Source organism: Microbacterium jejuense, assembly GCF_039544225.1.
GTDB lineage: Bacteria > Actinomycetota > Actinomycetes > Actinomycetales > Microbacteriaceae > Microbacterium > Microbacterium jejuense.
Map to the genome: position 1 here is coordinate 1 of NZ_BAABLG010000011.1, position 55,716 is coordinate 55,716.

Annotated in this window: 54 protein-coding genes (1 of these 54 only partly in view); 35 read left to right on the forward strand and 19 right to left on the reverse strand. The window is 72.6% G+C overall.

Going from position 1 to position 55,716, the window contains the following annotated elements:
• The first annotated feature begins 133 nt into the window (after positions 1–133).
• Genes ABEA46_RS16990 through panB form a run of 3 tightly spaced genes read left to right on the forward strand, consistent with a single transcriptional unit; the run spans position 134 to position 2,591 of the window.
• Positions 134–892, forward strand: a complete 759-nt coding sequence (locus tag ABEA46_RS16990; RefSeq protein WP_345546136.1) for a DUF2520 domain-containing protein — start codon at positions 134–136, stop codon at positions 890–892.
• The gene (panC, locus tag ABEA46_RS16995) at positions 889–1,734 is read left to right on the forward strand and encodes a pantoate--beta-alanine ligase (protein ID WP_345546138.1); all 846 of its coding nucleotides are present in this window, start codon (positions 889–891) and stop codon (positions 1,732–1,734) included. The genes ABEA46_RS16990 and panC overlap by 4 nt, the downstream gene beginning before the upstream one ends.
• On the forward strand, positions 1,734–2,591 hold the full coding sequence (gene panB / locus ABEA46_RS17000; protein ID WP_345546140.1) for a 3-methyl-2-oxobutanoate hydroxymethyltransferase: 858 nt from the start codon (positions 1,734–1,736) through the stop codon (positions 2,589–2,591). Before panC ends, panB begins: the two co-directional genes overlap by 1 nt.
• Before the next feature lie 58 nt (positions 2,592–2,649).
• On the opposite strand, the gene sigJ is transcribed toward panB, so the two are convergent.
• Positions 2,650–3,549, reverse strand: coding sequence for an RNA polymerase sigma factor SigJ (sigJ, locus tag ABEA46_RS17005; RefSeq protein WP_345546142.1), 900 nt, complete (start codon positions 3,547–3,549; stop codon positions 2,650–2,652).
• 78 nt (positions 3,550–3,627) lie between these two features.
• Here sigJ and ABEA46_RS17010 point away from each other — a divergent pair, with 78 nt between their 5' ends.
• A complete protein-coding gene (locus ABEA46_RS17010) occupies positions 3,628–4,032 on the forward strand; it encodes a hypothetical protein (RefSeq protein WP_345546144.1) in 405 nt (134 codons plus the stop codon).
• Between the two features lie 88 nt (positions 4,033–4,120).
• Here the strand turns inward: ABEA46_RS17010 and ABEA46_RS17015 are convergent, their stop codons facing one another.
• Positions 4,121–4,321 carry a hypothetical protein gene (locus ABEA46_RS17015; protein ID WP_345546146.1) on the reverse strand — a complete coding sequence of 67 codons (201 nt, stop codon included), beginning with the start codon at positions 4,319–4,321 and terminating at the stop codon, positions 4,121–4,123.
• 139 nt (positions 4,322–4,460) lie between these two features.
• Between ABEA46_RS17015 and ABEA46_RS17020 the strand changes: the two genes are divergently transcribed.
• Positions 4,461–5,288 carry a sugar phosphate isomerase/epimerase family protein gene (locus ABEA46_RS17020; RefSeq protein ID WP_345546148.1) on the forward strand — a complete coding sequence of 276 codons (828 nt, stop codon included), beginning with the start codon at positions 4,461–4,463 and terminating at the stop codon, positions 5,286–5,288.
• Positions 5,285–6,409, forward strand: a complete 1,125-nt coding sequence (locus tag ABEA46_RS17025) for a Gfo/Idh/MocA family protein (protein ID WP_345546150.1) — start codon at positions 5,285–5,287, stop codon at positions 6,407–6,409. Before ABEA46_RS17020 ends, ABEA46_RS17025 begins: the two co-directional genes overlap by 4 nt.
• Before the next feature lie 215 nt (positions 6,410–6,624).
• On the opposite strand, the gene ABEA46_RS17030 is transcribed toward ABEA46_RS17025, so the two are convergent.
• The 5 genes from ABEA46_RS17030 to ABEA46_RS17050 form a co-directional block, all read right to left on the reverse strand.
• Positions 6,625–7,242 carry a TetR/AcrR family transcriptional regulator gene (locus ABEA46_RS17030; RefSeq protein WP_345546152.1) on the reverse strand — a complete coding sequence of 206 codons (618 nt, stop codon included), beginning with the start codon at positions 7,240–7,242 and terminating at the stop codon, positions 6,625–6,627.
• Between the two features lie 61 nt (positions 7,243–7,303).
• Positions 7,304–7,942 carry a hypothetical protein gene (locus ABEA46_RS17035; RefSeq protein WP_345546154.1) on the reverse strand — a complete coding sequence of 213 codons (639 nt, stop codon included), beginning with the start codon at positions 7,940–7,942 and terminating at the stop codon, positions 7,304–7,306.
• Complete coding sequence (locus ABEA46_RS17040; RefSeq protein ID WP_345546156.1) at positions 7,926–8,732, reverse strand: prolipoprotein diacylglyceryl transferase; 807 nt, start codon at positions 8,730–8,732, stop codon at positions 7,926–7,928. The genes ABEA46_RS17035 and ABEA46_RS17040 overlap by 17 nt, the downstream gene beginning before the upstream one ends.
• Before the next feature lie 12 nt (positions 8,733–8,744).
• Positions 8,745–9,068, reverse strand: coding sequence for a hypothetical protein (locus ABEA46_RS17045; protein WP_345546158.1), 324 nt, complete (start codon positions 9,066–9,068; stop codon positions 8,745–8,747).
• Positions 9,065–10,657: a radical SAM protein gene (locus ABEA46_RS17050; protein WP_425563210.1), complete on the reverse strand. Its 1,593-nt coding sequence runs from the start codon at positions 10,655–10,657 to the stop codon at positions 9,065–9,067. Before ABEA46_RS17050 ends, ABEA46_RS17045 begins: the two co-directional genes overlap by 4 nt.
• Positions 10,658–10,770: 113 nt before the next feature.
• Here ABEA46_RS17050 and ABEA46_RS17055 point away from each other — a divergent pair, with 113 nt between their 5' ends.
• The 7 genes from ABEA46_RS17055 (at position 10,771) to ABEA46_RS17085 (ending at position 18,568) form a co-directional block, all read left to right on the forward strand.
• Positions 10,771–11,154: a hypothetical protein gene (locus ABEA46_RS17055; RefSeq protein WP_345546160.1), complete on the forward strand. Its 384-nt coding sequence runs from the start codon at positions 10,771–10,773 to the stop codon at positions 11,152–11,154.
• 35 nt (positions 11,155–11,189) lie between these two features.
• A complete protein-coding gene (locus tag ABEA46_RS17060) occupies positions 11,190–12,239 on the forward strand; it encodes an FUSC family protein (protein WP_345546162.1) in 1,050 nt (349 codons plus the stop codon).
• A 100-nt stretch (positions 12,240–12,339) separates the two neighbouring features.
• Positions 12,340–14,496 carry an MMPL family transporter gene (locus ABEA46_RS17065; protein ID WP_345546164.1) on the forward strand — a complete coding sequence of 719 codons (2,157 nt, stop codon included), beginning with the start codon at positions 12,340–12,342 and terminating at the stop codon, positions 14,494–14,496.
• Positions 14,465–15,754 (forward strand): sensor histidine kinase, encoded by a 1,290-nt coding sequence (locus ABEA46_RS17070; RefSeq protein WP_345546166.1) that lies wholly within the window; start codon positions 14,465–14,467, stop codon positions 15,752–15,754. Before ABEA46_RS17065 ends, ABEA46_RS17070 begins: the two co-directional genes overlap by 32 nt.
• Positions 15,751–16,374 (forward strand): response regulator, encoded by a 624-nt coding sequence (locus ABEA46_RS17075; protein ID WP_345546167.1) that lies wholly within the window; start codon positions 15,751–15,753, stop codon positions 16,372–16,374. The genes ABEA46_RS17070 and ABEA46_RS17075 overlap by 4 nt, the downstream gene beginning before the upstream one ends.
• Complete coding sequence (locus ABEA46_RS17080; RefSeq protein WP_345546169.1) at positions 16,371–18,026, forward strand: MFS transporter; 1,656 nt, start codon at positions 16,371–16,373, stop codon at positions 18,024–18,026. Before ABEA46_RS17075 ends, ABEA46_RS17080 begins: the two co-directional genes overlap by 4 nt.
• Positions 18,027–18,103: 77 nt before the next feature.
• The gene (locus tag ABEA46_RS17085; RefSeq protein WP_345546170.1) at positions 18,104–18,568 is read left to right on the forward strand and encodes a DUF2871 domain-containing protein; all 465 of its coding nucleotides are present in this window, start codon (positions 18,104–18,106) and stop codon (positions 18,566–18,568) included.
• Positions 18,569–18,592: 24 nt separating this feature from the next.
• Here ABEA46_RS17085 and ABEA46_RS17090 read toward each other — a convergent pair whose 3' ends face one another.
• From ABEA46_RS17090 to ABEA46_RS17115, 6 genes are all read right to left on the reverse strand, one after another.
• Positions 18,593–19,036 (reverse strand): hypothetical protein, encoded by a 444-nt coding sequence (locus ABEA46_RS17090; RefSeq protein ID WP_345546172.1) that lies wholly within the window; start codon positions 19,034–19,036, stop codon positions 18,593–18,595.
• A complete protein-coding gene (locus ABEA46_RS17095) occupies positions 19,033–20,238 on the reverse strand; it encodes a signal peptidase I (RefSeq protein ID WP_345546174.1) in 1,206 nt (401 codons plus the stop codon). The genes ABEA46_RS17090 and ABEA46_RS17095 overlap by 4 nt, the downstream gene beginning before the upstream one ends.
• 1 nt (position 20,239) lies before the next feature.
• Positions 20,240–20,875, reverse strand: a complete 636-nt coding sequence (locus ABEA46_RS17100; protein WP_345546176.1) for a hypothetical protein — start codon at positions 20,873–20,875, stop codon at positions 20,240–20,242.
• 8 nt (positions 20,876–20,883) lie between these two features.
• A complete protein-coding gene (locus ABEA46_RS17105; protein ID WP_345546178.1) occupies positions 20,884–21,516 on the reverse strand; it encodes a SipW-dependent-type signal peptide-containing protein in 633 nt (210 codons plus the stop codon).
• 116 nt (positions 21,517–21,632) lie between these two features.
• The gene (locus ABEA46_RS17110; protein WP_345546180.1) at positions 21,633–22,385 is read right to left on the reverse strand and encodes a YidC/Oxa1 family membrane protein insertase; all 753 of its coding nucleotides are present in this window, start codon (positions 22,383–22,385) and stop codon (positions 21,633–21,635) included.
• Between the two features lie 89 nt (positions 22,386–22,474).
• The gene (locus tag ABEA46_RS17115) at positions 22,475–22,816 is read right to left on the reverse strand and encodes a DUF6412 domain-containing protein (protein ID WP_345546182.1); all 342 of its coding nucleotides are present in this window, start codon (positions 22,814–22,816) and stop codon (positions 22,475–22,477) included.
• A gap of 66 nt (positions 22,817–22,882) precedes the next feature.
• Here ABEA46_RS17115 and ABEA46_RS17120 point away from each other — a divergent pair, with 66 nt between their 5' ends.
• Positions 22,883–25,012, forward strand: coding sequence for a RecQ family ATP-dependent DNA helicase (locus tag ABEA46_RS17120; protein ID WP_345546184.1), 2,130 nt, complete (start codon positions 22,883–22,885; stop codon positions 25,010–25,012).
• Between the two features lie 155 nt (positions 25,013–25,167).
• Here the strand turns inward: ABEA46_RS17120 and ABEA46_RS17125 are convergent, their stop codons facing one another.
• A complete protein-coding gene (locus tag ABEA46_RS17125; protein ID WP_345546186.1) occupies positions 25,168–25,809 on the reverse strand; it encodes a hypothetical protein in 642 nt (213 codons plus the stop codon).
• Between the two features lie 216 nt (positions 25,810–26,025).
• On the opposite strand from ABEA46_RS17125, the gene ABEA46_RS17130 reads away from it, so the two are divergent.
• The 14 genes from ABEA46_RS17130 (at position 26,026) to ABEA46_RS17195 (ending at position 42,637) form a co-directional block, all read left to right on the forward strand.
• Positions 26,026–27,483: a hypothetical protein gene (locus ABEA46_RS17130; protein ID WP_345546188.1), complete on the forward strand. Its 1,458-nt coding sequence runs from the start codon at positions 26,026–26,028 to the stop codon at positions 27,481–27,483.
• A 180-nt stretch (positions 27,484–27,663) separates the two neighbouring features.
• Positions 27,664–28,524: a sulfurtransferase gene (locus ABEA46_RS17135; protein ID WP_345546190.1), complete on the forward strand. Its 861-nt coding sequence runs from the start codon at positions 27,664–27,666 to the stop codon at positions 28,522–28,524.
• Entirely contained in the window at positions 28,521–29,939 is a 1,419-nt protein-coding gene (locus tag ABEA46_RS17140) for an NtaA/DmoA family FMN-dependent monooxygenase (RefSeq protein ID WP_345546192.1), read from the forward strand. The genes ABEA46_RS17135 and ABEA46_RS17140 overlap by 4 nt, the downstream gene beginning before the upstream one ends.
• Positions 29,940–30,230: 291 nt before the next feature.
• Positions 30,231–31,871 carry a TIGR04028 family ABC transporter substrate-binding protein gene (locus ABEA46_RS17145; protein WP_345546194.1) on the forward strand — a complete coding sequence of 547 codons (1,641 nt, stop codon included), beginning with the start codon at positions 30,231–30,233 and terminating at the stop codon, positions 31,869–31,871.
• A 13-nt stretch (positions 31,872–31,884) separates the two neighbouring features.
• Entirely contained in the window at positions 31,885–32,862 is a 978-nt protein-coding gene (locus tag ABEA46_RS17150; protein WP_345546196.1) for an ABC transporter permease, read from the forward strand.
• A complete protein-coding gene (locus tag ABEA46_RS17155; protein ID WP_345546198.1) occupies positions 32,859–33,812 on the forward strand; it encodes an ABC transporter permease in 954 nt (317 codons plus the stop codon). Before ABEA46_RS17150 ends, ABEA46_RS17155 begins: the two co-directional genes overlap by 4 nt.
• Complete coding sequence (locus tag ABEA46_RS17160; protein ID WP_345546200.1) at positions 33,809–35,455, forward strand: dipeptide ABC transporter ATP-binding protein; 1,647 nt, start codon at positions 33,809–33,811, stop codon at positions 35,453–35,455. The genes ABEA46_RS17155 and ABEA46_RS17160 overlap by 4 nt, the downstream gene beginning before the upstream one ends.
• Positions 35,452–36,498: a putative FMN-dependent luciferase-like monooxygenase gene (locus tag ABEA46_RS17165; protein WP_345546202.1), complete on the forward strand. Its 1,047-nt coding sequence runs from the start codon at positions 35,452–35,454 to the stop codon at positions 36,496–36,498. The genes ABEA46_RS17160 and ABEA46_RS17165 overlap by 4 nt, the downstream gene beginning before the upstream one ends.
• The gene (locus ABEA46_RS17170) at positions 36,495–37,139 is read left to right on the forward strand and encodes a CMD domain protein (RefSeq protein ID WP_345546204.1); all 645 of its coding nucleotides are present in this window, start codon (positions 36,495–36,497) and stop codon (positions 37,137–37,139) included. Before ABEA46_RS17165 ends, ABEA46_RS17170 begins: the two co-directional genes overlap by 4 nt.
• On the forward strand, positions 37,136–37,771 hold the full coding sequence (locus tag ABEA46_RS17175; protein WP_345546206.1) for an alkylhydroperoxidase domain protein: 636 nt from the start codon (positions 37,136–37,138) through the stop codon (positions 37,769–37,771). The genes ABEA46_RS17170 and ABEA46_RS17175 overlap by 4 nt, the downstream gene beginning before the upstream one ends.
• Positions 37,768–38,403 (forward strand): FMN reductase, encoded by a 636-nt coding sequence (msuE, locus tag ABEA46_RS17180; RefSeq protein ID WP_345546208.1) that lies wholly within the window; start codon positions 37,768–37,770, stop codon positions 38,401–38,403. The genes ABEA46_RS17175 and msuE overlap by 4 nt, the downstream gene beginning before the upstream one ends.
• Before the next feature lie 92 nt (positions 38,404–38,495).
• Entirely contained in the window at positions 38,496–38,960 is a 465-nt protein-coding gene (locus ABEA46_RS17185) for a helix-turn-helix domain-containing protein (protein ID WP_345546210.1), read from the forward strand.
• 46 nt (positions 38,961–39,006) lie between these two features.
• Positions 39,007–41,022 carry an oxidoreductase gene (locus tag ABEA46_RS17190; protein ID WP_345546212.1) on the forward strand — a complete coding sequence of 672 codons (2,016 nt, stop codon included), beginning with the start codon at positions 39,007–39,009 and terminating at the stop codon, positions 41,020–41,022.
• 55 nt (positions 41,023–41,077) lie between these two features.
• Entirely contained in the window at positions 41,078–42,637 is a 1,560-nt protein-coding gene (locus ABEA46_RS17195; protein WP_345546214.1) for an SLC13 family permease, read from the forward strand.
• A 147-nt stretch (positions 42,638–42,784) separates the two neighbouring features.
• Here ABEA46_RS17195 and ABEA46_RS17200 read toward each other — a convergent pair whose 3' ends face one another.
• Entirely contained in the window at positions 42,785–43,810 is a 1,026-nt protein-coding gene (locus ABEA46_RS17200) for an SDR family NAD(P)-dependent oxidoreductase (RefSeq protein ID WP_345546215.1), read from the reverse strand.
• A gap of 110 nt (positions 43,811–43,920) precedes the next feature.
• Here ABEA46_RS17200 and ABEA46_RS17205 point away from each other — a divergent pair, with 110 nt between their 5' ends.
• Positions 43,921–44,496, forward strand: a complete 576-nt coding sequence (locus tag ABEA46_RS17205) for a TetR/AcrR family transcriptional regulator (protein WP_345546216.1) — start codon at positions 43,921–43,923, stop codon at positions 44,494–44,496.
• Positions 44,497–44,508: 12 nt separating this feature from the next.
• Here ABEA46_RS17205 and ABEA46_RS17210 read toward each other — a convergent pair whose 3' ends face one another.
• On the reverse strand, positions 44,509–45,708 hold the full coding sequence (locus ABEA46_RS17210; RefSeq protein WP_345546219.1) for an FAD-dependent oxidoreductase: 1,200 nt from the start codon (positions 45,706–45,708) through the stop codon (positions 44,509–44,511).
• A gap of 79 nt (positions 45,709–45,787) precedes the next feature.
• On the opposite strand from ABEA46_RS17210, the gene ABEA46_RS17215 reads away from it, so the two are divergent.
• Positions 45,788–46,267, forward strand: coding sequence for a MarR family winged helix-turn-helix transcriptional regulator (locus ABEA46_RS17215; protein ID WP_345546221.1), 480 nt, complete (start codon positions 45,788–45,790; stop codon positions 46,265–46,267).
• 49 nt (positions 46,268–46,316) lie between these two features.
• On the opposite strand, the gene ABEA46_RS17220 is transcribed toward ABEA46_RS17215, so the two are convergent.
• The gene (locus ABEA46_RS17220; RefSeq protein WP_345546222.1) at positions 46,317–47,738 is read right to left on the reverse strand and encodes an aspartate aminotransferase family protein; all 1,422 of its coding nucleotides are present in this window, start codon (positions 47,736–47,738) and stop codon (positions 46,317–46,319) included.
• A gap of 146 nt (positions 47,739–47,884) precedes the next feature.
• Positions 47,885–48,883, reverse strand: coding sequence for a LacI family DNA-binding transcriptional regulator (locus ABEA46_RS17225; RefSeq protein ID WP_345546224.1), 999 nt, complete (start codon positions 48,881–48,883; stop codon positions 47,885–47,887).
• Positions 48,884–48,979: 96 nt separating this feature from the next.
• On the opposite strand from ABEA46_RS17225, the gene ABEA46_RS17230 reads away from it, so the two are divergent.
• The 4 genes from ABEA46_RS17230 to ABEA46_RS17245 are packed head-to-tail and all read left to right on the forward strand — an operon-like array spanning position 48,980 to position 53,503.
• On the forward strand, positions 48,980–50,206 hold the full coding sequence (locus tag ABEA46_RS17230) for a Gfo/Idh/MocA family protein (RefSeq protein WP_345546226.1): 1,227 nt from the start codon (positions 48,980–48,982) through the stop codon (positions 50,204–50,206).
• A complete protein-coding gene (locus tag ABEA46_RS17235; RefSeq protein WP_345546228.1) occupies positions 50,203–50,895 on the forward strand; it encodes a ThuA domain-containing protein in 693 nt (230 codons plus the stop codon). Before ABEA46_RS17230 ends, ABEA46_RS17235 begins: the two co-directional genes overlap by 4 nt.
• Positions 50,892–52,001: a Gfo/Idh/MocA family protein gene (locus tag ABEA46_RS17240; protein ID WP_345546229.1), complete on the forward strand. Its 1,110-nt coding sequence runs from the start codon at positions 50,892–50,894 to the stop codon at positions 51,999–52,001. The genes ABEA46_RS17235 and ABEA46_RS17240 overlap by 4 nt, the downstream gene beginning before the upstream one ends.
• The gene (locus ABEA46_RS17245; RefSeq protein ID WP_345546230.1) at positions 51,998–53,503 is read left to right on the forward strand and encodes an alpha-N-arabinofuranosidase; all 1,506 of its coding nucleotides are present in this window, start codon (positions 51,998–52,000) and stop codon (positions 53,501–53,503) included. The genes ABEA46_RS17240 and ABEA46_RS17245 overlap by 4 nt, the downstream gene beginning before the upstream one ends.
• A 192-nt stretch (positions 53,504–53,695) precedes the next feature.
• Here the strand turns inward: ABEA46_RS17245 and ABEA46_RS17250 are convergent, their stop codons facing one another.
• On the reverse strand, positions 53,696–54,868 hold the full coding sequence (locus tag ABEA46_RS17250; RefSeq protein ID WP_425563211.1) for an ROK family protein: 1,173 nt from the start codon (positions 54,866–54,868) through the stop codon (positions 53,696–53,698).
• Between the two features lie 124 nt (positions 54,869–54,992).
• Here ABEA46_RS17250 and ABEA46_RS17255 point away from each other — a divergent pair, with 124 nt between their 5' ends.
• A protein-coding gene (locus ABEA46_RS17255) for an ABC transporter substrate-binding protein (RefSeq protein ID WP_345546234.1) crosses the window boundary here: on the forward strand, positions 54,993–55,716 show its 5' portion. The gene runs 569 nt beyond the window's last position; the window shows 724 of its 1,293 coding nt (coding positions 1–724); it begins with the start codon at positions 54,993–54,995; its stop codon lies beyond the right edge, outside the window.

A 55,716-nucleotide genomic window follows, 5' to 3' on the forward strand; every position in this document is an offset into this window, starting at 1 on the left:
CCTGTGGGAGAGTAGGACACCGCCGGACACCCATTCACGGAATGGCCACCCACACCCTGGGTGGCCATTCCGCGTTAACAGCCCTTCGCCCTCGGGTATTTTTGAACCTGGTGCAACGACAGGAGGGGCGACGATGCCGGACCTCGACTCCGCCGACGTGCCCGCCGCTGCCGGCCTCGGTGTCGTCGCGATCGTCGGCGACGGCCGTATGGGCCGTGCACTCGCGGCAGGCCTGCGCGCAGCGGGCGCCGCGGTCGATGGACCCCTCGGTCATGAGGCGACCGGCGAGGGCGCCGACATCGTCGTGCTGGCAGTCCCGGACTCCGAGATCGCGGGGGCTGCGGCATCCCTCGCCCCTGGACCGGTGGTGGGGCACGTGTCGGGCGCGACCACGCTCGTGCCCCTCGCCCCGCACGAGGCGTTCGGCCTGCACCCGCTGATGACGGTGACCGCGGCCGGCGTCGACTTCGCCGGCGTGCCCGCGGCGATCGCAGCCACAAGCGCTCGCGGCCAGGCGGTCGCACATGCGCTGGCGAAGGCACTCGGCCTGCGACCTTTCGAGATCGACGACGACGACCGTGCCGCCTATCACGCCGCCGCGTCGATCGCGTCGAACTTCCTCGTGACGCTCGAGACCTTCGCTGCCGAGCTGGCCGCGACCGCCGGCATCTCTCGCGATGCCCTCGCTCCGCTCGTGCGCGCGACGGTCTCGAACTGGGAGACCTCGGGCGCCGCCGCGCTCACCGGCCCGATCGCGCGCGGCGACCACGCCACTGTCGCACGCCAGCGCGCGGCGGTCGCCGAGCGGATGCCCCACCGCACCGCACTCTTCGACGCGCTCACCGACGCCACGAGCGACCTCGTCCGCAACGATCGGGAGCCCGCAGCATGATCGTCGTCCGCACCGTCGCCGACCTGCGCGCCGCCCTGTACCCGCGGCGCACCGGCGCCGTCGGGCTCGTGCCCACCATGGGTGCGTTGCACGAGGGCCACGCGACGCTGCTGCGCGCGGCGCGTGCCGCCGACGACACCGTAGTGATGTCGCTCTTCGTCAACCCCGCCCAGTTCAACGAGCAGGCCGATCTCGCGGCGTACCCGCGCACCGAAGAGGCCGACCTCGCCCTCGCCGCGAGCGAGGGCGTCGACATCGTGTTCGCCCCCGAAGCCGCCGAGATGTATCCGGCCGGCTTCGCCACGACGGTGTCGGTCTCGGGCACTCTCGCCGACACGCTCGAGGGCGCCGAGCGCGGTCGCTCCCATTTCGACGGCGTCGCCACGGTCGTGACGAAGCTGCTGCTGGCAGCGCTCCCCGACCACGCCTACTTCGGCGCGAAGGACGCCCAGCAGGTCGCGGTCATCCGCCGGTTCGTCACCGACCTCGGCATCCCGGTCGAGCTCGTCGTGTGCCCGACCTCGCGCGACGCCGACGGGCTGGCTCGGTCGAGCCGCAACACGCGACTGTCGCCCGACGAGCGCGCGCAGGCGCTCGCGATCCCGCGCGCCCTGAGCGGGATCCAGGATGCCGCCACCGCCGGCTTGCGCGACACCGCGGCGCTGCGCGCGCAGGGGCTCGCGCACCTCGAGGCCGCAGGCATCCATCCCGAATACGTCGCGCTCGTCGACCCTGTGACCTTCGCGCCCGTCGACGAGGTGGCTCAGCCCGTGCTCGTCGCGATCGCGGCGCGCGTGGGCGCGACCCGGCTGATCGACAACATCGTCCTAGGAGGTGCGTGATGCCCGCGAACGTCACACTGCAGCGGCTGGCCGAGATGAAGGCCCGCCGTGAGCCGATCGTCATGGTGACGGCATACGACTATCCGACCGGTCGCACCGCCGAGCAGGCCGAGGTCGACATGGTGCTCGTCGGCGACTCGGGCGCTCAGGTGGTGCTCGGCCACGACTCCACCGTCGCGGTGACGGTGGACGAGATGCTCGTGCTCGCGGGCGCGGTGCGCCGCGGTGTGCGGACGGCGTTCGTCGTCGCCGACCTGCCGTTCGGGTCGACGGAGGTGTCGGACGAACAGGCCGTCGCCACCGCCATCCGGTTCGTGAAAGAGGCCGGCGCCGACGCCGTCAAGCTCGAGGGCGGGGGCGAGGCGCGGCTGTCCCGCATCCGCGCGATCGCCGAGGCCGGGATCCCGGTCGTCGCCCACGTCGGTCTCACGCCGCAGACCGCGGTCGCGCTCGGCGGGCTGCGCGCCCAGGGGCGCACCGCGGAGTCGGCTGCACGCATCGTGCGCGAGGCGCTCGCCGTGCAGGACGCCGGCGCGAGCATCGTCGTGATCGAGGCCGTGCCCGCCGACGTGGCAGCCGTCGTCCTGCCGCACCTGCACATTCCGGTGATCGGCATCGGCGCCGGGCCCGCGGACGGGCAGGTGCTCGTCATCCACGACCTGCTGGGCATCACCGAGGGCAAGACCGCGGCGTTCGTCAAGCGCTACGGCGCGATCGGCCCTGACATGGTCGCCGGCGTGGCCGCGTACGCGCGCGAAGTGCGCGGCGGTGTCTTCCCCGGCGCCGAGCACGGCTACTCCGCCACCGAGGTCGCCGTCGACGCGGCGCGTGCGGCCCTCGGGGATCGCGAGGCCTGAGCCGGCCAGACTGACGCGCGAGGGCATCCGGATGCCGCGGGCCGCGGCTTCCGGATCCCTACGCCGCGCGCCACAGACGCAGCTTGTCGGGGTTGCGCATCGCCCAGATGCGCACGATGCGGCCGCCGTCGACCTCGAACGCGGCGACCGTGGCCGGAGCGCCCGCGCGTTCGGCGACCAGACCCGGCCGGCCGTTGACGGTCTGCTCGCGGAGCGTGAGCCCGCCCGCCTGCTCGGCGATCGTCGCGAAGTAGCGCGCCACCGCGTCGGCGCCGCGGACCGGGCGCCGCGCCGCGCCGACCACCCCGCCGCCGTCGGCGACGAGCGTCACGTCCGGGTCGAGGAGGCCGACGAGTCCGCCGATGTCGCCGGACTCCCACGCCAGGCGCAGGCGGCGGATCGCGGCGGCGTGATCCGCGGTCGCCCCGCGCGGCCGCCCGTCGGTGCGCAGCTGGCGTCGTGCCGACGATGCGAGCTGCCGCGCGGCGGCCGGGCTGCGCTGCAGGACCTCGGCGATCTCGGGGAACGAGTACGCGAACACGTCATGCAGCACGAACGCCACCCGTTCGGCCGGGGTCATCGACTCGAGCATCACGAGGAACGCCATCGACAGCGACTCGTCGCGCACGACCTGATCGGCCGGGTCCCCGGCGCGCAGGACGGAGAGTGTCACGGCCACCTCATGGGGGAGCGGCTCGGGCAGCCACTCGCCGACGTACCGTTCGCGGCGCACGCGCGCCGATCGCAGCAGGTCGAGGCAGAGCCGCCCCGCCACGGTCGTGAGCCACGCCTCGGGCGAGCGGATCTCGGAGCGCTCGTCGGCCGGGAGGGTGTGCCAGCGGGTGAAGGCGTCCTGCGTGACATCCTCGGCATCTGCCCACGACCCGGTCAGCCGGTACGCCAGGCCGGTGAGGCGGCGTCGCTCGTCGACGAACAGATCGGTCTCGCTGAGGGGCACTCGTCCATTCTGCGAGGCGACCTCACACTTCCGGGCCGAATCTCGTCATTCGGGTGAAGACCTTAGTGAGGAGACCCCATGTCCGTACCCCGTGCCCTGACCCCCGCCTCCCTCGCCGCGATGCGCGGTGTGATCACCCTGCAGACGGCGGTGACCTTCGCCGCGGCGATCGCGGCGGGACTGCTGCTGTCGATCCCGGGCGGCAAGGCGCTGCACAGCGCGACCTCGTACACGCTGTTCGTCGTCGCCGTCGTGCATGTGGTGATCGCCGTGCTGGCGTGGCGACCGGGGCGGGGACCCGGTGCCCCCGCGGTCTCGGCGCTGCTGTTCCTGCTGGGCGTGTCGGGTCAGGTCGCCCTGGGCCTCGCACACCTGAAGGCCTTCCACGTGCCGCTCGGCGTGCTGCTCTTCGGGTTCACGGTCTTGCAGTGCACGTGGGTGTGGACCTGTCGACCGGCCCCGGCAGGCGCGCTCACGGCGTGAGCAGGGTGGATGCCGAGCGCCCGGCATCCACCCCCTGGAATCGGCGGAACTGCGCACGTTGTGCGAGAACGTGTCGGGGCCCGGTTCCTCAGGCCGAGAAGGCGAACCAGATCCCCACAGCGAGAGCGGCGAGGGTCAACAGAGCGACGCCCACGACGACGCGGATGGCCACGTCGGGCCATCGCAGCCGAACGTCGACGCCGGCGACGCGGGGACGGGTCGCGGCGAACACCGCGACACTCAGGATCGCGAACGTGATCGCGAACGCGAGGATCAGCATTCCTGGCACGGCACCTCCATTGGCCCGTTTTCGTAGACCCTACAGGTCCGCGTCCGTCGAAGCGCATAACTTCCGGATGGAGGTTTCTGCTACTCTGACTGCGGGCAGCATCGCGTGCCCCGCATTCGCACATGAAAGGAAGGTCGACGTGGCCCTGCCAGAAGCCTCGGTCCAGCTCTACACACTCGCTGCGGAGTTCACCGCAGACATGAAGGGATCGCTCGACAAGCTCGCGGCGATCGGCCTGCGCAACGTCGAGGCGTTCGACTTCGTGCGTCGTCCCGACGAGATCCGCGCGGCGCTCGACGCGTCCGGCCTGGCCTCCCCCACCGGCCACGCACCGCTGCTCTCGGACGAGCTGTGGACCCCCGACGGCTCGATCCCCACGCCCGCGCCCGAGGTCGTCTTCGAGGCCGCGGCGAAGGTCGGCATGAAGACCGTGATCGACCCGTTCGTCCCGGTGGAGCGCTGGCTCACGCTCGAGGGCGTCACCGACATCGCCGACCGGCTGAACCGGCTCGCCGACACCGCGGCGACCTTCGGCCTCGAGGTCGGCTACCACAACCACGCGCAGGAGTTCATCGCGGACTTCGACGGCAAGACGGCGTACGAGCACTTCGTCTCGATCACCGACGAGCGCGTCGTGCTCGAGCTGGATCTGTACTGGGCGCTCGTCGGCGGCCAGGACGTCGTCGGCCTCGTCTCGCGTCTGGGCGACCGCCTCGTCGCCGCCCACGTGAAGGACGGCATCGCCCCCGCGCGCAACCCGTTCGCGCCGGGCGCGGAGGAGTTCGGCTCGGGCGCCCTCGACCAGCGCCGCGCCGGCGAGGGCGAGGTCCCCCTCGCCGACGCGCTGCGTGCGGCATCCGCCCTCCAGTACGCCGTGATCGAGTACGACAACAACCCCGGTGACGACGTGTTCGCCGACATCGCCGCCAGCTACGCCTTCCTCATCGAGGGCGGTTTCGCCCGATGAGCGCGGTCGGAGTCGGCATCATCGGGGTCGGTGTCATCAGCGACACCTACCTCGCCAACCTGTCGTCGTTCCCCGACGTCGAGGTGCTCATCGTCGGCGACCTGCTGCTCGACCGCGCGCAGGCGCAGGCCGAGAAGTACGGCGTCCCCGCCTCCGGCTCGGCCGAGGACGTCCTCGCCCACCCGGGCGTCGACCTCGTCGTGAACCTCACGATCCCGGCCGTGCACGTCGAGGTGTCGCGCGCGGCCATCGCCGCGGGCAAGCACGTGTGGACCGAGAAGCCGCTGGGCCTTGACCGCGATGGCGCCGCGCAGCTGCTGCGCGAGGCCGAAGAGGCAGGACTCCGCGTCGGCTCGGCTCCCGACACGCTGCTCGGCCCGGGTTTCCAGGCGGCGCGGCGCGCGATCGAGGGCGGTCTGATCGGTCGTCCGCTGTTCGCGCTGACCACCTTCCAGACGCAGGGCCCGGATCTATGGCACCCGAGCCCGGCGTTCCTGTTCGCGAACGGGGCGGGCCCGCTCCTCGACATGGGGCCGTATTACTTCTCGGCCCTCGTCAGCCTGCTCGGACCGGTGGACCGCGTCGCGGCCGTCGGCACGAAGGCGCGCGAAGAGCGCCAGATCCACACCGGCCCGAACGCGGGGACGACCTTCCCGGTCGAGGTGCCGTCGACGATCCAGATCGTCACGGCCTTCGAGAGCGGTCAGCAGGCGCAGAGCCTGCTGAGCTTCGACTCCGCGCTCGAGCGTCACGGCATCGTCGAGATCCACGGCACCGAGGGCACGATCGTGATCCCCGACCCGAACCAGTTCACGGGCCGCATCGCGTACGTCAAGCCGCTCGGCGTGATCCGCGACGGCATGTCGTTCGAGCAGGAGTGGATCGAGATCGAGCACGCCGACGTCGAGGTGGGCCGCGGTCTGGGCGCCCTCGACATGGTCCGCGCGATCGCCGAAGGCCGCCCGCACGTGGCCTCGGGTGAGCTCGGCTTCCACGTGCTCGACATCCTCCTGTCGGCCCAGGAGGCCGCCGCGACCGGCACGACGGTCGTCGTCGAGAGCACCGTCGCGCCGGTGCCGCTGCTGCCTGCGGGCTTCGACCCCTTCGTCGCGACGCTCTGACCTTCGCGCAGGACGCAACCGCGGGTCCTGTCGGCACATGCCGGCAGGGCCCGCGGTTTCGCGTCGGCATGGGCGCCCGGCATCCATCGTCCGCGACGCGGTTCTCGCCGAGAACCCATACTTTCCGCGCGGGCGAGGTGCGTCCTCGGCGAGAAACCGCGATCGCGACGGTAGGTCAGTTCGTGGATGCCGGGTGGGTCAGGACGCCGGGCGGGTCAGGCGGCGGGGCCGCCGCGCAGCAGGCGGTCGAGCATCTCGAGCGCGGCTTCGTGGTCGACTGTCGCGTCGAGCAGCCACTGCGTCTGCAGGCCGTCGGAAGCCGCGATCACCAGGGCGGCGACGAGCGTCGGGTCCAGGTCGGCGCGGACGTGGCCGGATGCCTGCAGTCCGCGCACCTGCTCGCCCATGTCGTTGCGCAGCCGGGCGAAGCGGTCGGTCGCGAACTGCTGTGCGGCCGGATGGTTGTCTTCGAGCGCCATCGCGACGAGCGTCGAGTACAGCTGCACGAGGCCGGGGATCGCCCGGTTCTCTTCGGCCGCGAGCTGCATCGCCGCAGCGGGGCTCGAGTCCGCCGGCGGAGCGTGCTTCTCGATGCTGGGCTTGCGCTCCGATTCGCGGTAGACCTCGACGAGCAGCTCTTCGAGCGAGCCGAAGTAGTGGGTGAGCGCCGCATGCGTCACACCGACCTCCTGCGCGATCGCGCGCAGGCTGGTCTTCTGCGAGCCGCGCTGCGCGAACACCTCGATCGTCTTGTCGAGGATCTCCTGGCGCCGTGCGATGCCCTTCGGATAGCGGCCCCGCGTGCGGGGCGCATCGGCGGGCGAAGCGGTCATAGGCCGATGATACCGAGTTCGAGGGCGAAAAACCTCCAATCGGAAGTTCTGTGCCGCGGCGTCAGGCTCCCATCGCGAGCCCGAGGCACGGACCGATGATGATGAGCCACACGGCGGCGCTGATGATCAGGACGCCCGTCGCGAAGCGCCGCCAGCGCCACGAGATCATCAGCAGCGCCGGTCCGATCAGCAGCACGATGAACGGCAGCAGCAGGATCACGATGCCCCAGTAGCCGGGGGTCGAGATCGAGAACGACACCGTCAGCAGCATCACCATCACGATGAGCCCGGCGATCTGCAGTCCCACTCCCGCGAGCAGCCCCGCCCACACCGGCGGCCGCTTGGGCGAGGCGGGGGGCGGCCCGCCGGCGACGGGGGAGCCGGATGCCGGCACGCCGCCCGGGTAGGCCGCGGGTGGGCCGTACGCGGCCGGGCCGGGCTGCCGCTCCCCACCCGGCGGTGGCGGTGCATAGCCCTGCGGCGCGGCGCCCTCCGGGGGCGCGTAGCCGGGCGCCGGCGCGTAGCCCTGCGGAGGCTCGGCGCCAGACGCCCCGGGCGCCGGGGGTTCGGCGGGAGGCCCATCGTCGGGCGCTGCGGCGTCTGGCGCGGCATCCATTCCGGGCTCGGCTTCCTCGGGTGCGGTCTCGGGGGCCGATTCCGGGTCGTCGCCGGGCGCCGGAGGTTCAGGCGTGCTGCTCACGGGGGACCGTCCTTTCGGTGCGCGAGGTCAGGGCGCCGCGCCGCGCCTTGTAGATGATGCGGGCGAGGAGCAGCGGGATCGTCACGAGGAGGAACAGCTGCGGCCGGGTCAGCCCGAGCCACGCGACCTCGTTGCCCCGGACGAACTCCACGCCGAAGCGGAAGATGCCGTACGCCGCGATATAGAGCGTCAGCGTCTCGCCCGCGGCGATCGGGCGGTGCCGCAGCCAGAACCACAGCACCGCGAACGCCGCGAGGTGGAACCCGATCTCGTACACGAAGCTCGGGTGCAGCGGCACGCCGGCGTGCGACCCGGTGTACGCGGCGGCATCGGCGTCGAGCACGATGCCCCAGTCGGCGCCGGTCGGCGTGCCGGGGCGCTCGGTGAACAGGCATCCGATGCGTCCGACGGCCATCGCGAGTGCCACGGCCGGCGCGAACAGGTCGCCCGTACGCAGCGGATACCGCACGATGCGCTTGGCCACGTGAACGCCGAGCCATGCCCCGACGAGGGCGCTGAGCATGGACGCGTTGCCGTGCAGCAGCTGCTCGGTGAGGCTGAGGTTCTGCGACGGGTCGAGGTGCTGCGCCCAGGTGCCGAGGCGCGAGAGGAGCGCGGCGCCGGCGAGGGCGCCGAGCACGATGTAGGGGATGCGTTCGTCGGTGACGCCACGGCGGCGCTTCTCGACGAGGAACACGATGCCTGCGGCGGCCAGTCCCAGTGCCACGAACGCCGAGTGGGTGTCGATCGGCGGGCCCCACCCCAGCAGGTCGTGCAGCGTCGGGAACATGTCGTCTCAGGCCTATGCTCCGGTGATCCAGCGCACCCAGAACGCGATCCACAACGGCGTGGCCACCGCCGCAGCGATCGCGATCACCGACAGGTACAGGAGCACCAGCCGGGTGTCGCCGAGTTTGCAGCGCGATCGCAGAAGGCCGGCGCGGCGGGCGCGGGCGTAGCCGGCGATCGCGAGCAACGCGAAGCCGAGCAGCGCGATCGGGCCGAGCAGGCACGCCAGGAGCGCGACGGTCGTGTAGACGCACAGCCGCAGCGGATCGAACGGCGGCGCCGGATCGGGCACCGTCGGGTCGCGCCGGTTGAGCCCGTCGAACCCCGCCGCGCTCATGACACGGCCATCGGCAGCAGCTCGCGGCCGCCGGTGGCGGTCGACAGCTTGCGACGGGCGAGCGGGGCCCACGCCTGCACCGCGCAGAACGGGGCGCACTGGTGCGCGTCGGTCGTCTCGTTCACCGTCGCGACGTGCACGCAGCACTGCGTCAGGCGCTCCTCGATCATCGTGTTGATGTCCATGAACGGCTTGACGGTGATGCGCAGCACGCGGTCTGCCAGCATCCGGCGAAGTCGTTCGTGCTGGCCGGGGAGACGGGATGCCGCGAGCGTCGCGAGCGTGCCGATGCCCAGGTCGCAGTTGACGCAGATGTCGCGCCAGATGTCGCTCATCGACGGATGCGACAGCGACGACTGCTCGCTGAGCAGATCGAGCAGCGAGTTCTTGACCACGTCGCGGATCGCCTTGTTGACATTCGAATCGGCGATGCGGTTGGCCAGCAGATCGGGGTTGAGATCGAGGAACTCCTTGAGCCGCTCGTGGCCGATGAGCCCCACGAGCGACTTCCACTGGCCGGTGTCGTCCTTGAGCAGGTAGCCGACCGAGCAGCAGTGCGGGTGGCTGCAGGGGAGCGCGGTGAGGTCGCGCCACGTCACCTCGTCGTCAGTCTGCGGACCGAGACGTGCGAGCACGCCGGTGTGGGTGAGCCGGTCGCCGGGGTCGATGCCCGAGGACCGCCCCGACCCGAAGACGGGCTGGACCGTCACACCGCCGACGTACGGCGTGGCCATCGCGCGACGGATGACCGCGCCGATCTCGCCGTCGTTGACCCCGAGGGTCGCCGTCATCGTGAGGGTCGTGAACACGCCGGCCTCGCTCAGGCGCTCGAGGGCACGCTCCTTGAAGCGGCGGATGTCGGCGCCGCGGTGGAAGCTCGACGCCTCGGCGCTCTCGCCGTCGTACTGCAGGTAGATCTCGACGCGCTCACGGTGCTTCTTCAGCGTCTCGACGAAGGCGTCGTCCTGGGCGATGCGCAGCCCGTTGGAGTTGATCAGGATGCGCACGATCGGCCGCGCGACGAGGTGCTCCAGGAGCTGCTCCAGCCACGGGTACAGCGTGGGCTCGCCGCCGGAGAGCATCAGCACGTCGATGCGGTCGTTCTCGCGCGCGAGGCGTGCGTCCACCGAGGCGAGCACCTCGGCCAGCGGCGCGACCGCGGATGCCGCGGGGCCGGACTCGGCGAAGCACGTCGGGCAGCGGAGGTTGCAGTGATCGGTGAGGTCTTCGAGCAGGATGCACGTGTGCTGAGTCTGCATCTGCGGCAGGCCGTCCTCGTACGCCGACGGCACGGGCTTGAAGTTGCCGGCGAGGTCGGGCGTGTGCACCTTGGTGGGCGCCGTCCACTGCTCGAGGTACGACAGGATGTCGGCGTCCTCGTCGTAGAGGGTCCGCACGAACCCGTGGTCGGGGCATCCGCGTTCCAGCCAGACCTTGCCGCCTCGCACCGCGAGCCATCCGGACAGCCGTCGCACGTCGGCGAGCGACCGATCCGGATCCTCCTCGTGGCAGTGCGGGCAGAAGGCGTTGACGTAGCGGTGGACGCGATAGTCCCGCAGGGGCATTCCGGCGCCGGCAGTGGCGGTCATGAGGTGACGATAGCGTGCGGACACCGCACGGCGCCGGACTGCGGACGAAGCTGCCCTGCGCATCCGTGAGACGCTGGGACTGTGAAGCTGTCGGACGATGCGGGGCGCACGCGATGAGTGGCCACCGCGGCGCGACGGTGCTGTTCGTCATCGCGCTGCTCATCGACGCCTTCGGGTTCGCCCTCGTGATGCCACGGCGCCAGGGCGGCGGGTTCGTGGTCGACGACCTCGGCACCGCGCTGCCGTGGGCGGGCGCGCTGATGCTGGTCGGCACTCTGGCGACGCTCGCGGTCGCTCGCCGGCTGCCGCGATCGTGGGCGGGCGTCGGCGTGCGCGTCGTGCTGGCGAGCATGGCGGCGGTCGCGCTGGTCGTGGTCCTCCTGCGTGCCCCTGAGACGTCCCTCGAGCTCCCGCAGTGGCTGGGCCTTGTGGGGATCGTCGCCTCAGGCATCGTGGCGGCTGCTGACGCCGTACACCTGCGTCGCGCGCGCGGCTGATCCCGGTCGAACCACGAGACGAGAGCGAGAAGCGGATGCCGCATCACAGCCCCGCGCGGCGGTTCGCGGCAGACCTGCAGCATGCCGTGACCAGCCTGTTCCGGCTCACCCCGGCGCCGGGGCCGCGCTGGGCGATCGGACTGCGCGCCGCGATCGCGATGGCGGTGCCGATCGCCCTGATGTCGCTGCTCGGACGCCCCGACCTGGGCTTCCAGGCGGCGACCGGAGCCTTCGTCGCCCTCTACGGCACGCATCTGCCGGTGATCGAGCGCGTGCGGGTGGTGCCGTTCGTCGCGGGGAGCCTCGTCGTGGCCGCGGGGCTCGGCGCGCTCGCCGGGCCGTCGCAGGCGGCCACGCTGGTCGGTCTCGCCGTCGTCTCGATCGCGGCGGCCGCCGCGATGTTCGGGTTTCGCGTCGGCCCGCCCGGCCCGCTGTTCGTCGTGCTCGTCTACGGGTTGTCATCGCACATCATCGCCTCGGGGGCGGACGCTGCGACCTACGTCGCGACAGTGGCGTGCGGCATCCTCTTCGCCTCCGTGGTGTCGCTCGTCCCGCTGGTGCTGCCCAGCAGGCGCCGGGCGACGGCGCGCCCGCTGCGAGACATCCTCCCGGGTCCGGCATGGTCGTCCGGCGAACGGATGCTGCTCGCCCGGGTCGCGATCGTGACAGTGGCCGGCATCGGACTGGGCCTCGTGCTCGATCCCGACCGTGCGTACTGGATCGTCGGCGCCGCGATCGCCGTGATCGGCGTCGCCGCGGACCGCCGGGCCGCGTTCACGCGGGGCCTGCACCGCATGATCGGCACGATCCTCGGTGCCGGCGTGTATCTGCTGCTGGCGCCGCTGCCGATCCCGTCCCTGTGGTTCGCGCTCGTGCTGGGCGTGCTGCAGTTCACGATCGAGCTCTTCGTCGTGCGCAACTACGCCCTCGCCCTGGTGTTCATCACGCCGCTCGTCCTTCTGCTCACCGGCGCCGCCACGGGCGCCGTCGACACCGTCGCGGTCGCGACCGAACGGGTCGTCGACACGCTCGTCGGCGCCGCCCTCGGGGCGCTGAGCGGGGTGCTGCACGGTCGCGAAGACTGAGCCGGCACGCGCACCGGCCGCCGGCATCCATCGATCGGTTGACAGGAGAGTCGACCCGCCGCGCGACGCGTGAGCGGCTCGCCCCGCGTGGACTGGTGGCGTGCACCGCTTCACCGACTCCCTGTCCCGCGCCCTGACCTCACGCCGCGGCGCGTGGATCTCGCTCGCCCTCGGCATCGCCGGCATCGTCGCGCTGCTCGGCGTGTTCGGCCGCGCCGATCTTGCAGGCGGTGGCGCGACAGTGCCGCCGCAGTCCGAGACGGGGCAGGTCGCCGCACTCGCGGACGAATTCCCGGACGCCGCCGATCAGAGCCTGCTCGTCGTCGCGTCGCGCACCGACGGCGGCGCCTTGACGGCGGCAGACCTCGACGCCGTCGGCGATCTCGGTCCCGCGCTCGACGCCGTGCCCGGCGTGCAGGCGGGAGCGCCGATCCCGAGCGAGGACGGCGAGGCGGCCGTGCTGCCGACGACCGTCACCGTCGGCGACGAGGACGATGCGGCGAAGCAGATGGTCGCCGACGTGCGCGGCGCGGTCGCCGCGCACCCGATCGACGGGGTGACGGTGCAGGTGACCGGCGGCCCGGCCTTCGGCGCCGACATCTCGGCGGCCTTCGACGGTGCCGACCTGACGCTGCTGCTCGTCACCATCGGGATCGTCGCGCTGCTGCTCATCGCCACCTATCGCTCACCCGTGCTGTGGCTCGTGCCGCTGGTGGTGGTCGCGTTCGCCGATCAGCTCGCGAGCAAGGCGACCGCCGCGCTCGGCACGGCGCTCGAGCTGTCGTTCGACACCGGCATCGTCAGCGTGCTCGTGTTCGGCGCCGGCACGAACTATGCGCTGCTGCTGGTGTCGCGCTACCGCGAGGAGCTGCTCCGCGACGACGACCACCGCACGGCGCTGGCGCGGGCGTGGCGCGGCAGCCTGCCGGCGGTCGTCGCCTCCAATGCCACCGTCGTGGTGTCGCTGCTCACACTGCTGCTCGCGGTGATGCCCGGCACCCGCGGCCTCGGCGTCGCCTCGGCGCTCGGCCTCGTGATCGCGCTCGCGGCGGTGCTCCTCGTGCTGCCGCCGGCGCTCGCCGTGTGCGGGCGCGGGGTGTTCTGGCCGTTCGTCCCGCGTCCCGGGCGCCAGGAGACCGCCGGGAGCGCCGCCGGGCGCGTCGGCCCCTGGCGTGCGATCGCGGCGCGGGTGGTGGCGCGACCTGTCGTCCCGGTGCTCTCGGGACTGCTCGTGCTGGGGATCATGGCGGCCGGCCTCATCGGCACGCAGCTGGGGCTGACGCAGGCGGAGCGATTCCGGGTGCCGTCGGAGTCCGCGGCCGGGCTCGAGGTGCTGGGCGACCACTTCCTGCCGGGCGAGGCCGAGCCCATGGTCGTGATCGCCGAGGCGGGGGACGCGACGGCGGTGGGCGATGCGATCGCGGCGGTGCCGGGCGTGGCGCGCGTCACACCCGTGTCGCAGAGCATCGACGGCGAGCTGGCGAAGCTGCTGGTCGTGGGCGACACCGAGCCCGGGTCGGCCGAGAGCCGGCAGCTGGTCCGGGACGTCCGCGGCGTCGCGCAGGAGGCATCCACGTCCGCCCTCGTCGGCGGACCGGCCGCCGCCGACGTCGACGCACGCGACGCGAGCGTGCACGACTTCGTGCTGATCGCGCCGCTCGTGCTGCTCGTGACGCTCGTCGTGCTGGCGCTGCTGCTGCGCGCCCTCGTCGCGCCGATCGTCCTGCTGCTGGTCAATGCGCTGAGCGCGACGGCGGCGATCGGCGCCGGTGCCTGGCTCGGCCGCACGCTGTTCGGCTGGCACGCGCTCGATCTGCAGGTGCCGCTGCTGGCGTTCCTGTTCCTCGTCGCGCTCGGCGTGGACTACACGATCTTCCTCGTGCACCGGGCACGCGCCGAGGCGCTGCGCGTGGGGACGCGTCCGGGCATGGTGAACGCCGTCGCCGCGACCGGCGGCGTGATCACGAGCGCCGGCGTCGTGCTCGCCGGCGTCTTCGCGGCGCTGGGCCTGCTGCCGCTCGCCACGCTCGGCCAGATCGGGCTGATCGTCGGCGTCGGGGTGCTCGTGGATACCCTGGTCGTGCGCACGCTGGTCGTGCCGGCGCTGTTCTCACTCGTGGGGGAGCGCATGTGGTGGCCCGGTCGTGTCGCCCGCCGTCAGGGGGCGGCCCGCGAAGAGGGCGACGCGACCCCTGGCGAGCGCGGTGAGGAAGAGGGGGTGCCGGATGCCGCAAGCCTGGGTGAACCGGTCGGCTGAGCCCGACGAACCCGCTGCGCGCCCAGCGCGGTCGTGGCGGGGCCTGGTCGGGTCGATCCGGCTGGGGCAGACGATCATCACCGCGGCGCTCATCGTGATCGGCGCGGTCCGGGCGGCCGGAGACGGCACCCCGGTGCCATGGGTCGTCGCCGTGTCGGTCGTCTTCGCCGGGTGGTACTTCGGCGGGCTCCTGCTGAGTGAGCGCACCCGCGACCGGGGCCTCGCCGCAGGGTGGCTGGTCGGGCTCGCGCTCATCTGGATCGGCGCCGTCGCGATCTCGCCGGAGTTCGTGTGGCTCGCCTTCCCGCTGTGGCTGCTCGCCGGATTCGTGCTGCGCATGAGGTGGGCGATCCCCTTCAGCGTCGCAGTGCTGCTCGTCGTCATCGCCGCCCCGCTGCTGCACACCGGCACGACGAGCTACGCGAACGTGATCGGCCCGGTCGTCGGCGGCGTGTTCGCCCTCGGCATCTCGCGGGGCTATCTGGAGCTGGTGCGCGACGGTCGAGAGCGGCAGCGGCTGATCGCGTCGCTCATCGCTGCTCAGGACGAGACCGCGGCGCTTCAGGACGAGCTCGCACTCGCCCAGCGCGATGCCGGCGCGATCGCCGAGCGCACCCGGCTCTCGCGCGACATCCACGACACGGTCGCGCAGAGCCTCACGTCCATCCGGATGCTCGCGACGACGGCATCCCGTGCCTCCGAGCCGTCGAGCGAGCGCCGGCGAGACGGAACGCCGGATGCCGCGACACGGGCTCTCGCGCAGATCGGCGAGCTCGCCCGCGAGGGCCTGGCCGACACGCGGCGCATCGTCGACGCGCTGATGCCCGCCGAGCTGGAGGGGTCGCCGCTCGCCGACGCGCTGGGGCGCATGCTGGTCCGGCTGCAGGACGAGACCGGCATCCGCACCGAGCTGCGCGTCGACGACGAGCTCCCGCCGCTCGGCGTCACCGCCGAGGTCGCCCTGCTGCGGGCGGCGCAGTCCGCGCTGGCCAACGTGCGCCTGCATGCGCACGCCAGCCGTGTCGTCGTGACGATGGCCGACGGCGGTGACACGGTCCGGCTCGACATCGTCGACGACGGGGTCGGATTCGACGCCACCGGCTGGGCGTCGCGGCCGGCGGGGCCGGCGGGCGGCTACGGGCTGCGTGCGATGCGCGAGCGGCTGCGCGAGCTCGGCGGCGCACTCGACGTCGAGAGCACGCCGGGCGAAGGCGTCGCCCTCTCAGCGTCCGTGCCGATCGGCGGAGGCACCCGATGACCGCGCTGCGCGTGCTGATCGCCGACGACCACCCGATCGTCCGTGCCGGGGTGCGGTCGCTGTTCGCCGGACAGGCCGACATCGAGGTCGTCGGTGAGGCCGCCACCGGCGAAGAGGCCGTCGCGCTGGCGCGTCACCAGCGCCCGCACGTCGTGCTGTGCGATCTGCGCATGGGCGAGGGGATGGACGGCGTGCAGACCACGGCGGCGCTGCGCGCCCTCGACCCGGCCCCCGCCGTGGTGATCCTCACGACATTCGACCGGGACGCCGAGATCCTCGGCGCGATCGAGGCCGGCGCGGCGGGGTACGTGCTGAAGGATGCGCCGCCCGACACCATCGTGCGCGCGGTGCGCGACGCCGCCGCCGGCCGGCTCGCCCTGAGCCCCGAGCTGAGCGCGCGGGTCGTGGAAGTGCTGCGCGCGCCGCGCGTGCGGCTCACCGGCCGCGAGCTCGACGTGCTGCGGCTGCTCGCGACCGGGGCGTCCAATCCCGAGATCGCCAAGGCGCTGTTCGTGACCGAGGCGACGGTCAAGACCCACCTCGTCCACATCTTCGGCAAGCTCGGCGTCGACACCAGATCCCGGGCCGTCGCCGTCGCGCAAGAGAGAGGCATCCTGTGAGCGCCGTCCCCGCCCCGCAGACCGGCGCCGACGTCGTCGCCGCGCCGCGCCGCCGTGACTGGCTCGCGCTCGCGGTGCTGTCGATCGGCCTCGGCATGATCGTGCTCGACGGCACCATCGTCGGCGTCGCGCTGCCCGACATCATCGCGGACCTCGGGATGGACCTCACCGACGCGCAGTGGGTGAGCAGCCTGTACGCGGCGGTGCTGGCGGCGCTGCTGCTGTCGACCGGACGTCTCGCCGACCGCTGGGGGCGCCGCCTGCTGTTCCTCGTCGGGCTCGGCGTGTTCGTCGGCGGCAGCGTCCTCGCGGCGATGGCCGAGGCATCGGGCCCGCTCATCGGCGCCCGGGCCGTGCAGGCCGTGGGCGCCGCGCTGATCATGCCCTCCACCCTGTCCACCGTGAACGCGGTCTTCCGCGGTCGCTACCGCGCCGCGGCCTTCGGCGTATGGGGCGCCGTCATCTCGGGCGCCGCGGCGGTGGGGCCGCTCGCGGGCGGTGCGCTCACCGAGTACGCGTCGTGGCAGTGGATCTTCCTCGTGAACGTGCCCGTGGGTGCGCTCGTGTTCGTGGCGGCGCTGATCGTCGTCCCCGAGACCCGCGGCGGGACCCCTGGTCCGGGCGCCGACGTCGACGGCGCGCTGCTGTCGGCCATCGGATTCGGTGCGCTGGTGTTCTCGATCATCGAAGGCCCCGACCTCGGCTGGTGGGCGCCGAAGGCCGAGTTCCAGATCTTCGGCTGGACGTGGCCGGCCGATGCGCCGATCTCGATCATCCCGTTCACTCTCGCGATCGCGGTCACGTCCCTGGTGCTCTTCGTGCTGTGGGAACGCCACCGCGCCCGCAACGGGCGATCGGCCCTGCTGGACCTGAAGCTGTTCCGGCTCCCCACGTTCACGTGGGGCAACGTGACCGCCGGCGCGGTCGCCGTGGGCGAGTTCGCGATCATCTTCGTGCTGCCCCTGTACCTCGTCAACGCGCTCGGCATGAACGCGATGGGCGCTGGACTCGTGCTGGCCGCGATGGCGCTGGGCGCGTTCGCCTCGGGAGCGGCCGCCCGCCACGTGGCGGCGCGGTTCGGAGCCCCGGGGACGGTCCTGGTCGGGCTCGGCCTCGAGGTCGCCGGCGTCGTCGCCGTCGCGCTGGTGGTCACCGCGACCACGCCGGGCTGGCTGGTGGCGGCGCCGCTCGTGGTCTACGGACTGGGCCTGGGACTGGCATCCGCGCAGCTCACCGGCACCGTGCTGCGCGACGTCCCGGTCGCCCAGTCCGGCCAAGGATCGGCCACGCAGAGCACCGTGCGCCAGGTGGGCTCGGCGCTCGGCACGGCGTTCGCCGGCGCGGCGCTGTCGATCGCGCTGGCGCTGACGCTGCCCGCCGCGCTGGGCGCTGCAGGGTTCACGGGCTCCACGGCCGACAGCGTCGCCGAGGCCACGCGGCAATCGGCTGGGACGACCATCACGCAGCTGCGCGCGCAGGGGGACGCCGGCCCGCTCGGCGACCAGACCTCTGCCGCCGTCGACGCGCTCGCCGCCGGGTTCGCGGACGCGACGCGCTGGGCCCTGCTGGTGGCGTCGCTGTTCCTGCTGCTGGGGCTCGCCGGCGCGCTGCTGCTGCGCCGGGCGGCCCGACGGGCGCCCGCGGACGGCTGACGCCGAGATCAACCTTTCGGTGGATCCCGCACGGCCTCGCCCGAGCGACGCTGGAAGGGACGATCGAGAGGAACGCCATGCGCAAGCTCTACTACGCCGCCTTCGGCTACATGATCCTGGGGGTCGCCTCCGGCCTCTTCTACCGCGAGTTCACGAAGCTCAACGACTTCCCCGAGGGGCGGTTCACGCAGCTCGGGCTCGCCCACACGCACCTGCTGACCCTCGGCTTCATCATCCTGCTCATCGTTCTCGTGCTCGAGAAGGTGTTCGCGCTGTCGCGGTCGAAGCTGTTCGGCTGGTTCTTCTGGGTCTACAACGCCGGAGTCGTGGTGACCTCCGCGATGCTCATCTGGCACGGGTCGCTGACGGTGCTCGGCCAGGAGTCGTCGAAGGCGATCGCCGGGATCGCGGGCATGGGGCACATCCTCCTCTCGGCCGGCATGGTGCTGCTCTTCCTGGCGCTCGGCACCGCCCTGCGACGCGCGCAGCCTTCGGCCGAAGGGATGCCGCGGGCCGAGGTCGCGGCGGCGGCGCAGGGCTGACGGCGGGGCGGCCCGGTTCGGTCGTCACGGGACGGAGCAGGTCGAGAGGAGCCCCGTCGTGAACGACAGCGATCCCGTCTTCGCCACCGACGCCCAGCCCCCGGGACCGACGGCAGAGAGCGAGAACGTCCCGGCGCCGATGCCCAGCAGACCGCTGCCGAGGCTGACGGTCGTCGCGCCGGCGGCGAGCGTGCCCGAGCCGGCGAGTCCGCCGGTCACCGTCCAGCGATAGCCCGTGCGCGCGAGGCCGCCGGCGGGCGCCGTCCACGTGAAGGCGACGGGCTGACCGAGGCCCGCCGTGCAGCTCATCTGGGTCACGGGCGCCACCGTGCCCGCCTGCAGCGCGGTGCCGCTCGCGACCTCGGTGCGCGCCCACGCGGCCTCGGTCGGCGCCGGCTGCAGCATCGCGACGCCCAGCAGACCGGCCAGCGCGAGCGCCGTCGCCAGGCCTCGCCGTGGGCGGATCACGTCCGCCTCCGGAACCGCAGCGCCGCTCCGGCGCCGATCGCGAGGAGGACCACACCCACGGCCACGGCGCTCGGTCGAGTGTCGAGGCCGGTGCCGGCGAGCTCGCCGCCCGGACCGGTCGACACCGTGTCGCCGGCGCCGGTCGCGCGCACGGTGAGGAGGACCTCGGGAAGGGCCGGGCCGGCGTCGGACGGCATCGAGACGACGATCCGCAGCCAGAGCTGCGCATCGTCGCGCATCGTCTGCAGCACGCGCGACGTCCCGTCGGTCGGCACCGCCGCGTCCGCCACGAGCACATCCGATCCGGGACAGGAGTCCGTGGTCCAGCGCGTCGGGCAGCCGCGCACCTCCAGGCGCAGCGGGGCGGGTGCGGCGGCGGTGCCCTCCAGTGCGACCGCGATGCGGCCGGGGGTCGCGGCATCCGCCGACACGCCCACCTGCCAGACGGCGGCCGTTCCCGGCGCGAGCGTGCGCATCCGGGCGGACTCGATCGAGACGAGACGGATCACCTCGCCCTGCACGATGGTCTCGGTCCCGACCGGCGCGGCGCGGGCGGGCGGTGCGGTGCCGAACACCGCGGCGCCCGCCACGAGCACGATCGCGGCACCGACCCCGGTGGCGCGACGGGCCCGGCGGGTGGCGTCGTCGCCGGGGTCGTCGCCGGGCGCCGGATGGGTGGATGCCGCCTCCCGGCGACCGCGGCGCGGCCAGAACACGACGACGATCAGGGTGGTGGCCGCGAGCGTGAGCCCGCCGAGCACCCATGGCGAGCCGGCGGCCGCGAGCGCGGGCGCCGCGCCCGGCACCGAGAACAGCACCCGGCGCACGTGCGTCACCTCGTACGGCGCCGGGTCGTCGGTCGAGTTGGCGTCGCCGCGCATCGTGAGGCTGCGGGCATCCCCCGCAGCGGGGACCGCCGCGACCGAGACCACCCGGTGCGTGATCGGCAGCTCGCCCTCGCGCTCGACCATCACGACGTCGCCCACCTCGACGTCCGACGCGGGGATGCCGCGCACGACGGCCGCAGACCCCGCCGGGATCGTCGGCTCCATGGAGCCGGTACGGAACAGCACGATGCGTACGTCGAACAGCGCCGCCGCGATCGCCAGCACGATGCAGACGGTGCCGAGCACCGCCGCCACCGTGAGGGCGCCGTCGGCGACCGCCGTCAAGCCGCGCCGTGCCGCTCTGCTCCGAGTCATGTCAGCTCGCCGAGGTCGCCGTGAACGTCCAGGTCGCGGTCGCCGTCTGCCCCTGGTAGGAGTCCGCCGAGCCCGGGGCGATCCGCACCTCGACGCAGAAGCCGAGCTGCGCACCGGTGGCGCCGATGCTGCTGGCGACCGGCGTGCCGGGCACCTGCGACACCGCGAGGTAGGTCCCCGCCGCGCCCGCGATGAACACCGGGGAGCCCGAGAACGCCGTGGCGTCGCAGACGGCGCCGGGGCTCGGCCCGGTCAGTCGCACGGCGCGGTACTGCAGCGCCGGGGCGAGCCCGCCGCTCGGCGTCGCCGCCGTCAGCATCACCGTGCCGCCGACCGTCGACGCCGCCGTGGTGCGGATGTTGACCCACGCGTAGAACGAGGTGCCCGGCGACATGGCCGTCGCGTTGAACGTGAGGGTCGCGCCGGGAGCGGTCGGGTGACCGGCGTACGTGGGCGACCCCTGGCTCTGCGATTCGGTCGCGAAGATGCTCGCCCCGAAGCTGCCGGTGGCGTTCTCGGTGCCGGTCCACGCGGCGAGGGTGGCGATCGTCCCCGCACCGAGCACCAGCCCGGCCGCCAGCAGCACGCGCAGGCGCCGCAGGCGGACGCGCCGGCGATGGTCGCGTCTGGTCTCCATGGGGCGGCTCAGGGCAGCGGATCGCCGGACGTGCCGGTGAACTGCCACGTGACGGTGCCCGCGGCTCCCTGCGGCAGGCCGCCGCCGGCGGTCACCACGAAGCACAGGTTCACCGGTGTGGCCGCCGCGGTCACGTCGAACGCGTCGACCGTCCCTGTCGCCGTCGCCGCGCGGTCGGCGACGAGCGCCGTACCGGTCGGCGGGGTCTCGGCCGAGCAGGTCGCTCCGAACGTGTCGCCGACGTCGTACACCGAGTACGTCAGGCTCTCGCCGATGGCTCCCGAGATCGACTGCGCGAGCGTCACGGCCGCCGAGTAGTCGGAGTCGGTCGACAGCTGCACGGCGAACGGCGCGTACACGACGGCGCCCGGTGAGAGCGTGTCGGCATCGAGCGCGAACGTGAGCGTCTTGCCGGGGCTCTCGGGCGAACTGTCGAAGGCCGTGCCGTCGATGCTCCCCTCGAGGTCGAACTGCCCTGACGAGAACGTCCCGGTCGCGAACTCCGAGTCGTTCCAGACGGCGAGGGTGACGGCGGTGCCCACGCCGAGCACGACACCGCCGGCGAGGATCGCCAGCAGCATGCGCCGCCGGTCTGAGCGTCGGCCGTCCGCGGGCGCGGTCGGCTGTGGGGAGAGGTTCATGTCCAGCCCTTCTGTGAGATGACCTTCGTTCGTCCCCAGGGCGGTGGTCCTCCCCGACCGCGTGGCGCCAGGATATGAGGCTGACCAGGTGATTTCAAGGGGGTTTACGTCGTCTCTCAGGTCGTCGCGAGGGGGAACCGCCGCCGCAGCGCGATCCGCTGCACGAGCGTCCACGCGACGGTCGTGGCGAGATACAGCGCGGCGGCGAGCGGGACGAACAGTGCGAACACGGCTGTCGTGAACTGCAGGACCCCCGCGACGCGTGCCATGCCGGCGCCGGCGAGCGGCGAGGCCTCCGGGGATGCGTCGACCGGCGGACGGAACGCGCGCCGCGTCAGCTCGGCGACCACGACGATCACCGCGATCACGGCGGCGTACACGCCTGCCGTCGCGAGGGTCGCCGTGCCGGAGGCCGCCGCGCCGACCGCGCTGAGCCCGAGCGGCACGCCGAGCAACTGCTGTGTCAGCAGCGTGTTGGCGTGACCGGCGATCGCGGGGTGCAGGAAGAGCGCGTAGACGATCGCCACCACCGGTGCCTGCGCGAGCATCGGCAGACAGCCCGCGAACGGCGACGTCTTCTCGTCGGCGTACAGCTTCATGGTCTCGCGCTGCAGGCGCTCGGGGTCGCGCTTGTGGCGCTTCTGCAGCTCGCGCAGCTTCGGCGCGAGCCGGCTGCGCGTCTGCTCGGCCTTGGCCTGCGAGATGCCGACCGGGATGAGGGCGGCGCGTACCAGCAGGGTGAGAAGAATGACGGATGCCGCAGCTGCGGCGGTTCCGGCGACCGGCTCGAGCAGCGCGATGAGGTGCATGAGCAGGGCATAGGCCGCGTCGAGGATCGCGGCGATGGGTGGGAAGGCGTAGAGGTCCAAGGGTGTGTCCGTTCGTCCGGTGTCGTGTCGTGGCATGCGGCCACGAAGGCACCGGCGGACGCCCGCTCGGCGGGGACGTGCGCGGTGGGCTACGCGGCCGGGGCCGCGAGACCGGGTGCGCGCGGACGGGAGTGGCCCGGCGCGTCGGGGTGCGATGCGGTGAGGCGCGTCGCGTCGGAGATCGCCCGGTGCGGGTGCGCACCCGAGGAGGACGTGCGGGCCGGGGCGCGGAACAGCGCGATCGCGACGGCCAGCACCGCGAGGGCGGCGACGAGTGTCGCGGCGAGCACCAGTGCGCCCGCATCGGCGGTCAGCGGAGCCGTCTCGAACAGCGGACGGGCCACGGCGGCGATCAGCTCGATCGCGGGGCGCAGCACGGCCGTGAGCACCTCGACGAGGGCGCGCAGCGTGGTGCCGATGGCGTCGAACACGGGGCCTCCCTCCGTCGCGGCCACGGTAGCACGCGCGTGTCGGCGGCATGAGGCAGGGTGGAACGCGTGACAGCGACGACCGACACCCGCACCGAGGCCCTCGAGGTGCTGCGCGCGCTCGTCGGCCGCGACGACGCCGACTTCCACGACGGCCAGTTCGAGGCGATCCAGGCGCTGGTCGACGACCGGCGCCGTGCGCTCGTCGTGCAGCGCACCGGGTGGGGCAAGTCCGCGGTCTACTTCGTCTCGACCCTGCTGCTGCGCCGCCGCGGCGCCGGGCCGACGGTGCTGGTCTCTCCGCTGCTCGCCCTCATGCGCGACCAGATCGCGGCGGCCGCGCGGGCCGGGGTGCGCGCGGTGAAGATCGACTCGACGAACGCGCACGAGTGGGACGACGTGCTCGCGCAGCTCGACGCCGACGAGGTCGATGTGCTGCTGGTATCGCCCGAGCGGCTCAACAACCCGTCGTTCCGCGACGAGCAGCTTCCCCAGCTCGTGGCCCGCATCGGCCTGCTGGTCGTCGACGAGGCGCACTGCATCAGCGACTGGGGGCACGACTTCCGCCCCGACTACCGCCGCCTGCGCGACCTCATCGCGCGCATGCCCGCCGGTGTGCCGGTGCTCGCCACCACCGCCACGGCGAACAGCCGTGTCGTCGCCGACGTGGCCGAGCAGCTCGACGCGGGGAACGGAGCGGATGCCGCGAGCCCGGCGTCGCCGGGCGTGCTGACCATCCGCGGGCCGCTCGCCCGTGCGTCGCTGCGGCTGGGCGTGCTGCGGCTGCCGAACTCGCCCAGCCGGCTCGCCTGGCTGCTCAGTCACCTCGCCGACCTGCCGGGGTCGGGCATCATCTACGCCCTGACCGTCGCGGCCGCGAACGACACCGCGCGGCTGCTGCGCGAACGCGGGTACGACGTCCGCGCCTACACCGGGCAGACCGACACCGACGAACGCGAGGAGTCCGAGGCGCTGCTGAAAGACAACAGGGTCAAGGCCCTGGTCGCCACGAGCGCGCTCGGCATGGGATTCGACAAGCCCGACCTCGGCTTCGTCGTGCACCTGGGGGCGCCCTCATCGCCCGTCTCGTACTACCAGCAGGTCGGCCGCGCCGGCCGCGCGACGGACTCGGCGGACGTGCTGCTGCTCCCCGGCGCCGAGGACCGTGACATCTGGCACTACTTCGCGACGGCGTCGATGCCCGACCGCGACCGCGCCGAGCGGGTGATCTCGGCGCTCGCACAGGCGGGCGGGCCGCTCTCGACGCCCGCGCTGGAGGCGATCGTCGACATCCGGCGCACCCCGCTGGAGCTGCTGCTCAAGGTGCTCGACGTCGACGGCGCGGTCGCCCGCGTGCGCGGCGGCTGGATCGCGACCGGCCAGGCGTGGGCGTACGACGAAGAGCGCTACCGGCGCATCGCGGCCGAACGCATCGCCGAGCAGCAGCACATGATCGAGTACGAAGAGACCTCGGGCTGCCGCATGGAGTTCCTGCAGCGCTCGCTCGACGACGACACCGCGGCGCCCTGCGGCCGCTGCGACAACTGCGCCGGGGCGTGGTTCCCCACCGAGATCGCCGCGAACGCGACGGATGCCGCCACCGCCGCGCTCGACCGCGTCGGCGTGCCGATCGAACCCCGGCGGCAGTGGCCGACCGGCGCCGACCGCCTCGGCGTCGCGGTCAGGGGCCGGATCCCGGCGGACGAGCAGGCGAGCGAAGGACGCGCGCTCGCCCGCCTCACCGATCTCGGCTGGGGCGGAGCGATGCGCGACCTGTTCGCCGCCGGCGCCGCCGACCAGCCGGTGCCGCAGAACGTTCTCGGCGCGTGCGTACGGGTGCTCGCCGACTGGGGGTGGAGCGACAGGCCCGTCGCGGTCGTCGCGCTGCCGTCGCGGACGAAGCCGCTCCTCGTGGACTCGCTCGCTCGCGGCATCGCCGACGTCGGCCGCCTGCCGTTCCTGGGCACGCTCGACCTCGTCGACGGCGGGCCCACGGGGCAGCCCGGCGGAAACAGCGCCTTCCGCGTCGCCGGCCTGTGGGGTCGGCTGTCGGCGGCCGGGCTCGACGTGCCGCCCGGCCCGGTGCTGCTCGTCGACGATCGGGTCGACAGCGGCTGGACGCTCACCGTCGCCGCCCGCGAGCTGCGTCGTGCTGGGGCGTCCGCAGTGCTGCCGTTCGCGCTGGCGCTGCGCGGCTGACCTAGATGGGCACCCATCTCGGTCGTTGAGCGGGCGAAGCGAGACGAAACGTCGCGAGCAGCAGGGATGACTCTCTTTGTTCCGCCGACTCCGCGTGGGGTCGTGTTCTCGAGAGCGTCTTGCCGCGTTTCGTCTCCGCTCGTTCCTCGCTTCGCTCAACGACCGGTCGGGGGCGGGCCGTGGCGCCTCGGGCGGCGCACGATCAGGTACGTGACCGCGCCGCCGACCAGCAGGAGGAGCAGCACGACCCAGGGAACCCAGCTCGCCGGCGAGACGTCGGTGTCGGCTGCCTCCGCGGTGGGTGTCGGTGTCGGTGTCGGAGCGGGTGTCGGAGTGGGGGTCGGCGTCGGACTCGGCGCCGGGGTGGACGTCGGCGTGGCCGTGGGCTCCGGGGCGACCGTGGGCTCCGGCTCGGGGGCGATGGTGGGCTCCGGGGCGACCGTGGGCTCCGGCTCCGGGGCGACGGTGGGCTCCGGCTCGGGGGCGACCGTGGGCTCGGGCGTCGGAGTCGGCTCTGGCGCCGCGGTGGGCGTCGGCAGCGGCAGGATCCCGGTGCGCGTCGGAGTCGGCGTCGGCTCGGGCGTCGGGGTGCGCGTCGGAGTCGGCGCCGGCGACGGGCTGCGACTCGGGAGCAGGTCCGTCGGCAGCGCGGTCGGCACGTTCGTCGGCGTCGGGAAGACGCCGGCGCCGCAGCCGGCGAGCAGGCTCACCGCCGTGACGATCGCGAGACCCGCGATCGCGCGCCGTGCGCGCAGACCGCGCCGTCGATCCGGGCGAGGAACCTGGGCTTGCGGCATCCACTTCTCCTGACGTTATGCACGGATCGTAGGGGCCCGCCGTCGCCGGCCGCGTCACTCGCTGAGGGTGACCGCGACCGTCGCCTCGCGAGAACCTGGGCGTTTCTTCATCGTTTCTTTGCGAACGAGGACGAGGGCGGGCCGCACGGCGCCGCTACTGTGTGGCACAGACCGCATGGGTCACTGGGGATGGACCACCGATCTGGGGAGATCAGCATGCAAGACGACGTTCTTCGCGCGCCCGCAGCACGCATCAGCGCCGTCTGGGTGGGGGTGCTCGGGCTCGCGCTCGCGCTCCTGGTGTCGTTGCTCACGGCGCCACCCGCGCACGCCGCGTCCGTGTCAGAGGTGGAGCCGAACGCGACCACCGCGCAGGCCCAGAGCCTGCCGCTGTCGACCACGGTGAACGCCTCGTTCCGCACGACGGGGGACTGCGACAACACCTTCTACGACTGCGACGTCTACCGCATCGCGGTCGCGGCGTCGGGCAAGCTCACGATCGACCTGCGGTTCTCGGACGCGCTCGGGCTCGACGGCTCCTTCCAGCTCACGCTGACCGGGCCCGACGGCACGACCATCGACAACGAGACGGTCAGCGCCACCGACTACAACGGCAGTCGCCTGCGCAGCGTTGCGATCTTCGTCGGAGCCGGCAACCATTACCTGACGCTCAAGGCCCGCGTGAGCGGGTTCGGCAGTGGCTACATCTGGAGCGGCCAGCCCTACACGCTCGCGGTGAAATCCACCGCGGTGAGATCCGAATCGGAGCCGAACAGCAGCTCTGCGACCGCGGACGCGATCACGCTCGGCAGTACGACCAAGGGGTCGGTGCTGTACGGATCCAGCGTGTGGGGCTTGGACGCCGACTACTACCGGCTCTCGGTGCCCGCCCAGACCAAGCTCACGATCGACTTCCGCTTCGCGTGCGACCTGGGCGCGGGCAGCGACCTCTACGACATCGAGGTGCACACCACCGCCGGCTACCTGTGGACCTTCTCGCCGCAGGGCGGCGACTGCGAGGGAGCGGCGCTGCGCGCCAAGACGTTCACGGCACCCGCCGGGAACGTGTACATCATGGTGGACTCCTCTTTCCGCACCGGGCGGGTCGTGCGAGGCAAGGAGTACTCGCTGACGGTGCGGGGGATCCTCACGGCGCCGGCTCCCACGATGTCGGGCACGGTCAAAGTCGGGTCGACGCTGACCGCCGTGCCGGGTACGTGGGGCCCGAAGCCCGTCACGCTCTCGTACCAGTGGCTGCGCAACGGCGCCGCGATCAGCGGCGCCACGGGAACGACCTACAAGCTCACCACCGCTGATGCGGGCAAGAAGGTGTCGGTCAGAGTCACGGGCAGGAAGACGGCGTACAGCACGAAGTCGATGACGAGCAGCGCGAAGTCGGTGCCGCTGCTGACGCTGAAGGCCTCGACGCCGACGATCTCGGGCACGCTGAAGGTCGGCTCGAAGCTGACCGCCAAACCCGGGACGTGGACGGCGGGTACGACGTTCTCTTACCAGTGGTACAGCGGCGGGACGAAGGTGAGCGGTGCGACGTCATCGACGTACACGATCCGCTCCGCCGACAAGGGCCACACGCTGAAGGTCACCGTCACCGGCAAGAAGGCCGCCTACGCGTCGGTGTCGAAGACCTCGGCGAGCACCTCGACCGTGAAGTGACCGCGACCGCCCTCCGGGAGTCTCCCGGAGGGCGGTCCCCATGGCCGGCAGCGCGGAGCTGCGTCGGGACCGTGACCGCGTGTGACGCCGCGTGACGCCGTATCGCGGCATGTGACGCTCTATCGCAGCGTGTGTCGTCACACCGTTCCCGGTGCGCGCAAGGCGGAACAGCATGACACCATGCCTTCCCCACTCATCTCGCCGACCGAGCTCGCCGACGTGATCCGCAGCGGCACCCCGCCACGGATCCTGGACGTGCGCTGGCGTCTCGACCAGCCCGAAGGGCGCCCTGCATATCTCGACGGGCACCTGCCGGGCGCCGTGTATGTCGACCTCGACCACGAGCTGGCCCGGCGCGGCGATCCGCGTGAGGGGCGGCATCCGCTTCCGTCCCGCGAGCAGCTGCAGGCCGCGGCCCGCCGGTGGGGCATCCACGAGGGCGACACCGTCGTCGCATACGACGATGTGCACTCCGTCGCCGCGGCGCGCGCATGGTGGGTGCTGACGCGGTCGGGCATCGCCGACGTGCGCGTGCTCGACGGCGGTCTGCGCGGGTGGCTCGCCGAACGCCTGCCCCTCGACACCGGGGACGTGCTGCCGCGGCCGCCGGGGGACGTGGCGCTCGACGAGATCACCGAGGGCGTCGCCGACATCGACGGTGTCGAGGAATGGCCCGACCACGGACTGCTGCTCGACGTGCGCGCGCCCGACCGCTACCGCGGCGACTCCGAGCCGCATGATCCGGTCGGCGGACACATCCCGGGTGCGGTGAACCTGCCCACGACGGTGCACCTGACCGCCGGCAGGTTCCGCTCGCCGGACGAGATCCGCGCCGAGTTCGCCGCGGCGGGCGTGGCGGAGGGCGTCTCGGTCGCCGCGTACTGCGGCTCGGGCATCGCCGCCACGCACACGGCCCTCGCGGGCGCCCTCGCCGGCATCGACGTGGTCGTCTACCCGGGCTCGTGGAGCCAGTGGTCGCGTTCGCGCGGCCGCCTCGCCGCCGTCGGCTCGGCCCCCTCGCTGGACGTGGTGCCGGTATGACGGATGCCGCCACCGGGCCCCTCATCGTCGGCGCGATGGTGCGCACCCTCGGTGCGTATCCGTCGGGGTGGCGGCACCCCGGTGCGCACAGCGACCCGCGGACGGACGCCGCCGTGCTGCGCCGCATCGCAGAGCTTGCCGAGGGCGCCGACCTCGACTACCTGTTCTTCGGCGACTGGCTCGCCACCGGTCCCGACCTGGAGTTCCGCGACCCCTACCTGCTCGCGCGCATCGATCCGGTGAGCGCCGTGCTGTTCCTCGCGGGCATCACCGAGCGCATCGGGCTCATCGCCACCGTGAACTCCACGTACGCCGACCCCTACGCGACGGCCCGGGCGACGGCATCCCTCGATCTGCTCACCGGCGGACGCGCCGGGGTCAATCTCGTCACCGGTGCCGAGCCGCGGGCGGCCGCGAATCACGGCCGCGACGTGCACGCCGACAACGAGACGCGGTACGACCGCGCCGAGGAGTTCGTGCGCGCGCTGCGGCTGCTCTGGGAGTCGTGGGACGACGGCGCCTGGATCGCCGATCCCGACACCGGCGTGCTGATCGACGCCGACCGGCTGCGGACGGCGTCGCTGCACGGCACGCAGGTGCGCGTCGAGGGGCCGTTGAACGTCGAGCGCCCGCCGCAGACGCATCCGCCCATCGTCCACGCCGGCACCTCGCCTCGCTCGCGCGCGCTCGCCGCCACCGAGGCAGACCTCGCACTCATCGCGGCGGGCGACCCGGCGGTGGCCGCAGCCACCCGGGCCGAACTGCGGGCGCTGGCCGCGGCGTCCGGTCGCGATCCCGAGGACCTCAAGGTGATCGTGCCGGTGCTGCCGGTGGTGGCGGAGACGGATGCCGCGGCCCGGGCGATCGTCGACCGCCTGCTGCTGCTCGTCCCCCTGGACGACGGGGCGTCCGGCCACGCGGAGCGCCCCGGCTTCCCGACGAACCGGTCCCTCGCGTCATTCCTGGACGTGGCGGACGTCGCACCGGACGATCCGGCGCGGGCGGCGTCCGTCGACGACCCGGTGCCGGCGGCGCTCGCCGCAGCATTCGGCGAGGCGGCTGCGCGCACGCTCGACACCGTGCGCGCCCGGACCGGTCGCGACCTCGGCGGCGACCATCCCGTCACGTGGCGGCACCTGATCGCGGCGCACGCCGTGCCGGCGAACTTCGTCGTCGGCGGACCCGCCCTGATCGCCGACCATTTCGAGCTGTGGCGCGACGCCGGCGCGGCCGACGGGTTCAACGTGCTGTCGGCCTTCCAGCCGGCGCAGTTCGAGGCGTTCACGGCGCTCGCCGTGCCCGAGCTCCGCCGTCGAGGGCTGATCGGACGCCAGGGCGCCACGCTGCGCGAGCGGCTGTCGCTGGGGGCCCCTCGACTCGCGCACGTCGAGGCGGTCGCGGCACCTGGTCGTTGAGCGGAGCGAGGAACGAGCGGAGACGAAACGCGGTGGGACGCTCTCGAGAATCAGCCCCTTCGCATACGTCGCGCGGGTGGCTGAGTCCGACGGGCGGCTCGCGACGTTTCGTCTCGCTTCGCTCGCTCAACGAGCAGGGGGTGCGTCTCTGTTACGCCGCGTGAACCACGGTGACTCCGCCTTGCGGCGGGTGAACCGCCGTGACGCCTCGGCCGGCGGCATCCCGCACCGCATCCCTAGCGTTGCCCACACACACCTTGCCGCACCCTTCCCGAACCCCAGGAGAACCACATGTCCCGTCCCGCATCGCGAGTCCTCGCCGGTGCCGTCGCGGTGCTCGTCGCCGCGGCATCCCTCACCGCTTGCGCGTCACAGCAGCCCGCCGCCTCCGGCGGGGACGCCACCGGAGAGCCGGTCACCGGCGGCGCGCTCACGTACCTCGAGTACCAGACGTACACGAACCTGTACCCGCCGCAGGCCGGCTTCTATCCGAACGGCGGCCTGGTCAACAACATCACCGCGCGCCTGACCTGGCAGAACCCCGAGACGCTCGAGATCGAACCGTGGGTGGCGACAGACTGGACCGTGAACGACGACGCGACGGAGTACACCTTCGACCTGCGCGACGACGTCACGTTCTCGGACGGCACGCCGCTGGACGCCGCCGCGGTCGCGAAGAACTTCGACACCTACGGACTCGGCAACCCCGCGCTGGGGCTCACCGTGTCCGAGGCGATCAACAACTACGCGTCCAGCGAGGTCGTCGACGCCGACACTGTGACGTTCCGCTTCAGCGCTCCGGCCCCCGGCTTCCTGCAGGCGACGTCGACCATCAACTCCGGCCTGCTGTCGCCGGCCACGCTCGACCGCACGCTGGAGGAGTTCGGCGCCGGCAACGCCGCCGACATCATCGGCACCGGTCCGTTCACGATCACCGACGAGAAGCTCGGCACCGAGCTGACGCTCGAAGCGCGCGACGACTACGACTGGGCGCCCCCGAGCTCGGAGCACCAGGGCCGCGCGTACCTCGACACGATCCACCTGATCGTCACGCCCGAAGACAGCGTGCGCATCGGCTCGCTGCTGTCGGGCCAGGCTGATTACATCCGCTACGTGCAGGCCTTCGACGAGGCCCGCGTCGAGTCCGGCGGCTTCGACCTGTACGCGCCGCAGACCCGCGGCGTGAACAACTCGCTGAGCCTGCGCTTCACCAACCCGATCCTCAGCGACATCAAGGTGCGCCAGGCGCTCGTCGCCGGCGTCGACAGCCAGGAGGTCGTCGACACCGTGTTCACCGGCAACTACCCGCGCGCCACGTCGGCCCTGAGCTCGACCGCCCTCGGCTACAAGGACGAGTCGGACTACTACGAGTACGACCCGAAGAAGGCCGAGAAGCTGCTCGATCAGGCCGGCTGGGAGGAGGGCGCCGACGGCATCCGCGAGAAGGACGGCCAGCGCCTGTCGCTCGACGTCTACGAGGCGAAGGCACAGCCGCTGTCGAAGCAGACCCTGGAGCTCGTGTCGCAGCAGCTCAAGAAGATCGGCGTCGAGCTCAACGTGAAGTCGGCCGATGCCGGCAGCTACGCCGAAGACATCACCGACCCGCTCAAGACCCCGCTGTACCACTCGATGGTCGGGCGTGCGGACCTCGACGTCATCAAGAGCCAGTACTACACGAAGAACCGGAACACGCTGCTGTCGGACGACGCGAAGCTCGACGAGCTGCTGCTCGCCGTCGCCTCCACGGCGGACCCGGACGCCCGCGTCAAGGCGTCGCAGGCCGTGCAGGACTACCTCGCCGAGCAGGCGTATGTCATCCCGCTGTTCGAGGAGCCCCAGGTCTACGGCGCCGCGCCGTACGTGAAGGGCATCGAGTTCGAGTCTGTCGCACGTCCGCTGTTCTACGACGTGTGGCTCGACAAGAAGAAGTAGGACACCAGAGCCGATGAGCCACGCGCTGAGACGCGCCGGGCAGGCCGCGATCGTTCTGATCGCGGCCTTCACGGCCACCTTCATCCTGCTGCAGCTGCTGCCGGGCGACGCGATCCTGATCAAGTACCAGGATCCGTCGCTCGGGCTGAGCGCCGACCAGATCGAGCAGATCCGCGTCGCATACGGCGCCGACTCGTCGTGGTGGGAGCAGTACTGGGCGACGCTGTCGGGGTATGCGACCGGCGACTTCGGCTACTCGACCCAGTACGGCACGCCCGTGCTGCAGCTCATCGGCGAGGCGCTTCCGGCGACCGCGACGCTCGCCGGCCTGGGCTTCGCGCTGGCCGCCGTGATCGCGTCGGCCATCGCGTTCCTCTCGACGCTGTCGCCGTTCGGCTGGCTGCGGCAGGGGCTGCAGGCGCTGCCGGGCGTGTTCGTGGCGGTGCCGGTGTTCTGGCTCGGGATCCTGCTCATCCAGGTGTTCTCGTTCGGCCTCGGCTGGGTGCCGATCGTCGCCGCCGATCCGGCGGTCGGGCTCATCCTCCCCGTGATCACGCTGGCCGTGCCGATCTCGGCTCCGCTCGCGCAGATCCTCGTCCGCAGCATCGACGACGTGCAGCTGCAGCCGTTCGTGACAGTTGTGCGCGCCAAGGGCGCGTCGCCGTCGTGGGTGCTGTGGCGTTCGGTGGCGCGCAACTCGCTGCTGCCGACGCTCACGATCGCGGGCGTGCTGTTCGGCGAGCTGATCGGCGGCGCGGTCGTGACCGAGACGGTGTACGGCCGCACCGGCATCGGCCGCATCACCGAGCAGGCGGTCTCGAGCCAGGACATCCCGGTGCTGCAGGGCATCGTCGTACTCGCGGCCCTCACCTTCGTCGTCGTCAACCTCATCGTCGACCTGCTCTACCCGGTCCTCGACCCGCGGCTGCGTCGCGGTTCGCGCTCCGCACGTCCGTCCTCCGCCCCCGTCCTCCAGGAGGCCTCCGCATGAGCACGCAGACCAGCGAAAGAGCAGATGCTGCCACCGCCGAGAGCGCGCGGGACGAGGCATCCCGAACCGTCCTCGACCCGGTCGCGCGCGACGCGGGCGCTCTCGACGGACAGCCGGCGCGGCGCTCGTCGGCCGCGCGGCTGTTCGCGCGCGGCCGACGCCCCTCGTGGACCCTCGTGGTCGCCGTCGCGGTGATCGTCATCGCCGTGCTGTGGGCGGCGGTGCCGTGGCTGTTCACGTCGTACGACCCGATCGACGGCGTGCCGGCGCAGAAGCTGCTGCCGCCGAGCGCCGAGCACTGGTTCGGCACCGACGCGATCGGCCGCGACCTGTACGCGCGCGTCGTGTACGGCGCGATCCACTCGCTGTCCGGCGCGCTCATCGCGGTGACCGTCGGCCTGGCGGCAGGCACGCTGCTCGGCGTCGTCGCGGGTTCCGTGGGCGGCTGGCTCGATGACTTGCTGATGCGGGTCGTCGACGTGCTGCTGTCGATCCCGGGCCTGCTCCTGTCGCTGTCGGTGATCATCCTGCTGGGGTTCGGCACGGTGAACGCGGCGATCGCGGTCGGCATCGGCAGCGTCGCGTCGTTCGCGCGGCTGTCACGGTCCGAGGTGGTGCGCGTGCGGCGCACCGACTACGTCGAGGCGGCGTTCGGCAGCGGCGGGTCGTTCGTCTCGGTGCTGCGGCGGCACGTGCTGCCCAACTCGCTCACCGCCGTCGTCGGGCTCGCCGCGCTGCAGTTCGGTGGAGCGATCCTGGCGATCTCGACCCTCGGCTTCCTGGGGTACGGCGCTCCGCCGCCGACGCCGGAGTGGGGTCTGCTCATCGCCGAGGGCCGCAACTACGTCGCGACGGCGTGGTGGCTGACGACGCTGCCCGGCCTCGTCGTGCTCGTCGTGGTGCTCAGCGCCAACCGCATCAGCCAGTCCATCGGAAGGGGAACGCGATGAGCGTGCTCGAGGTGCAGGACCTGCGAGTGTCGTACCAGACCCGCACCGGCCGGCGCGAGGTCGTCCACGGGGTGGACGTGACGGTCGAGGAGGGCGAGGTCGTGGCACTCGTCGGCGAGTCCGGCTCGGGCAAGTCGACCACCGCGCATGCCCTCATCGGCCTGCTGCCCGAGGGGGGCAGGGTCGACGGCGGTTCCATCGCGCTCGGCGGCGTCGACATCGCCGGCTGGAACCAGAAGCGCCTGCGCGGTGTGCGCGGCGCGCAGGTCGGCCTCGTGCCGCAGGACCCGGTGTCATCGCTGGATCCGGTGCGTCCGATCGGTGTGCAGGTGGGCGAGATCCTCCGGGTGCACGGTGTCCGGGATGCCGCCGCCCGTCGTGGGCGCGTGCTCGAACTGCTCGACCGCGTCGGGCTCGACGACCCCGCACTGCGGGCGCGGCAGTACCCGCACGAGCTGTCGGGCGGCATGCGCCAGCGCGTTCTCATCGCGACCGCGATCGCCCTGCGGCCACGGCTGATCATCGCCGACGAGCCGACGAGCGCGCTCGATGCGACGGTGCAGCGGCGCATCCTCGACCTCATCGACGACCTCCGCCGCGAGGAGGGCACGTCGGTGCTCCTCGTGACGCACGACCTCGGTGTCGCCGCCGATCGCGCCCAGCGGCTGGTCGTGCTCAACCAGGGCCGGGTCGTCGAGCAGGGGCCGAGTGCCGGCATCCTCTCGTCGCCGTCCGACCCGTACACCCGGCAGCTGCTGGCCGACGCTCCGGCGCTCGCGACGGAGGACTTCCGTCGTCCGGCGCCGCCGCTGTTCATCCGGGATGCCGCAGCCGCTGCCGCCGAGAACCCCTACGCGATCGTGGCCGAGGGGCTCGTGAAGGAGTTCGGCGTGCGGGGGCGCGAGGCGTTCCGCGCGGTGGACGACGTGTCGTTCCAGGTGCGCCGCGGCACGACGCATGCGCTGGTGGGGGAGTCGGGGTCGGGCAAGACGACCACAGCACGCCTGGTGACCCGGTTCCTGCAGCCGGACGCCGGCCGCATCGAGCTCGCCGACGCGTCCGGCGACCTCGCCGACATCGCGGGGCTGCGCGGCGAGGGGCTGCGGCAGCTGCGACGGCGCATCCAGCTCGTGTACCAGAACCCGTTCTCGTCGCTGGACCCGCGCCAGAGCGTCGCGCAGATCGTCGCCGAGCCGCTGCACAACTTCCGCGAGGGCACCCGCGCCGAGCGGCACGCGCGGGCGGTCGAGCTGATCGATCGCGTCGCACTGCCGGCCGACGTGCACGAGCGCTCGCCGCGCGAGCTGTCGGGCGGGCAGCGGCAGCGGGTCGCGATCGCCCGGGCCCTCGCCATCCGCCCCGACGTCGTCGTGCTCGACGAGGCGGTGTCGGCGCTGGATGTGACAGTGCAGGCGCGCATCCTCGAGCTGCTCGAGTCGCTCCAGCAGGAGCTCGGCCTGACGTACCTGTTCATCTCGCACGACCTCGCCGTCGTGCGGCGCATCAGCCACACCGTCTCGGTGATGCGCCGCGGCCGGGTCGTCGAGACCGGCAGCACCGAGGACCTCTTCTCGGCCCCCACCCACGAGTACACGCGCGAGCTGCTGGAGGCCGTGCCCGGACGATCGGAGGTCGCGGCATGACCGCAGCACCCACCCTTGCCTTCTTCACGCGCCTGCTGGACGACGCCCCCGCGGCCGAGCGGTACCGCCTCGCGACCGACCAGATCCGTCATGCGGAGCGGTTCGGTGTCGGGCGGGCCTGGGTCGCGCAGCACCACTTCCGCGCGGCGGAGGGCGGACTTCCGTCTCCGTTCGTGTTCCTCGCGCACGTCGCTGCGGCCACGAGCGAGATCCGACTCGGCACCGGTGTCGTCACGCTGCCGCTGGAGGACCCGGTCCGCGTCGCCGAGGACGCCGTCGTCGCCGACCTGCTGTCGGGCGGACGCATCGACCTCGGGCTCGGCAGCGGCGGCACGCCGTCGTCGTTCGTGCCGTTCGGACAGGACGTCACGGCGAAGGCGGCCGTGTACGACGAGAAGCTCGCACTCCTGCTCGACGCGCTCGCCGGTCGCGAGATCGGCGGCGGCAACACGCTGTACCCGGATGCCGCAGGCCTCGCCGACCGCGTCTGGCAGGCGACGTTCTCGCCCGCGGGCGGCACCCGGGCCGGCGTCCACGGCCACGGACTGCTGCTTTCGCGCACCCAGCCGCGTCCCGCGGACGCCCTCGGCGCGAGCCTGGCCGAGCTGCAGCACCCGATCATCGACAGGTACGTGGAGGCGTTGCCGGACGGCGTCGCACCGCGGGTGACGGCATCCCGCACCGTCTTCGTCGCCGACGAACGCGCCGACGCGCTGCGGTTCGCCGAGGTCGGGCTCCGACGCGCGGCAGAGGGCCTGCGGCGCTCGGGGCACCACCTGCCCGACGACGCGCTCGACGACCTCATCGCCGCGACCGACACGCACCTGGGCACGCCCGAGGAGGTCGCGGCGTCGCTCGCGGCCGACTCGACCCTGTCGCGGGCGACCGAGGTCGCCTTCCAGGTGCACTCGGTCGATGCCCCGCACGACTTCGTGCTGCGCTCGATCGAGCTCTTCGCCACCGAGGTCGCCCCGGCGCTCGGCTGGGCCGATCGCGACCGCTCCCTCGAAACCCTCGGCCGTCTCGGAAAGGAGACCTCATGACCACCCCAGAGCTCATCGACGTCGTCGACGACCTCGTCGGCGTCCGCGCCGGCGACCCGCTCGACGCCCTGCGCCGCCGTCGCCCCGTCACGCGCGACCAGCTGCAGGCCAGCTACGACGCACTGTTCGCCCCGCTCGACGACGCCGCCTTCCCGCTCGACGAGCGCGTGCTCGTCGCCGCGTTCGCGACCCGCTCGACCGCCGACGACACCACCGCGTCCTCCTACGCCGACGCCGCAACCGCCATCGACGCCCGTCGGACCGAGATCGTCCTGGCCGAGGCATCCGCCGCCGCCACCGCGGGGCCGTTCGGGGCCTATCGCGAAGACGGCCTCGTCGGCGAGAGCACTGACGGGCGGCGCTACGAGCCCGGCATCGCGGCCCGCGATGCGCTGGGGGAGCGCCTCGCCGCCGCGCTCGCGCACGCGCACCTGCTCACGTTCCGGCCGCGGGAGGCGGATGCCGCAGCCCAGACCGGCCTCGTCGACGCCGGCTGGAGCGCCGACGGCATCGTGACCCTGTCGCAGCTGGTGTCGTTCCTGGCGTTCCAGCAGCGCGTGGTCGCGGGACTCCGCGCGCTCGCACCGTCCGTCGCCGCACCCGTCGCAACGTCCGCATCCCCCGAGGAGGTCTCCGCATGACCGGCACCACGACCGCAGCGACCGGAGCCGTCGTCCTGACGCACGACGCGCCGCACCCCCACGCGTTCACGCGTGCCGAAGTCGGGTGGCTGCCGTGGCTCGAGCCGCTGCCCGTCGACGAGCTCACCGAACGCCATTACGACGGCCTCGTCGACCGGCCGCGCGCGTCGAGCGACTACTTCCGGCTGCTGGCGCGCGACCCCGAGATCCTGCGGGCGCGCACGCTCGTCGACAAGGACATCTTCTACAACACCGCCGAAGGCCTGCCGCGGGCCGAGCGCGAGCTGGCCGCGACAGCCGCGTCGCGCGTCAACGGGTGCGTGTTCTGCGCTTCGGTGCACGCGCGGTTCGCGACGCACTTCTCGAAGTCGCCCGAGCTCGTCGACCGGCTGCTCGCCGAGGGCATCGACGCCGACCTCGGTGAGCGGTGGAACGCGATCGTCGCCGCCGCGGCCGCGCTCACCGCGACCCCGCTGGCCTTCGACCAGACCCACGTGGCGCGCCTGCGCGCGGCGGGCCTCGACGACCTGGAGATCTCGGACGTCATCCACGGCGCCGCGTTCTTCAACTGGGCCAACCGGCTGATGCTCTCGATCGGACGCCCGGTCGCGCCTCCGGAGGACGCGTCGTGAGCGCCGTCGAGCTCGCGGCTGCCACGGCGGCCGGGGCAGCCGCCCTGCCGGGCGAGCCGCTGCGGCCGCTGCGGGTCGTCGGGGTGTCGGGGTCGCTGCAGGAGCCCAGCCGCACCACGGCGCTCGTGCGCACGATCCTGGCCGGTGTCGCCGAGCGCGTCGCGGCCGAGACCGAGCTGGTCGAGGTCGCTGCCCTCGGCCCGGGGTTCGCCGGGGCGCTGCGCCGCGAAGACGTCGCGCCCGAGGTCGAGCAGGCCCTGCAGGCAATCGAGGCCGCCGACCTGCTGGTCGTCGCCAGCCCGGTATATCGAGCCTCGTTCACCGGGCTCTTCAAGCACCTGTTCGACTTCGTCGGGCAGTACGACCTCGTCGGCACGCCGGTGCTCCTGGCCGCGACCGGCGGCGGCGAACGCCATGCGCTCATCATCGAGCACCAGCTGCGCCCGCTGTTCGGCTTCTTCCAGGCGCTGACCCTGCCCATCGGCGTGTACGCGTCCAACAGCGACTTCACCGATTACCGGCTGAGCTCGCCCGAGGTCGCCCGTCGCGTCGTGCAGGCCGTCGACCGCTCGCTGCCGCTCGTCGAGCAGGCCGCCCTCGTGCGGCGGTCCGAGTACGTCGCGACCTGGTGAGGGGCGGGTGGATGCCGGCGACCTCGGCCGCCGGCATCCACCCGTCCTTCCGGTGCCCGTCATGAAACGCTCTCGCGCGCGTCTTGCCCGGTGTGAGCTTCGATGCCCTCCCCACCCGCCGCGGCGGCGGCGCTTCGCCGTTCCTCACGACCTCTGCGGCGGCGAAGCTCGCCGGGCTGACGCCGGCGACCCTGACCCGCCGCCTCGCGAACGGCGACCTGCCCGGCTACCGGTTCGGGCGGCGCTGGTTCGTGCCTGAGGCCGAGTTCCGCCGGCAGCTGCGGCGGCGCGCCTGGATGGTGCGCGCGGATGCCGTGCCCGAGGTCATCCGCGAGCTCACGCACCCGCTGCCGCCGTTCCTGACCGCCGACGAGCTGGAGCGGTTCTTCGCGGTGCGCCGCACCCTGCTGGCCGACGTGCTGCGGATGCCGTCGTTCTCGGGGCGCGGCGGCGGCACCACGATCGCCGTGCTCGAGCGCACGCTGCAGGGCGCGCGCAACGGCTGCGCGCCGTGCGTCGCCGAGGTCGTCCCTCACGGCGTGTGCGGCGCAGCCTGACCACGACACCGCCGAGGGTCCGGCTCGGGCGGCGTATCGTCGGGGGATGACCGCGAGCCCTCCATCGCCGTTGGCGCAGCCGCTGCGGATCGGCGCCGTCACGGTGCCGAACCGCATCATGCAGACGGCGCACTCGAAGCAGTACTCCGACCGCGTCGAGTCCGATCGCGAGACGGCGTACTACGTCCGGCGGGCGCGCGGTGGCTGCGGCCTGTTCGTCGCGGGCAACCACTTCGTGCACCCCACCGGGTCGATCAAGGGCTTCGAGGACGCCTACCGCCCCGAGGGCGTGGCCGCGTCGAAGCAGATGACGGATGCCGTGCACGAGGCCGGCGCGAAGGTCTTCGTGCAGCTCAACCACCACGGCGCGCAAGCCCAGGCCGACAGCCCGGACGGGCCGCGCACGGTGTATGCCCCGTCGCGCATATTGTCGCCGTCGACGGGGCACGCGACGCGCGAGATGGACCGCGACGACATCGCCGCGCTTGTCGAGGGCTGGGCGCTGTCGGCCGAGCATTCCCGAGCGGGCGGCTTCGACGGCGTCGAGATCCACATGGCCCACGGGTACCTTCTGCACCAGTTCCTCTCGCCGCTCTACAACGCCCGCACCGACGAGTACGGCGGCGACCTCGGAGGGCGCACGCGCTTCCCGCGCGAGGTGCTGCGGGCCGTGCGGGCGCGCGTGGGCGACGACTTCACCGTCGGCATCCGCATCGTCGCGAACGAGTTCCACCCCGATGGCCTCGACGGTCCGGCGATGCTCGAGGTCATCGCGCGGCTGCGGGCCGAGGCGCGCATCGACTTCCTGGATCTCGCGGCCGGCGGGTACCACAACGTGCACTACGTCTTCCCGTCGTCGCCGATGCCGTACGCGTGGCTGCGCGACGACGTCGCCGCCGTGAAGGCCGCGAACCCCGACGTGCCGGTGTTCGGCGTTGGGGCGGCGCGCTCGGTCGAAGCCGCTGAAGAGGTCGTCGCCTCCGGCATCGCCGACATGGTCGCCCTTACACGCGCGCAGATCGCCGACCCCGACCTCGGCCGCAAGCTCCTCGGTCTCGCGCCGGTCGACGCCGCCGAGCCCGGCATCCGCCACTGCATCCGGCTGAACCAGGGATGCCTGGGCCGCGGCAGTCGCGGACTCCCGATGTCGTGCACCGTCAACCCGCTCGCCGGCCGCGAAGCGGAGCGCGGCCCGCGCCCGATGGCCGACGCGCCGCAGCGGTGGGTGGTCGTCGGCGGAGGACCGGCCGGCATGCGCGCGGCGATCGAGCTCGGCCGCGACGGCCACGAGGTCACGCTGCTGGAGCGGTCGGGTGAGCTCGGCGGCCAGCTGCGGCTGGCCCGGCAGGTGCCGGGACGCGAGAGCGTCGGCCTGCTCGTCGACGATCTGGTGCGCGACCTCGCCCAGGCCGAGGTCGACGTGCGGCTCGGGGTGCTCGCCACGGCGGACCTCCTCCGCGGGTTCGGCGCCGACGGCATCGTCCTGGCCACCGGCGCGGCGGCGCCGGCGACCACCTCGCTCGCGCTGGGCGGCGCCTACGCGGGCGGGTTCCCGGCCGGCGGCACTGTCGACGCGTTCGCCGCGGCATCCCACCGCGCTGCGCTCGGCCCCCGCATCGCTGTTGTCGACGCCGACGGCACCGCCTACGCCGCCGGCATCGCGCTCATGCTGCTGCCGCACGTCGAGGTGCTGGAGCTCGTGACCCCGTTCGAGACGATGTTCCCGCACATCGGCGCGGGGTACGACCGCCCGCTGCTGCTGGAGCGCCTCGGCGCGCCCGGCGGCTTCCGGCGTCACGCCGCCCACCGGGTCGAGCGCATCGCCGGACGCGAGGTCGTCGTGCGCGACGTGCTCACCGGCGTGGAGTCGACCCTCGCCGACGTCGACGCGGTCGTCGCCGTCGAGCCACGCGCATCGGTCGTCATCCCCGACGCCGTGGACGCCGCACCCCGGGTCGTCACGATCGGCGACGCGTTCGCGCCCCGCACGATCGACGCCGCGATCTTCGATGCCGTGGAACTCGCCTACGACGTCGCCGGCCTCGCCGTGCTGCGCGGCTGACACCGCCGCGGCCGAGGGTGGCGGCATCCACCCGACCGCTGGCTACGCTGGGGCCGTGGACCCCGTCGCCGCTACGCTCGTCATCCTGGTCCTCGCGGTCATCGCGTTCGTGAGCAACCGCGTGCCGATCGGGGTGGTCGCGATCGGTGTCGCTCTGGCGCTCTGGTTCACCGGAGTGCTGACGCTGCCGCAGGCGCTCGCGGGCTTCGGCGACCCGACGACCCTGTTCATCGCGGGGCTGTTCGTGATGAGCGAGGCGCTCGATGCGACCGGCATCACGGCATGGGCGGGGCAGAAGGTCATCGGCCGGGCGGGCACCAAGCGCAACACCCTGATCATCGTGATCGCGCTGCTCGTGGCGGGGCTGACGGCGCTCATCAGCATCAACGGCGCGGTGGCCGCGCTGCTGCCGCTCGTGGTCGTCGTCGCGGCGCGCGCGGGCATCGTGGCCTCGAAGCTGCTCATGCCGCTCGCCTTCGCCGCCTCGGCGGGGTCTCTGCTGCTGCTGACCGGCACGCCGGTCAACATCATCGTGTCGGAGTTCGCTGCCGGCGCCGGCGGGCGCGAGTTCGGGTTCTTCGAGTTCGCGCTGGTCGGCATCCCGGTCCTGGCCGGAACCATCGTGATCCTGCTGCTCGGCGACCGCCTGCTGCCCGAGCGGCGCGGCGCCCTCATGCCGAAGGACCTCATGCGGCACGCGCGGCTGCTGCGCAGCCAGTACTCGCTGTCGCTGGACACCGGGACGCTGCTGGGCCCGGTCAACGGAGTCACCGAGGTGGTGGTGGCGCCGCGGTCGCCGCTCATCGGCAAGACGCTGTGCGCCGGCATGACCACCAAGAAGGGCGACCTCGTCGTGCTCGCCGCCCGTCGCGGCGACGACCAGCTCAAGGGCGCCGAGTTCGTCGTTCAGGCAGGCGACGCGCTGCTGCTGCAGGGCGCCTGGGACGACCTCGCCGCTCGCGCGAACGAGCCCGGCGTGCTCGCGGTCGACGACCCGACGCAGCTGCGGCGGTCGGTGCCGCTCGGGCGGGGCGCCAAGCGCGCCGCGGTGATCCTGCTCGCCATGGTGGTGCTGCTGGCGACCGGGCTCGTGCCGCCGGTGGTCGCGGCGCTGCTGGCCGCGTGCGCGCTCGTGCTCACCCGCACGGTCACCGTCACGCAGGCGTATCACTCCATCTCGTGGACCACCGTCGTGCTGATCGCCGGCATGATTCCGCTGTCGACGGCATTCATCAACACCGGCACGGCCGACATGGTCGCCGGATGGATGCTGTCGGCCCTGGGCGACGCCGGCCCCCAGCTGGCGCTCCTCGCCCTGTGCGCCCTGACCGTCGTGCTCGGTCAGCTCATCAGCAACACCGCGACGGTGCTGATCGTGGCGCCGATCGCCATCTCGGTCTCGCAGGCCATGGGCGTCTCGGTCCAGCCGTTCATGATGGCGCTGACCGTCGCGGGCGCCGCCGCGTTCCTCACGCCGATCGCGACCCCCGCAAACCTCATGGTGATGGATCCCGCCGGCTACCGCTTCGGCGACTACTGGAAGCTCGGACTGCCGCTGGCGATCTTCTTCCTGCTGATGGCCGTGTTCTACGTGCCGCTGATCTGGCCGTTCTGACTCACGCCGCGCCGCTCGACATTCGGAGATCACGCGAGACTCGGATGCTTGTGGCCCAGGCGTCCGAGATCCGCGAGATCTCCGAGCCTGGCCCGGACACGGCGGCGCCCCGGCCGTCGGGTCGGCCGGGGCGTCGCGGTCAGGGGGTCAGGCGGCCGACCAGCCTCCGTCGCTCGCGAGGTTCTGACCGTTGACGTTCACCCCGTCGTCCGACAGCAGGAAGGTGATCGACGCGGCCAGGCGGTCGGCGGCGACCGGCGGGGTCATGACCGACATGCCCGCGCGGACGCGGTCGGCGCCCAGCGGCGAGTTGAACTTCGCCTCGATGTTGGTGATGACGGCGCCCGGCGCGACCGCGTTGACGCGGATACCGCTCGGGCCGTACATGAACGCGCTCGACTTGGTGAGGCCGACCACGGCGTGCTTCGACGCGGTGTAGGCGGCGCCGGCGGCCGAGCCGCGCAGCGACGCCTCGGACGACGTGTTCACGATCGAGCCGCCGCCCTGGGCGAGCATCGCGGGGATGACGGCGCGCATGAGCTTCATTGTGCCGGTGACGTTGACGCGGAACACGCGGTCCCACACGGCGTCGGTGACGTCGCCGACCGGGGTCATGTCGTCCATGATCCCGGCGATGTTGGCCAGGCCGTCGATGCGGTCGCCGGCGGCCTCGACGATACGGGCCACGCCCTCGTCGTCGGTGATGTCGGCGGTCAGGGCGACGACGTCGGCACCGTCGTGCGCGGCGACGAATTCGTCGAGGCGCTCCTGGCTGACGTCGACCGCGATCACGCGGCCGCCCTCGCGCGCGACGCGCGACGCGGTGGCACGGCCGATGCCGGAGCCGGCGCCCGTGACGATCACGGTCTGGCCCGTGAAGCGGCCGGCGCTGATCTTCTCGGCCCACTCGGACTTGGGGGTCTCGTCGGCGGGCGTCTCGGGCACGCCGTCGGGGTTGACCTGAGCGACGAGGGCGTCGAGGGCGGCCTGCGGGAACGCGCCGCCGCTCATGGCGACGAGGTTCGAGATGGGCAGTGCGGCGATCGGCGCGAGCGCTTCCGCGGACTGGCCGCCCTGCGCGAGGAGGCCGCGCAGCGCGACGCCGCCGGCGGCGTCGTCGAGCCAGGTCTGGATGGTGGAGGCTCCGGTGAGAGGAGCGGGGGTGGTGCTCATTTTCGTGTCTTCCCTTTCTTCATGCAGTGCGTGGGGGCTGCGGGTCCGGGGATGAGGATCCTTCGGGGCGGCTCCTACCGGACAACTATGTCCGGTACTAGGCTACACCCGTGCACAGCACCGCATCCCCCCGTGCGGAAACCCGCCAGAACCGCGGCCCCGCCGCCGCCGCCGACAACCGCCGCGCCCTCATCGCCGCGGCGCGAGAGGTCTATGCCGAAGGGGGCCTCGGAGCCCCGTTCAGTGCCGTCGCCAAGCGCGCCGGCGTCGGACAGGGCAGCCTCTACCGCCATTTCCCCGACCGCACCGCGCTGGCCGTCGCCGTGTTCGAAGACAACGTGCGCGACCTCGAGGAGTACACGGCGTCGCCCGATCGCACCATCGAGGACCTGCTCGACCGCGTGGTCGATCAGGCGGTGGTGTCGACGGCGTTCATCCAGCTGGTGACGGCCGATCTCACTGATCCCCGCGTGGCGGTCCTCGGCGAGCGGTTCTACGGCGTCGTCGAGCAGCTCGTCGCGCGTGACCGCGCCGCCGGCCGCATCGGCCACCACGTCGAGATCGAGGACGTCACGATGGCCACCGGCATGCTCGCGACCGAGCTGGCGAGGACGGATGCCGCCGCCCGGCCCGCCGCGTCGGCCCGGGCCCGTCGCCTCTTCCGGGCGGCGTTCGCCCCCCGCTGATACGGCCGCGCGTCAGGGATCGAGCCGAGCCGTCTCGTCCCACGCGATGGTGTGGTTGTACAGGTGGTTGTTGCGGGTGTTCTTCGTCGCGCTGCGGAGGAACAGCGGCAGCATCAGGTCGCGCATGGCGACCGCGAAGCGGGAACCGCCGGGGGCCTTCTGCCGGCCGATCGCCCGCGAGTACTTCACCACCTCCTCGGCGCGCGGTCGGCGTTGCTGCTCGTACGCCTCGAACGCCCGCGCGTAGGTCGACGCATCGCGCAGGCTCCGCGCGAGGATCGCCGCGTCCTCGAGGGCGAGCGACGCCCCCTGGCCGGCGTTGGGCGAGGTGGCGTGCACGGCGTCGCCGGTGACGACGACGCGACCGCGGTGCCAGTGCGGGACGTGCGGCAGATCGTAGATCGGGTACGCGCCGACCTCGGTCGCGGCGTCGAGGATCTGCGGCACGGGGTAAGGATCGTCGGCGTGCAGCTCACGCAGTTCAGCGAGCCAGGCGTCACCCGGGATGCGGCGAGACGCCGCGCGATCAGGCTCGGGGCTCGTGGGGTTCGCGAACCAGTACACCTCCCCGTCCTCGCGCACCAGGTAGCCGAAGAATCCGCGGGCGCCGAAGATCATGCGCTGCAACCTGGGCGTCGGCTCGAGTCCGGGGACGCGCGAGAACCCGCCCACGCTCAGCAGTCCGGAGTACTGCGGGTCGGGTGCCGCAGGGTCGATCCAGCGGCGTGTGACCGACCCGACGCCGTCGCAGCCGATGAGGACGTCGCCCGTGGCACTCGTGCCGTCGGCGAAATGGGCGGTGACGCCGTGCGCATCCTCATCGATGCGCTCGAGGCGGGCACCCCAGGTCGTGTCGAGTCCGTTCTCGACCAGCGCCTCGCGCAGCACGGTGTGCAGCTGGTCGCGGCGGACGACGACGCTGCCGCGCTCGGGGTCGCCGGCGGGCCCGTTGGGCACCGTGCCGAGCAGCCGGTCGCGTCCGCTCCACATCTGCATGTACGGGCTGCGGTGTCCGAGTGCGACGAGCTTGTCGCGCAGCCCCAGCAGGTCGAGCACGGCGAGGCCGTTCGTGGCGACGTTCAGGAACAGTCCGCCGTGCGCCTCGGGATGCGGCCGTGCTTCGAAGAGTGCGACGTCCCAGCCGGCCTTCTGCAGGAACAGGGCGGTCGCGGGGCCGGCGACCCCTCCGCCGATGATGAGCGCCTTGGGCATGTGGGCGGCCTTTCGATAGTCTGAGAGCGAAGCAGAGAGTCTCTGAATCAGAGTATCTCGATAATAGAGAGAATAACAGATGCCGGATCCTTCCTCCACCCGTGCCGCGGCGATGGCTCGGCAGGGCGAGGTCATGCGCGAGTTCATGGCCCGCGCCGTGCTCTTCCAAGATGCTGTCGCGCGGTCGGGCGGCCTCAACGGATCCGACCTGCAGGCAGTGGGACTGCTGCTGAGCGAGGGACCCGCGACGCCCGGCGAGCTGGCATCACGCGTCGGGCTCACCGCCGGCGGTGCGATCACCGCGATGCTCGACCGACTCGAGCGCGCCGGCTACGTCACGCGCACGCGCGACGCAGCCGACCGGCGAAAGGTCATCGTGACGGCGATCCCCGAGACCGTGATGGCCCGCGTCGGTCCGGTCTACGCCGGCGTGACGGCACGCTGGAGCGCATACCTCGACACGCTCACCGACGAGCAGCTCGAGTTCGCCAACGAGTTCCTCGCGCGCGCGGCCGCGTTCAACCGCGACGAGGTCGAGGCGCTGCGCCGCACCCCGTAGGGCCGCGATGCGGAGAGGAGTGGATGCCGCGGGTCGCGGCATCCACCGATCAGAGGCGGGTCCACGCCTCCGTGAGCACGCCGCGCAGGATCTGCTCGATCTCGTCGAACTCGGCGGGGCCGATCGTCAGCGGCGGCGCGAGCTGGATGACGGGGTCGCCGCGGTCGTCGGCGCGGCAGTAGAGGCCGGCGTCGAACAGCGCCTTCGAGAGGAAGCCGCGCAGCAGCCGCTCGGACTCGTCGTCGTCGAAGGTCTCTTTCGTCGCCTTGTCCTTCACGAGCTCGATGCCGAAGAAGTAGCCGTCGCCGCGCACGTCGCCGACGATCGGCAGATCGGTGAGGCGCTCCAGGGTCGAGCGGAACACCGGCGAGTTCTCGCGCACGTGCGCGGTGAGCCCCTCCTCCTCGAAGATGTCGAGGTTCTCCAGCGCCACGGCGGCCGAGACGGGGTGGCCGCCGAACGTGTACCCGTGGTAGAACGAGCGGTCGCCGTGGGCGAAGGGCTCGTAGATCCGATCGCTGACGATCGTGCCGCCCAGCGGCGAGTAGCCGCTCGTGACAGCCTTCGCGAACGTGATCATGTCGGGCTGATAGCCGTAGGCGTCGCACGCGAACATGTGTCCGATGCGGCCGAAGGCGCAGATGACCTCGTCCGATACGAGCAGCACGTCGTACTTGTCGCAGATCTGGCGCACGCGCTGGAAGTACCCGGGCGGGGGCGGGAAGCATCCACCCGAGTTCTGAATCGGCTCCAGGAAGACCGCAGCGACCGTCTCGGGGCCTTCGAAGAGGATCATCTCCTCGATCCGGTCGGCCGCCCACACGCCGAACGCCTCGAGGTCGTCGGCGGGGGCGCCCATGTCGCCGGCGCGGTAGAAGTTGGTGTTGGGCACGCGGAACCCGCCCGGCGTGACCGGCTCGAACATCTCTTTCATGGCCGGGATGCCGGTGATCGCCAGCGCGCCCTGCGGGGTGCCGTGGTAGGCGACGGAACGCGAGATCACCTTGTGCTTGGTGGGACGGCCCTGGATCTTCCAGTAATACTTGGCGAGCTTGAACGCCGTCTCGACGGCCTCGCCGCCGCCGGTCGAGAAGAACACCTTGTTGAGGTCGCCCGGTGCGTAATCCGCGAGCCGGTCGGCCAGTTCGATCGCCGCGGGGTGCGCGTACGACCAGATCGGAAAGAACGCGAGCTCCTCGGCCTGCTTCGCCGCGGCCTCGGCGAGACGCTTGCGGCCGTGACCGGCGGCGACCACGAAGAGCCCCGCGAGCCCGTCGATGTACTTCTTGCCCTGCGAGTCCCAGATGTGGTGACCCTCGCCCTTGACGATGATGGGCACGCCCGGGCCGTCGGTCATGACGGACTGCCGGGCGAAGTGCATCCAGAGGTGGTCCTTCGCCATCTGCTGCAGCTCCGCCTCGCTGCGCGCGGGGCGGCCGGTGCGGGCGGTGCGTTCGGTCGATCCAGACATGAGTGGCCTTCCGTCAGACGTGCCCTCACGTTATCGGGGCGGCCCGCCCGCCCGGTAGGTCGTTCTGTGCTGAGTGGATGCCGCTCCCGTCGGTCCGTCCGGATGCCGGGGCCGCGGCATCTCCGTCTCGCCAGAGTGGGTGGGACTCACGTGGAGCCGCGGGGGATGAGGCGCGTCGGCAGGAAGATCGGCGCCGGGGGGAGGGCCGCGCCGGCAGCGGCGTCGGTGAGCGCCGTCACCGCGGCTGCGGCCATCTCGCGGATCGGCTGGCGCACTGTCGTGAGCGGCGGGGTCAGCCAGCGGGCGCTGCGCAGGTCGTCGAAGCCGACGACCAGGACGTCGTCGGGGATGCTGCGCCCCGTGGCCACGGCGGCGGCGTAGACGCCGGCGGCCATCTCGTCCGAGCACGCGAACACGCCGAGCCTGTCGCCCGGCCGCAGCCGGCGCAGCAGCGGGATGGCGGCCTCGCGCGCCGCGACGGCGCCCCAGTCCGCTTCGAGCGCGACCAGGTCGGCGTCCGGCCGGACCGACCGCAGCCCCTCGCGGAAGCCCTCATGCCGCGCGCGTCCGTACCGGTACGGCGGCGAGCCGAGCACGATCGCGAACCGCGTCGCACCCCGGTCGGCCAGATGCAGCGCCGCCGTGCGTGCGCCGGCGCGGTCGGTCGTGCGCACGCTCGTGAGCCCGCGCGAGGTCTCGGCCTGCGGGTCCATCAGCACGACAGGGATGTCGGCGTCGGTGAGCGTCGCCAGCTGCGACGCCGTGGGCGAGATGAGGCCCAGCATGACGCCGGCCGAGCCGCGGCGGCGCACACGCATGGGCCAGTCGTCGTCGGGGATGTCGCGCTCCTCGGTCAGCACGAGGTCGTAACCGGCGGCGGCCGCGGCGCTGCGGGCGCCGGCGGTCACCTCGTCGGAGTAGGCGTTGTGGTACCCGCCGAGCACGAGGTCGACGAGCCGCGCGGAACCGGCGGGCCGGCCGCCCACGGCAGGGTCTCGCGCGTAGCCGAGGCTGCGCGCGGCGGCCAGCACCCGGCGCCGCGTCGCGGGCGCGAGGTCGCCGCGGCCGGACAGTGCGCGCGAGGCCGTCCCGACGCTCACGCCGGCGTGAGCGGCGAGGTCGGCGAGGGTCACGCGTTCGGGCACGCGACTACCCTCGCGCACCTCCGAGGTTTTGCGCAAGATTGTCGCGGCCCCGGGACGGCGGTGGCATCGTCGGTGCCTGGAAAGGGCACCTCCACGATGACGACGACGACATCGCCGCTGCGGATCGCGCTGATCGGCACCGGCTTCATGGGCCGCATGCACACGCAGGCCTGGCGCACCGCCCCGCGGTTCTTCGACCTCCCGCTCGATCCCGTTCCGGCGCTGCTGGTCGGGCATCGACCCGAAGCGACGGCCGGCATGGCCGAGCGGTTCGGCTGGCCCGAGCACTCCGTCGACTGGCGCGAAGCCGTCGAGCGCGACGACATCGACGTGATCGACATCTGCACTCCGGGTGACACGCACGCCGAGATCGCGCTGGCCGCACTCGCCGCCGGCAAGCATGTGCTGTGCGAGAAGCCGCTGGCGAATTCGGTCGCCGAGGCCCAGGAGATGGTGGATGCCGCCACCCGCGCGCCGGGGGTCGCCATGTGCGGCTTCAGCTACCGTCGCACCCCGGCGCTCGCCCTCGCGAAGCAGCTCATCGCCGAGGGACGCGTCGGCGAGATCCGCCACGTCCGCGCGCAGTACCTGCAGGACTGGCTGAGCGACCCCGACGCGCCGCACACATGGCGCATGGACCGCGACCGCGCCGGCTCCGGTGCGCTCGGCGACATCGGCGCCCACTCGATCGACACCGCGCAGTGGCTCGCGGGTCAGCGCATCGACGCGGTCTCGGCCGTCATGCGCACCTTCGTCACGAGCAGGCCCCGGATGGGTGCCGCCGAAGGCCTGGGCGGGGTCGCCGCCGACCCGACCGACAGGCTGCCGGTCACCGTCGACGACGCCGCCGCGTTCACGGCGCGCTTCGACGCCGGCGCCCTCGGCGTCTTCGAGGCGACGCGCATGGCCACCGGCCGGCGCAACGCCAACCGCATCGAGATCTCGGGCGACCGCGGTGCGATCGCGTTCGACTTCGAGCGCATGAACGAGCTCGAGGTGTACGACGCCGCGGCCGATGCGGCGCAGGGCTTCCGCCGTGTGCAGGTGACCGAGGCGCGCCACCCGTATGCCGGCGCCTGGTGGCCGGCGGGCCACGGCCTCGGCTACGAGCACCTGTTCGCCCACCAGGCCGTGGACTTCGTCCGCGCCGTCGCCGGCGAGATCCCGGTCTCGCCCACGTTCGCCGATGCGGCGCAGGTGCAGCGGGTGCTCGCCGCGGTCGCGCAGAGCGCCGAGCACGACAGCATCCTCACGCGCGTTCCGGCCGCCCCGCGAGCGGAGCGGGACGAAACGCAGCCACCGACCGAAGGGACCCCCGCATGACCCGTACCGCTCTCGTCGTCCGCGGCGGATGGGACGGCCACCGTCCCGTCGAAGCCACGGACCTGTTCATCCCGTTCCTGCGCGACAGCGGGTTCGACGTGACGATCGAGGACGACCCGCAGGTCTACGCCGATGCCGACCGGATGGCTGCCACGGATCTCGTCCTGCAGTCCGTCACGATGTCGCAGGCGTCGCACGAGGCTGTGCGGGGCCTGCGCGACGCGGTCGCCGCGGGCACCGGACTCGCGGGCTGGCACGGCGGCATCGCCGACTCGTTCCGGGCGAGCTCGGACTACCTGCAGCTCGTCGGCGGCCAGTTCGCGACCCACCCGTCCAAGCACCCCGACGAGGTGCACGGCGACCAGACCGACAACTACCTGCCGTACACGGTCGAGCTCACCGACCTGGGCCGCGGCCACGAGATCATGGCGGGGCTCGACGACTTCGCCCTGACCACCGAGCAGTACTGGGTGCTGCACGACGATCTCATCGACGTGCTGGCGACGACGACGCATCCGGTGCAGCCGTACCACCCGTGGCACCGGCCGATCACCTCTCCTGCGGTGTGGACGCGGGAGTGGGGCGCCGGCCGGATCTTCGTGTCGACCCCGGGGCACAGTCTCGACGTGCTGCAGGACGACAACGTGCGCACCATCATCCGGCGCGGACTCCTGTGGGCAGCCCGATGACCGGGACGCTGCCGACGAACGTCGGCGTCGTCGGCCTCGGCGTCATCTCGGGCCAGTACCTGTCGACGCTCGCCGACGCGGCGGGCATCCGCATCGCCGCGGTCGCCGACCTCGACGTCGCACGCGCGCAGGCCGCGGCCGCGAACCTGCCGGGGTGCCGCGCGCTCTCCACCGACGAGCTGCTCGCCGACGACGGCATCCACACCGTCCTCAACCTCACGATCCCGGCAGCCCACGCCGAGGTCGCGCTCGCGGCCATCGCGCACGGCAAGGACGTGTACGGCGAGAAGCCGCTGGCGGCGACGTTCGCCGACGCGGAGCGCGTGATGGATGCCGCCACCGCCGCCGGTGTGCGCGTCGGGGGTGCTCCCGACACGGTGCTGGGCACCGGCGTGCAGACCGCGCGCGCCGCGATCGACGACGGGCGCATCGGCCAGCCGGTGTCGGCGTCGGCGATGTGGATCTCGGCGGGCCATGAGTCGTGGCATCCGCAGCCGGACTTCTACTACCGCGAGGGGGGTGGGCCGCTGCTGGACATGGGCCCGTACTACGTGACCTCGCTCGTGCAGCTGCTCGGACCCGTCACCGCGGTGTCGGGCGCCGGGTCGCGCTCGCGCGACGAGCGCGTGATCGGCTCGGGGCCGCGCGCCGGCGAGCGGGTCGCGGTCGAGGTCGACACGCACCTGAGCGGCATCCTGCACCACGCGTCGGGAGCGATCTCGACCGTGACGATGAGCTTCGACGGCGTGCGCTCCACCGCGGAGCCGATCGAGGTGCACGGCGTCGACGGATCACTCGTCGTGCCCGACCCGAACGGGTTCGCGGGAGATGTGCGCCTTCACGAGCGCGGCGGCGAGTGGCAGACGCTCGAGCCGTGGGCCGGCTACGTCGACGCCGGCCGCGGCATCGGGCTCGTCGACCTGGCACGCGCCGCGGCCCCCGGCGCCGATGGGCGCGCGAGCGGTGCGATGGCGCTGCACGTGCTCGAGATCATGACGGCGCTGACCGCTTCGGCCGCCTCCGGCATCCGCGAACCGCTCCGCACCACCGTGGAGCGCCCCGCCCTCGTCCCCCTCACCCCCGCAACGACCTGGAGAAGCCTGTGACCACGGCCCGCGCCGTCATCGACCTCGACGTCCCCGGCGACGTCATCAGCCGCCACCTGTACGGCCACTTCGCCGAGCACCTCGGGCACTGCATCTACGGCGGGTTCTGGGTGGGCGAGGACTCGCTGATCCCGAACGTGCGGGGCATCCGCTCCGACGTCGTCGAGGCGCTGCGCGCGCTCGGCATCCCGAACCTGCGCTGGCCGGGCGGCTGCTTCGCCGACGACTACCACTGGCGCGACGGCATCGGCCCGCGCGAGAGCCGCCCGACCATGGTGAACACGCACTGGGGCGACGTCGTCGAGAACAACCATTTCGGCACGCACGAGTTCATGGACCTGTGCGATCTGCTCGGCGCCGACGCGTACGTGAACGGCAACGTCGGCAGCGGCACCGTGCGCGAGATGAGCGAGTGGGTCGAGTACCTGACGCGCGACGGCGACTCGCCGATGGCGCGCCTGCGCCGCGAGAACGGACGCGACGAGCCCTGGAAGGTGCCGTTCTGGGGCATCGGCAACGAGGCATGGGGCTGCGGCGGCAACATGACGGCGCAGCAGTATGCGCTCGAGGCCCGCCGCTACGGCACGTACTGCCGCAACCACGGCGGCAACGAGCTGTACCGCATCGCCGCCGGCGCCTCGGACGACGATGTCGCGTGGACGCGCGCCCTCATGGAGTCGCTCGGATGCCTCACCTGCGGCTCGAACCCGACCCCGGTGTTCCAGGGCGTGTCGTTCCACTACTACTCCCACGCCGGATCGGGCATCAACACCGAATCCGCCACCTCGTTCACCGAGGAGGAGTTCTACGGCACGATGCGCAAGGCTCTCGACGTCGAGCGCGTCATCCGCCGCCATGAGGCCGTCATGGACTCGTACGACCCCGACCGCAAGGTGGGGCTGATCCTCGACGAGTGGGGCACGTGGTGGAGCGTCGAGCCGGGCACGAACCCCGGATTCCTGTTCCAGCAGAACACCGTGCGCGACGCGCTCGTGGCCGCGGTCCACTTCGACGCGTTCCACCGGCACGCCGGGCGCCTCAAGATGGCGAACATCGCGCAGACGCTCAACGTGCTGCAGGCGATGATCCTCACCGACGACTCGGGCGCCATGGTGCTCACGCCGACCTACCACGTGTTCGAGATGAACCGCGGCCACCACGACGCGACGGCGCTCGCCGCCCACGTGCTGCAGACGCCCGTCGCCGCCGGCGACGTGCCCGGCCTGTCGGTGTCGGCCTCGACGCGGGACGGCGGCGCCCTCGTGTCGCTGTCGAACCTGTCGATCGACGCAGCGCTGGACGTGCGGGTCGACCTGCGCGGCCGGGCGGCGTCGGTGCGTCGCGCCCGCGTGCTGACGGGGGTGGATGCCGCCGCGCACAACACTCCCGATGCCCCCGACGCCGTGGCGCCCGTGGCGCTGGACGCATCGATCGAGACCGGCGTGCTCACCGTCACGCTGCCGCCGCACTCGTTCGCGACGGTCGAGCTCGACCTGGTGTAGTCGCGCGGTCGAACACCTCGGTCGTTGAGCGAGCGGCGCGAGACGAAACGCCGTAAGCCGCCCGTCGGACCCAGCCATCCCGGCGACGCATGCGCGGGGCTGCGTTCGGAGGGTGTCTTGCGGCGTGTCGGCTTCGCTGCTTCGTCGCTGCGCTCAACGACCGAGCGGCCGGCGTCGGGCCGGGGGCCGGCGTCAGGCCGAAGGGTCGCGCAGCAGGTCGGCGAAGGCCGCTTCGGCGGCGCCGATCAGCAGCCGGTCCTCGGCGAGCGAGGCGACGCGGATCTCGAGCTCTTCGGCGTTGGCCGACATCGCCTGACCCTGCACCAGTGCGGTGAGTCCCGGGAGGTCGACAGCGGCGATCGTCGCGAGGAAGCCGCCGAGCACCACCGCCGCGGGATTGAGCGCGTTGACCGCGTTCGCCAGCGCGGTGGCGAGGATGCGGCGCTGCCGGGCGACCTCGTCGCCGGCCTCGGAGTCCGGCCCGGCCTCGGCCAGGGCCGCGGCGAGCGTGGGGTCGTCCGCGCCGCGCAGCCGCACCGCCGCGAGCAGGCGCGCGCGGCTGACCTCGTCCTCGAGCACGCCGCCGTCGGCCCGGCGATCGACGGGCGACGCGATGCCCGGGCGGTTCTGCCCGAACTCGCCGGTGTAGCCGCCGGCGCCGAGCAGCGGCATCCCGTGCACGATGAGCCCGCCGCCGATGCCACTCGCGCCGCCGTTGAGGTAGACGACGTCATCGAGCCCCTGCGCGGCGCCGAAGAGATGCTCGGCCGTGGCGCCGAGGGTGGCGTCGTTGCCGACCGTGGTCGCAAGGCCCGTGGCCTCTGCAACGAGGTCGCGCACCGGCGCGTCGGTCCAGCGCAGGTGCGGCGCGTTGCGGACGAGGCCGTCGCTCGCGCGGACGAGCCCCGGCACGGCCAGGCCGACGCCGACGATCTGCGCGTCGGCGAGCGGGCCGCGGCGCCAGGCGGCCACGCGCTCGGCGATCAGTGCGGCAGTCTCTTCGGGGCTCAGCAGGCGGTCGACGTCGACGCGCTCGCGCAGCGGGATGCTGCGGTCGAGGCTCACTGCGGCGATCGTGAGCGCGTCGACCTCGGGGTTGACGGCGATCGCGACGACGCGGGCGTCGGCGACGACGACGGGGGAGGGGCGCCCCACACGCCGGGAGGGATCGGGGGCGCGCTCCTCGACGAGCCCGAGCCGGCCGAGCTCGCCGACGAGGTCGGCGATGGTCGAACGGTTGAGCCCGGTCGTCTCGGTCAGCGAGGCGCGCGAGAGGGGGCCTTCGAGGTGCACGAGCCGCAGCAGTCGCGCGAGGTTTCGCTGGCGGACGCCTTCTGTCGGTGACGGATCGCTCACGCCTTTCACTGTAGGGCCGCCGCCGTTGCCGAGCCGTTATTTGTTGCGCTTGACCGCAAATCCCTTTCGTCATACTCTTGCCACGTCCACATCACTTTCGACGTAGAAGTCGAAACTTTCGAGAGGTTCGAAGATGAACACACGCAGCAGGATGCGCGTCTTCGCCGGGCTCGCCGCGGCAGGCCTCGCCGCCGGCGTGCTCGCGGGCTGTGCCGGCGGCGGCGACAGCGGCGACAGCGGCGACGAGGTCACCCTCACCTGGTGGCACAACGCCACGTCCGGCCCGATGCCCGCCGTCTGGGAAGAGGTCGCCGCCCAGTTCGAAGAGGACCACCCGGGCATCAAGGTCGAGCAGACCGGCTACCAGAACGAAGAGCTCCAGCGCACCCTCATCCCGAACGCGCTCGCGGCCGGCGACCCGCCCGACCTGTTCCAGGTGTGGCCCGGCGGCGAGCTGCGCGACCAGGTCGCCAACGGCTACCTCCAGCCCCTCGACGACAAGCTCGCCGACACCATCACGAGCGTCGGCGCGACAGTCAACCCGTGGCAGGTCGACGGCAAGACCTACGGCATCCCCTTCACGTTCGGCATCGAGGGCTTCTGGTACAACACCGACCTGTTCGAGCAGGCCGGGGCCGAGGTGCCCACGACCTTCGACGAGCTCGTCGACACCGTCGGCAAGCTGCGCGACGCCGGCATCACGCCGATCGCCGTCGGCGCCGGCGACGGCTGGCCGGCCGCGCACTGGTGGTACCAGTTCGCCCTCAAGTCGTGCTCGCCCGAGACGCTCGCCACCGCCGAGACCGAGTACGACTTCTCGGACCAGTGCTTCGTCGACGCCGGTGAGAAGCTGCAGG

What these genes read in the sequence shown, in the direction of transcription:
- ABEA46_RS16990 (WP_345546136.1), top strand. Translation starts at nt 134, where the DNA reads ATGCCGGACCTCGACTCCGCCGACGTGCCCGCCGCTGCCGGCCTCGGT.
- panC (WP_345546138.1), top strand. Translation starts at nt 889, where the DNA reads ATGATCGTCGTCCGCACCGTCGCCGACCTGCGCGCCGCCCTGTACCCG.
- panB (WP_345546140.1), top strand. Translation starts at nt 1,734, where the DNA reads ATGCCCGCGAACGTCACACTGCAGCGGCTGGCCGAGATGAAGGCCCGC.
- ABEA46_RS17010 (WP_345546144.1), top strand. Translation starts at nt 3,628, where the DNA reads ATGTCCGTACCCCGTGCCCTGACCCCCGCCTCCCTCGCCGCGATGCGC.
- ABEA46_RS17025 (WP_345546150.1), top strand. Translation starts at nt 5,285, where the DNA reads ATGAGCGCGGTCGGAGTCGGCATCATCGGGGTCGGTGTCATCAGCGAC.
- ABEA46_RS17030 (WP_345546152.1), bottom strand. Translation starts at nt 7,242, where the DNA reads ATGACCGCTTCGCCCGCCGATGCGCCCCGCACGCGGGGCCGCTATCCG.
- ABEA46_RS17040 (WP_345546156.1), bottom strand. Translation starts at nt 8,732, where the DNA reads ATGTTCCCGACGCTGCACGACCTGCTGGGGTGGGGCCCGCCGATCGAC.
- ABEA46_RS17045 (WP_345546158.1), bottom strand. Translation starts at nt 9,068, where the DNA reads ATGAGCGCGGCGGGGTTCGACGGGCTCAACCGGCGCGACCCGACGGTG.
- ABEA46_RS17050 (WP_425563210.1), bottom strand. Translation starts at nt 10,657, where the DNA reads ATGACCGCCACTGCCGGCGCCGGAATGCCCCTGCGGGACTATCGCGTC.
- ABEA46_RS17055 (WP_345546160.1), top strand. Translation starts at nt 10,771, where the DNA reads ATGAGTGGCCACCGCGGCGCGACGGTGCTGTTCGTCATCGCGCTGCTC.
- ABEA46_RS17060 (WP_345546162.1), top strand. Translation starts at nt 11,190, where the DNA reads ATGCCGCATCACAGCCCCGCGCGGCGGTTCGCGGCAGACCTGCAGCAT.
- ABEA46_RS17070 (WP_345546166.1), top strand. Translation starts at nt 14,465, where the DNA reads ATGCCGCAAGCCTGGGTGAACCGGTCGGCTGAGCCCGACGAACCCGCT.
- ABEA46_RS17075 (WP_345546167.1), top strand. Translation starts at nt 15,751, where the DNA reads ATGACCGCGCTGCGCGTGCTGATCGCCGACGACCACCCGATCGTCCGT.
- ABEA46_RS17085 (WP_345546170.1), top strand. Translation starts at nt 18,104, where the DNA reads ATGCGCAAGCTCTACTACGCCGCCTTCGGCTACATGATCCTGGGGGTC.
- ABEA46_RS17095 (WP_345546174.1), bottom strand. Translation starts at nt 20,238, where the DNA reads ATGACTCGGAGCAGAGCGGCACGGCGCGGCTTGACGGCGGTCGCCGAC.
- ABEA46_RS17100 (WP_345546176.1), bottom strand. Translation starts at nt 20,875, where the DNA reads ATGGAGACCAGACGCGACCATCGCCGGCGCGTCCGCCTGCGGCGCCTG.
- ABEA46_RS17105 (WP_345546178.1), bottom strand. Translation starts at nt 21,516, where the DNA reads ATGAACCTCTCCCCACAGCCGACCGCGCCCGCGGACGGCCGACGCTCA.
- ABEA46_RS17125 (WP_345546186.1), bottom strand. Translation starts at nt 25,809, where the DNA reads ATGCCGCAAGCCCAGGTTCCTCGCCCGGATCGACGGCGCGGTCTGCGC.
- ABEA46_RS17130 (WP_345546188.1), top strand. Translation starts at nt 26,026, where the DNA reads ATGCAAGACGACGTTCTTCGCGCGCCCGCAGCACGCATCAGCGCCGTC.
- ABEA46_RS17135 (WP_345546190.1), top strand. Translation starts at nt 27,664, where the DNA reads ATGCCTTCCCCACTCATCTCGCCGACCGAGCTCGCCGACGTGATCCGC.
- ABEA46_RS17140 (WP_345546192.1), top strand. Translation starts at nt 28,521, where the DNA reads ATGACGGATGCCGCCACCGGGCCCCTCATCGTCGGCGCGATGGTGCGC.
- ABEA46_RS17145 (WP_345546194.1), top strand. Translation starts at nt 30,231, where the DNA reads ATGTCCCGTCCCGCATCGCGAGTCCTCGCCGGTGCCGTCGCGGTGCTC.
- ABEA46_RS17150 (WP_345546196.1), top strand. Translation starts at nt 31,885, where the DNA reads ATGAGCCACGCGCTGAGACGCGCCGGGCAGGCCGCGATCGTTCTGATC.
- ABEA46_RS17155 (WP_345546198.1), top strand. Translation starts at nt 32,859, where the DNA reads ATGAGCACGCAGACCAGCGAAAGAGCAGATGCTGCCACCGCCGAGAGC.
- ABEA46_RS17160 (WP_345546200.1), top strand. Translation starts at nt 33,809, where the DNA reads ATGAGCGTGCTCGAGGTGCAGGACCTGCGAGTGTCGTACCAGACCCGC.
- ABEA46_RS17165 (WP_345546202.1), top strand. Translation starts at nt 35,452, where the DNA reads ATGACCGCAGCACCCACCCTTGCCTTCTTCACGCGCCTGCTGGACGAC.
- ABEA46_RS17170 (WP_345546204.1), top strand. Translation starts at nt 36,495, where the DNA reads ATGACCACCCCAGAGCTCATCGACGTCGTCGACGACCTCGTCGGCGTC.
- ABEA46_RS17175 (WP_345546206.1), top strand. Translation starts at nt 37,136, where the DNA reads ATGACCGGCACCACGACCGCAGCGACCGGAGCCGTCGTCCTGACGCAC.
- ABEA46_RS17190 (WP_345546212.1), top strand. Translation starts at nt 39,007, where the DNA reads ATGACCGCGAGCCCTCCATCGCCGTTGGCGCAGCCGCTGCGGATCGGC.
- ABEA46_RS17200 (WP_345546215.1), bottom strand. Translation starts at nt 43,810, where the DNA reads ATGAGCACCACCCCCGCTCCTCTCACCGGAGCCTCCACCATCCAGACC.
- ABEA46_RS17210 (WP_345546219.1), bottom strand. Translation starts at nt 45,708, where the DNA reads ATGCCCAAGGCGCTCATCATCGGCGGAGGGGTCGCCGGCCCCGCGACC.
- ABEA46_RS17215 (WP_345546221.1), top strand. Translation starts at nt 45,788, where the DNA reads ATGCCGGATCCTTCCTCCACCCGTGCCGCGGCGATGGCTCGGCAGGGC.
- ABEA46_RS17220 (WP_345546222.1), bottom strand. Translation starts at nt 47,738, where the DNA reads ATGTCTGGATCGACCGAACGCACCGCCCGCACCGGCCGCCCCGCGCGC.
- ABEA46_RS17230 (WP_345546226.1), top strand. Translation starts at nt 48,980, where the DNA reads ATGACGACGACGACATCGCCGCTGCGGATCGCGCTGATCGGCACCGGC.
- ABEA46_RS17235 (WP_345546228.1), top strand. Translation starts at nt 50,203, where the DNA reads ATGACCCGTACCGCTCTCGTCGTCCGCGGCGGATGGGACGGCCACCGT.
- ABEA46_RS17240 (WP_345546229.1), top strand. Translation starts at nt 50,892, where the DNA reads ATGACCGGGACGCTGCCGACGAACGTCGGCGTCGTCGGCCTCGGCGTC.